The 56,764-nt window shown below is 58.7% G+C and carries 55 protein-coding genes, 1 tRNA gene, 1 pseudogene and 2 riboswitches (1 of these 59 cut by a window edge); of the genes and pseudogenes, 26 read left to right on the top strand and 31 right to left on the bottom strand.

Features of this window, described 5'->3' with window-relative positions; genetic code table 11:
• The 4 genes from HU218_RS12340 to HU218_RS12355 form a co-directional block, all read right to left on the bottom strand.
• Window positions 1–423 (bottom strand): type 1 glutamine amidotransferase domain-containing protein (locus tag HU218_RS12340; protein WP_174875246.1); only part of this gene is annotated, 423 nt, incomplete at its 3' end.
• A 53-nt stretch (window positions 424–476) separates the two neighbouring features.
• Window positions 477–1,577 (bottom strand): N-ethylmaleimide reductase, encoded by a 1,101-nt coding sequence (gene nemA, locus HU218_RS12345; protein WP_174875247.1) that lies wholly within the window; start codon window positions 1,575–1,577, stop codon window positions 477–479.
• Between the two features lie 20 nt (window positions 1,578–1,597).
• Entirely contained in the window at window positions 1,598–2,338 is a 741-nt protein-coding gene (locus tag HU218_RS12350) for an NADPH-dependent oxidoreductase (protein WP_174875248.1), read from the bottom strand.
• A gap of 90 nt (window positions 2,339–2,428) precedes the next feature.
• Window positions 2,429–3,034 (bottom strand): TetR/AcrR family transcriptional regulator, encoded by a 606-nt coding sequence (locus HU218_RS12355; RefSeq protein ID WP_174875249.1) that lies wholly within the window; start codon window positions 3,032–3,034, stop codon window positions 2,429–2,431.
• Between the two features lie 391 nt (window positions 3,035–3,425).
• Here HU218_RS12355 and HU218_RS12360 point away from each other — a divergent pair, with 391 nt between their 5' ends.
• Window positions 3,426–4,397, top strand: coding sequence for a DMT family transporter (locus tag HU218_RS12360; protein ID WP_174875250.1), 972 nt, complete (start codon window positions 3,426–3,428; stop codon window positions 4,395–4,397).
• A 404-nt stretch (window positions 4,398–4,801) separates the two neighbouring features.
• Here the strand turns inward: HU218_RS12360 and HU218_RS12365 are convergent, their stop codons facing one another.
• On the bottom strand, window positions 4,802–6,469 hold the full coding sequence (locus tag HU218_RS12365; RefSeq protein ID WP_174875251.1) for an ABC-F family ATP-binding cassette domain-containing protein: 1,668 nt from the start codon (window positions 6,467–6,469) through the stop codon (window positions 4,802–4,804).
• Between HU218_RS12365 and HU218_RS12370 the strand changes: the two genes are divergently transcribed.
• Both HU218_RS12370 and HU218_RS12375 read left to right on the top strand, forming a co-directional pair.
• Complete coding sequence (locus tag HU218_RS12370; protein WP_174875252.1) at window positions 6,468–6,881, top strand: hypothetical protein; 414 nt, start codon at window positions 6,468–6,470, stop codon at window positions 6,879–6,881. The genes HU218_RS12365 and HU218_RS12370 overlap by 2 nt on opposite strands.
• 139 nt (window positions 6,882–7,020) lie before the next feature.
• The gene (locus tag HU218_RS12375; protein ID WP_217450815.1) at window positions 7,021–8,406 is read left to right on the top strand and encodes an HD-GYP domain-containing protein; all 1,386 of its coding nucleotides are present in this window, start codon (window positions 7,021–7,023) and stop codon (window positions 8,404–8,406) included.
• 191 nt (window positions 8,407–8,597) lie between these two features.
• On the opposite strand, the gene guaA is transcribed toward HU218_RS12375, so the two are convergent.
• From guaA to smpB, 3 genes are read right to left on the bottom strand one after another with little or no spacing between them, the layout of a single operon-like run.
• Complete coding sequence (gene guaA, locus HU218_RS12380; protein WP_174875253.1) at window positions 8,598–10,175, bottom strand: glutamine-hydrolyzing GMP synthase; 1,578 nt, start codon at window positions 10,173–10,175, stop codon at window positions 8,598–8,600.
• Between the two features lie 41 nt (window positions 10,176–10,216).
• Complete coding sequence (locus tag HU218_RS12385; RefSeq protein WP_174875254.1) at window positions 10,217–10,570, bottom strand: hypothetical protein; 354 nt, start codon at window positions 10,568–10,570, stop codon at window positions 10,217–10,219.
• Window positions 10,571–10,572: 2 nt separating this feature from the next.
• Window positions 10,573–11,019: an SsrA-binding protein SmpB gene (smpB, locus tag HU218_RS12390; RefSeq protein WP_174875255.1), complete on the bottom strand. Its 447-nt coding sequence runs from the start codon at window positions 11,017–11,019 to the stop codon at window positions 10,573–10,575.
• A gap of 151 nt (window positions 11,020–11,170) precedes the next feature.
• Here smpB and HU218_RS12395 point away from each other — a divergent pair, with 151 nt between their 5' ends.
• Both HU218_RS12395 and HU218_RS12400 read left to right on the top strand, forming a co-directional pair.
• Window positions 11,171–11,608 (top strand): type II toxin-antitoxin system RatA family toxin, encoded by a 438-nt coding sequence (locus HU218_RS12395; RefSeq protein ID WP_174875256.1) that lies wholly within the window; start codon window positions 11,171–11,173, stop codon window positions 11,606–11,608.
• Window positions 11,601–11,909, top strand: coding sequence for an RnfH family protein (locus tag HU218_RS12400; protein ID WP_174875304.1), 309 nt, complete (start codon window positions 11,601–11,603; stop codon window positions 11,907–11,909). Before HU218_RS12395 ends, HU218_RS12400 begins: the two co-directional genes overlap by 8 nt.
• Window positions 11,910–11,966: 57 nt before the next feature.
• Here HU218_RS12400 and HU218_RS12405 read toward each other — a convergent pair whose 3' ends face one another.
• The 5 genes from HU218_RS12405 to pyrG form a co-directional block, all read right to left on the bottom strand.
• Window positions 11,967–13,754 (bottom strand): GGDEF domain-containing protein, encoded by a 1,788-nt coding sequence (locus HU218_RS12405; protein WP_174875257.1) that lies wholly within the window; start codon window positions 13,752–13,754, stop codon window positions 11,967–11,969.
• Window positions 13,755–13,829: 75 nt separating this feature from the next.
• On the bottom strand, window positions 13,830–14,129 hold the full coding sequence (gene ftsB, locus HU218_RS12410; RefSeq protein WP_174875258.1) for a cell division protein FtsB: 300 nt from the start codon (window positions 14,127–14,129) through the stop codon (window positions 13,830–13,832).
• A gap of 2 nt (window positions 14,130–14,131) precedes the next feature.
• Window positions 14,132–15,415: a phosphopyruvate hydratase gene (eno, locus tag HU218_RS12415; protein ID WP_174875259.1), complete on the bottom strand. Its 1,284-nt coding sequence runs from the start codon at window positions 15,413–15,415 to the stop codon at window positions 14,132–14,134.
• An 85-nt stretch (window positions 15,416–15,500) separates the two neighbouring features.
• Window positions 15,501–16,352, bottom strand: a complete 852-nt coding sequence (kdsA, locus tag HU218_RS12420; RefSeq protein WP_174875260.1) for a 3-deoxy-8-phosphooctulonate synthase — start codon at window positions 16,350–16,352, stop codon at window positions 15,501–15,503.
• Window positions 16,353–16,454: 102 nt separating this feature from the next.
• Window positions 16,455–18,095, bottom strand: coding sequence for a CTP synthase (gene pyrG / locus HU218_RS12425; protein ID WP_174875261.1), 1,641 nt, complete (start codon window positions 18,093–18,095; stop codon window positions 16,455–16,457).
• Between the two features lie 356 nt (window positions 18,096–18,451).
• On the opposite strand from pyrG, the gene rpmB reads away from it, so the two are divergent.
• Both rpmB and rpmG read left to right on the top strand, forming a co-directional pair.
• Complete coding sequence (rpmB, locus tag HU218_RS12430) at window positions 18,452–18,685, top strand: 50S ribosomal protein L28 (protein ID WP_026107616.1); 234 nt, start codon at window positions 18,452–18,454, stop codon at window positions 18,683–18,685.
• Between the two features lie 34 nt (window positions 18,686–18,719).
• A complete protein-coding gene (gene rpmG, locus HU218_RS12435) occupies window positions 18,720–18,875 on the top strand; it encodes a 50S ribosomal protein L33 (RefSeq protein WP_017506994.1) in 156 nt (51 codons plus the stop codon).
• A gap of 75 nt (window positions 18,876–18,950) precedes the next feature.
• Here the strand turns inward: rpmG and HU218_RS12440 are convergent, their stop codons facing one another.
• The 9 genes from HU218_RS12440 to HU218_RS12480 all read right to left on the bottom strand — a co-directional run bounded on the left by HU218_RS12440 (window position 18,951) and on the right by HU218_RS12480 (window position 27,126).
• Window positions 18,951–19,601, bottom strand: coding sequence for a uracil-DNA glycosylase (locus HU218_RS12440; protein ID WP_246211075.1), 651 nt, complete (start codon window positions 19,599–19,601; stop codon window positions 18,951–18,953).
• 134 nt (window positions 19,602–19,735) lie between these two features.
• Window positions 19,736–20,185, bottom strand: a complete 450-nt coding sequence (rimI, locus tag HU218_RS12445; RefSeq protein ID WP_174875263.1) for a ribosomal protein S18-alanine N-acetyltransferase — start codon at window positions 20,183–20,185, stop codon at window positions 19,736–19,738.
• Entirely contained in the window at window positions 20,178–20,816 is a 639-nt protein-coding gene (gene tsaB / locus HU218_RS12450) for a tRNA (adenosine(37)-N6)-threonylcarbamoyltransferase complex dimerization subunit type 1 TsaB (protein ID WP_174875264.1), read from the bottom strand. Before tsaB ends, rimI begins: the two co-directional genes overlap by 8 nt.
• A 15-nt stretch (window positions 20,817–20,831) precedes the next feature.
• Window positions 20,832–22,046: an EAL and HDOD domain-containing protein gene (locus HU218_RS12455; RefSeq protein ID WP_174875265.1), complete on the bottom strand. Its 1,215-nt coding sequence runs from the start codon at window positions 22,044–22,046 to the stop codon at window positions 20,832–20,834.
• A 9-nt stretch (window positions 22,047–22,055) separates the two neighbouring features.
• Window positions 22,056–23,954, bottom strand: a complete 1,899-nt coding sequence (locus HU218_RS12460; RefSeq protein ID WP_174875266.1) for a chemotaxis protein CheA — start codon at window positions 23,952–23,954, stop codon at window positions 22,056–22,058.
• 54 nt (window positions 23,955–24,008) lie between these two features.
• Window positions 24,009–24,743, bottom strand: a complete 735-nt coding sequence (gene cheZ, locus HU218_RS12465; protein WP_174875267.1) for a protein phosphatase CheZ — start codon at window positions 24,741–24,743, stop codon at window positions 24,009–24,011.
• Between the two features lie 48 nt (window positions 24,744–24,791).
• Window positions 24,792–25,181, bottom strand: coding sequence for a chemotaxis response regulator CheY (gene cheY, locus HU218_RS12470; protein ID WP_174875268.1), 390 nt, complete (start codon window positions 25,179–25,181; stop codon window positions 24,792–24,794).
• Window positions 25,182–25,220: 39 nt separating this feature from the next.
• Window positions 25,221–26,156, bottom strand: a complete 936-nt coding sequence (locus tag HU218_RS12475) for a chemotaxis protein (protein WP_174875269.1) — start codon at window positions 26,154–26,156, stop codon at window positions 25,221–25,223.
• Window positions 26,157–26,184: 28 nt separating this feature from the next.
• Window positions 26,185–27,126 (bottom strand): chemotaxis protein, encoded by a 942-nt coding sequence (locus tag HU218_RS12480; protein WP_174875270.1) that lies wholly within the window; start codon window positions 27,124–27,126, stop codon window positions 26,185–26,187.
• A 200-nt stretch (window positions 27,127–27,326) separates the two neighbouring features.
• On the opposite strand from HU218_RS12480, the gene HU218_RS12485 reads away from it, so the two are divergent.
• The 9 genes from HU218_RS12485 to cheD all read left to right on the top strand — a co-directional run bounded on the left by HU218_RS12485 (window position 27,327) and on the right by cheD (window position 37,721).
• The gene (locus HU218_RS12485) at window positions 27,327–28,487 is read left to right on the top strand and encodes a sensor histidine kinase (RefSeq protein WP_174875271.1); all 1,161 of its coding nucleotides are present in this window, start codon (window positions 27,327–27,329) and stop codon (window positions 28,485–28,487) included.
• A gap of 4 nt (window positions 28,488–28,491) precedes the next feature.
• Window positions 28,492–28,797 carry an STAS domain-containing protein gene (locus HU218_RS12490; protein WP_174875272.1) on the top strand — a complete coding sequence of 102 codons (306 nt, stop codon included), beginning with the start codon at window positions 28,492–28,494 and terminating at the stop codon, window positions 28,795–28,797.
• A gap of 139 nt (window positions 28,798–28,936) precedes the next feature.
• Entirely contained in the window at window positions 28,937–29,302 is a 366-nt protein-coding gene (locus HU218_RS12495; RefSeq protein ID WP_174875273.1) for a response regulator, read from the top strand.
• Window positions 29,303–29,335: 33 nt separating this feature from the next.
• Window positions 29,336–31,492, top strand: coding sequence for a chemotaxis protein CheW (locus HU218_RS12500; protein WP_174875274.1), 2,157 nt, complete (start codon window positions 29,336–29,338; stop codon window positions 31,490–31,492).
• A 47-nt stretch (window positions 31,493–31,539) separates the two neighbouring features.
• Window positions 31,540–32,019 (top strand): chemotaxis protein CheW, encoded by a 480-nt coding sequence (locus HU218_RS12505; protein ID WP_217450816.1) that lies wholly within the window; start codon window positions 31,540–31,542, stop codon window positions 32,017–32,019.
• A gap of 13 nt (window positions 32,020–32,032) precedes the next feature.
• Window positions 32,033–35,200: a methyl-accepting chemotaxis protein gene (locus HU218_RS17140; RefSeq protein ID WP_174875276.1), complete on the top strand. Its 3,168-nt coding sequence runs from the start codon at window positions 32,033–32,035 to the stop codon at window positions 35,198–35,200.
• A 1-nt stretch (window position 35,201) separates the two neighbouring features.
• Window positions 35,202–36,044, top strand: coding sequence for a CheR family methyltransferase (locus HU218_RS12515; protein WP_217450817.1), 843 nt, complete (start codon window positions 35,202–35,204; stop codon window positions 36,042–36,044).
• 4 nt (window positions 36,045–36,048) lie between these two features.
• Window positions 36,049–37,122: a protein-glutamate methylesterase/protein-glutamine glutaminase gene (locus tag HU218_RS12520; protein ID WP_174875278.1), complete on the top strand. Its 1,074-nt coding sequence runs from the start codon at window positions 36,049–36,051 to the stop codon at window positions 37,120–37,122.
• On the top strand, window positions 37,122–37,721 hold the full coding sequence (cheD, locus tag HU218_RS12525; protein ID WP_174875279.1) for a chemoreceptor glutamine deamidase CheD: 600 nt from the start codon (window positions 37,122–37,124) through the stop codon (window positions 37,719–37,721). The genes HU218_RS12520 and cheD overlap by 1 nt, the downstream gene beginning before the upstream one ends.
• Before the next feature lie 44 nt (window positions 37,722–37,765).
• Here cheD and fdxA read toward each other — a convergent pair whose 3' ends face one another.
• The gene (fdxA, locus tag HU218_RS12530; RefSeq protein WP_174875280.1) at window positions 37,766–38,089 is read right to left on the bottom strand and encodes a ferredoxin FdxA; all 324 of its coding nucleotides are present in this window, start codon (window positions 38,087–38,089) and stop codon (window positions 37,766–37,768) included.
• Between the two features lie 71 nt (window positions 38,090–38,160).
• On the opposite strand from fdxA, the gene gluQRS reads away from it, so the two are divergent.
• The 4 genes and pseudogenes from gluQRS to gcvP all read left to right on the top strand — a co-directional run bounded on the left by gluQRS (window position 38,161) and on the right by gcvP (window position 43,993).
• The gene (gene gluQRS / locus HU218_RS12535) at window positions 38,161–39,057 is read left to right on the top strand and encodes a tRNA glutamyl-Q(34) synthetase GluQRS (RefSeq protein WP_174875281.1); all 897 of its coding nucleotides are present in this window, start codon (window positions 38,161–38,163) and stop codon (window positions 39,055–39,057) included.
• 124 nt (window positions 39,058–39,181) lie between these two features.
• Window positions 39,182–39,281: riboswitch (glycine riboswitch) on the top strand.
• A 9-nt stretch (window positions 39,282–39,290) separates the two neighbouring features.
• Window positions 39,291–39,385, top strand: a riboswitch (glycine riboswitch).
• A 32-nt stretch (window positions 39,386–39,417) separates the two neighbouring features.
• Entirely contained in the window at window positions 39,418–40,503 is a 1,086-nt protein-coding gene (gene gcvT / locus HU218_RS12540; protein WP_174875282.1) for a glycine cleavage system aminomethyltransferase GcvT, read from the top strand.
• Window positions 40,504–40,584: 81 nt separating this feature from the next.
• Window positions 40,585–40,971: a glycine cleavage system protein GcvH gene (gcvH, locus tag HU218_RS12545; protein ID WP_174875283.1), complete on the top strand. Its 387-nt coding sequence runs from the start codon at window positions 40,585–40,587 to the stop codon at window positions 40,969–40,971.
• Window positions 40,972–41,123: 152 nt separating this feature from the next.
• Window positions 41,124–43,993 (top strand): annotated as a pseudogene (gcvP, locus tag HU218_RS12550) (aminomethyl-transferring glycine dehydrogenase).
• A 149-nt stretch (window positions 43,994–44,142) separates the two neighbouring features.
• Here gcvP and HU218_RS12555 read toward each other — a convergent pair.
• The 8 genes from HU218_RS12555 to tgt form a co-directional block, all read right to left on the bottom strand.
• Window positions 44,143–44,640, bottom strand: a complete 498-nt coding sequence (locus tag HU218_RS12555; protein ID WP_174875284.1) for a DinB family protein — start codon at window positions 44,638–44,640, stop codon at window positions 44,143–44,145.
• A gap of 125 nt (window positions 44,641–44,765) precedes the next feature.
• On the bottom strand, window positions 44,766–45,431 hold the full coding sequence (gene trmB / locus HU218_RS12560) for a tRNA (guanine(46)-N(7))-methyltransferase TrmB (RefSeq protein ID WP_174875285.1): 666 nt from the start codon (window positions 45,429–45,431) through the stop codon (window positions 44,766–44,768).
• 51 nt (window positions 45,432–45,482) lie between these two features.
• Window positions 45,483–47,378 (bottom strand): DNA mismatch repair endonuclease MutL, encoded by a 1,896-nt coding sequence (gene mutL / locus HU218_RS12565; RefSeq protein WP_174875286.1) that lies wholly within the window; start codon window positions 47,376–47,378, stop codon window positions 45,483–45,485.
• Window positions 47,375–48,022, bottom strand: coding sequence for a DedA family protein (locus HU218_RS12570; RefSeq protein ID WP_217450819.1), 648 nt, complete (start codon window positions 48,020–48,022; stop codon window positions 47,375–47,377). Before HU218_RS12570 ends, mutL begins: the two co-directional genes overlap by 4 nt.
• Before the next feature lie 123 nt (window positions 48,023–48,145).
• Entirely contained in the window at window positions 48,146–49,081 is a 936-nt protein-coding gene (gene secF / locus HU218_RS12575; protein WP_174875288.1) for a protein translocase subunit SecF, read from the bottom strand.
• Window positions 49,082–49,093: 12 nt separating this feature from the next.
• Window positions 49,094–50,941 carry a protein translocase subunit SecD gene (secD, locus tag HU218_RS12580; protein WP_174875289.1) on the bottom strand — a complete coding sequence of 616 codons (1,848 nt, stop codon included), beginning with the start codon at window positions 50,939–50,941 and terminating at the stop codon, window positions 49,094–49,096.
• A gap of 43 nt (window positions 50,942–50,984) precedes the next feature.
• A complete protein-coding gene (yajC, locus tag HU218_RS12585) occupies window positions 50,985–51,272 on the bottom strand; it encodes a preprotein translocase subunit YajC (protein ID WP_174875290.1) in 288 nt (95 codons plus the stop codon).
• A gap of 133 nt (window positions 51,273–51,405) precedes the next feature.
• Entirely contained in the window at window positions 51,406–52,521 is a 1,116-nt protein-coding gene (tgt, locus tag HU218_RS12590) for a tRNA guanosine(34) transglycosylase Tgt (RefSeq protein ID WP_174875291.1), read from the bottom strand.
• A 124-nt stretch (window positions 52,522–52,645) separates the two neighbouring features.
• Between tgt and HU218_RS12595 the strand changes: the two genes are divergently transcribed.
• The 6 genes from HU218_RS12595 to pheS form a co-directional block, all read left to right on the top strand.
• Window positions 52,646–52,722 (top strand) — tRNA-Val (locus tag HU218_RS12595).
• A gap of 181 nt (window positions 52,723–52,903) precedes the next feature.
• Entirely contained in the window at window positions 52,904–54,805 is a 1,902-nt protein-coding gene (gene thrS, locus HU218_RS12600) for a threonine--tRNA ligase (protein ID WP_174875292.1), read from the top strand.
• Window positions 54,806–54,847: 42 nt separating this feature from the next.
• Window positions 54,848–55,366 (top strand): translation initiation factor IF-3, encoded by a 519-nt coding sequence (gene infC, locus HU218_RS12605; protein WP_425509251.1) that lies wholly within the window; start codon window positions 54,848–54,850, stop codon window positions 55,364–55,366.
• 151 nt (window positions 55,367–55,517) lie between these two features.
• Window positions 55,518–55,715 carry a 50S ribosomal protein L35 gene (rpmI, locus tag HU218_RS12610; RefSeq protein WP_054287050.1) on the top strand — a complete coding sequence of 66 codons (198 nt, stop codon included), beginning with the start codon at window positions 55,518–55,520 and terminating at the stop codon, window positions 55,713–55,715.
• A gap of 12 nt (window positions 55,716–55,727) precedes the next feature.
• A complete protein-coding gene (gene rplT, locus HU218_RS12615; RefSeq protein ID WP_017507005.1) occupies window positions 55,728–56,084 on the top strand; it encodes a 50S ribosomal protein L20 in 357 nt (118 codons plus the stop codon).
• A gap of 118 nt (window positions 56,085–56,202) precedes the next feature.
• Window positions 56,203–56,764 carry the 5' portion of a phenylalanine--tRNA ligase subunit alpha gene (gene pheS, locus HU218_RS12620; RefSeq protein WP_174875293.1) on the top strand. 422 nt of this gene lie beyond the right edge of the window, so only the first 562 of its 984 coding nucleotides appear in the window; the start codon lies at window positions 56,203–56,205; the stop codon falls past the right edge of the window.

Raw genomic sequence — 56,764 nt, forward strand, 5'->3', positions numbered from 1 at the left:
GAGCAGTACCGCCGGAGCATGGCAGACGGTGGCCAGCGGCTTGCCGGCGCCGATGGTGGCGGCAATCAGCGCCAGCGAATGCGGATCGTTGGCCAGATCCCACAGCGGGCCGTGGCCGCCGGGGTAGAACACCGCGTCAAAATCGCCGGCGGTAATGCCGGCCAGCGGCAGCGTCTGCGACAGCTTGGCTTGCAGCGCGGTATCGGCATTGAAGCGCTCGGTGGCCGGGGTGCTGAACGCCGGATCGGCACTCTTGGGGTCGATCGGCGGATGGCCGCCCTTGGGCGAGGCCAGGGTGATCTGCACGCCGGCATCGGCCAGCACGTAGTAGGGGGCCGCGAATTCCTCGACCCAGAAACCGGTCTTGTGGCCGGTGTCACCCAGCCGGTCGTGGCTGGTCAGTACAAACAGAACGTGTTTCATGCTGTGTCCTCGGGAACAGGTTGGCCGCATGCGGCCAACCATGGCGGCATGGCTTAGTCAGCCAGTGCCGGATAGTCGGTATAGCCTTCGGCGCCGCCGCCGTAGAAGGTTTCCGGGCGCGGCGGGTTCAGTGCGGCGCCGCGGGCAAAGCGTGCCGGCAGGTCCGGGTTGGCGATGAACGGGCGGCCAAACGCCACGGCGTCGATCAGCCCGGCACCGATCAGCTGCTCGGCCTTGTCTACGGTATAGCCGCCGGCAGCGACAATCGGGTGCGGATAAATGTCGCGCACGGCACGGCGGAACGCGTCCGGCCACGCGGGGCCACCGGCCCAGTCCGGCTCCGACAGGTGCAGGAAGGCGATATTGCGCTTGGCGATCTCGCCGATCAGGTACAGCGCCATCTCCTGCTGGTCGGTTTCCGACAGGCCGTTGAAGACGCCCAGCGGCGACAGGCGGATGCCGACGTGCGCGGCATCCCATTCGGCGATCACCGCGTCCAGCACTTCCAGCACGATGCGGGCGCGGTTTTCCACGCTGCCGCCGTACTGATCGCTGCGCACGTTGGCCGCCGGCGACAGGAACTGGTCCAGCAGGTAGCCGTGGGCGCCGTGGATTTCCACCAGATCGAAACCGGCGCGACGCGCGTTGTCGGTGGCGCGGCGATAGTCTTCGATCAGGTCGGCGATCTCGGCGGTTTCCAGCGCGAGCGGGGTAGAGGTGGGGGCACGCACCAGCTGGCCGTTGGCGTCGCGGATATTGGTGTTGCTGTCGGCCTTGATGGCGGACGGTGCAACCGGGGCATCGCCATTCGGCTGCAGGCTGGTATGCGAGATGCGGCCGGTGTGCCACAACTGGATGGCAATCTTGCCGCCCTCGGCATGCACCGCGTCGGTGACTTCGCGCCAGGCGCGTACCTGTTCCTCGCTGTAGATACCGGGCGCGCCGGCATAGCCCTTGGCAGTCGGCGAGATGTGGGTGCCTTCATTGATGATCAGACCGGCGCCGGCACGCTGGCGGTAGTATTCGGTGGCCAGCGCCGTCGGCACATCACCCGGCTCGGTGTTGCGCAGGCGGGTCAGCGGTGCCATCAGCACGCGGTTATTCAGGGTGATGGCGCCAAGGCGCAGCGGGGTAAGCAGTTTGTCGGCTTGCATGGTGTGTCCTCTGGCTGGGGTTACTGGTCGAATCCGAAGCCCTGCTGGCGGGCAACCGGGGCAACGTTGGGGAAATAAACCTGCTGGTAATAACGGGCGGTATTGCTGCTCCATGGCTCGCCATCGCTGCGGCCAAGCTGTTGCCAGTGTGCGCTCAGCTCGGCGTCGTAGGCGGCAATGTGCGCCGGCAGTTCGGCGGCGTGGTAGTGCTCCGGGTGGGCAAAGCTGGCCAGCGGCAGGCGTGGCTTGATGTCGCCTTCGGTGGCGGCATAGCCGATGGCGACGCCGGCCAGCGGGAAGGTCAGTTCCGGTAACTGCAACAGGTCGATCATGGCGGCCGGATCGCGGCGGATGCCGCCGATCGGCACCACGCCCAGGCCGGCGGCGCGGGCGGCAGTCATCAGGTTGCCCAGGGTGATGCCGGCATCGACGGCGGCGACCGCGAAGCCTTCCACGCTGTTGTGGATTACCTGCTGTTTGCCGGCCTGTTCCACGCCGAGACGGGTCTTGTAGAAATCGGCCACCACGGTGATGAACACCGGCGCCTGCGCAATCCAGGGTTGGCCGCCGGCCAGTTCGGCAATTTTCTGGCGGCGGGCGGCATCCTGTACCACCACCAGCGACACCTGCTGGCCATTGACCGAGGTCGGGCCGTGCCAAGCCGCCTTGAGAATGGCGTCCAGCACCTCGGCGGGGACCGGTTTGTCCTGGTAGCTGCGGATACTGCGGTGTTGCTGCATCTGTTGAATGGTCGCGTTCATCAATGGCTCCAATACTGGCAATATAAATTAGACCGGTCGTCTAGGTTGCAACTCAAAAAAACCGTCTGCACGCGGCAAACGGTAGCGTCATCAGGCTGCGTCACACGGCAGCAGCAGACCCTGGGTATGCGTCATCGCCGCCTGCAGCGGCAACAGGCTGTGCTGGGTCTTGTACATCAGCGCCGCCCCCAGCCACAGGCTGTACAGTGCGTAGGCGGTGGCATCCGCCGGCAGTTGCGGCTTGATCGAGCCATCGGCCTGGCCGGCACGGATACAGGCGGCCAACTTCTGCACGATTGCCAGCATGCCTTCGTCCAGCGCTACCCGCATCGGCTCGGACAAATCGGAGACCTCGGCCGCCAGCTTCACCGCCAGGCAGCTCTGTGCCTCGCAGCGGGCGTGATTGTCCAGCCAGTGTTGGAAGTAGGTCAGCAGCCGCTCGCGGCCGTTACCCATGCTCTCGTCGGTCAGCAGCTTGCCGACGCGCTCGCGGTAGCCGCTGAAATAGCGCACCAGCATCGCTACGCCGAAGTCTTCCTTCGACTTGAAGTAATGGTAGAACGACCCCTTGGGGACACCGGCTTGTGACAGCAGCTCGGTCAGGCCCAGTGCGGTAAAACTGCGGCCATGAATCAGCTCCTCGCCGGTGGCGAGGATGTGTTCGCGGGTGTCGGGTAGCTGGCGTTCTTTCATCATGGGTGCACTATAGTTCAATTAGACCGATCGGTCTAGTGAGGCAGGGAAATTTTGCCTTAATGAGTTGTTCATGCCAATTAAAGTCGAAAACAAAACATTAAAGTCGAAAACGATTTCAAAGCCTTGCCAGTCATGGCTTTGAAGCCGATGGCATTTTATTATGTCATTTGAAAGTTGCTGCAGATGGCTAGCTTGGATCGGCCACTCTTTGGAGTTAATGTATCTAGCGTCGACTCCCCGGGGTGATTCACAGCTTGCCGCCAAGTGTTACTAATGTCGTCTAAAAGCAAGTTGACTGGCATTTGGAGTAAGTTATCAAAAAGGTAGAAAAATAGTATCAAGGTTCCGAGCCTGACAGATTCAGCGTGCTCTCTTTCTTTGGGGGATTAAAATGCGTGGACGCGCTTTGCTCGGTGTTATCGCTGCTGTTTTTGCGGCATTTTCCTGGTCGCTAAACTTTGTGGCCCCGTATGTGCTCGGGCCATACTCGATTTACGACCTTGCCGTCTGTCGTTTCCTCATGTCTGGCCTGATGGGGCTCGTTATTTTATATGTGCTGCGTAAAACGGCGCCGCAACTGGGCCTGCTGGACTGGTTTGTGGCGGGCTGGCTGGGTTTTGTCGGGTATGTCGGCTACTTCTTGACCATTATGGGGGCCGTGCTTTTTGCCGGGCCGATTGTGCCGCCTGCATTCGTTGCGCTGGTGCCGGTTGTGCTGGCGTTGACAAGTAATCGGGGCAAACATGCAATACCTTGGACCGCACTGATGTTTCCGATTGCGCTCACATTTACTGGGTTGCTGCTTGTGAACGCAAATGCCTTCATGCAGACGGCCCGATTATCTGGCAGTACTGCTATCGGGATCGGGTTTTCAGTTGGTGCCATCGGTCTGTGGACGCATTTTGCCATGGCCAACCGCGCGGCGCTGGCGAAGCGGCCTCAAATCAATGCTTGGAAATGGACTGCCGCCATGATGGTGGCGGGCTCAGTTGAAATCCTGGCGTTTGTGCCGTTTGGATATTACTTTCACCTGCTGAATTTGCCGCAAGTCGGTTTCTCTTGGGCGTTGTTTGCGCCTATTTTCTATGCGTCTGCGGCCCTTGCCGCCATTGGGTCAATTGGCGGGTCATGGGCGTGGACGATGGCGTCCAAACGCTTGCCCATCGGGCTGGCAGGGCAACTGATTGTGACGGAAACCATTTTTGCGACTTCCTTTGGCCTGATGGCGCATCATCGGTGGCCTACCTGGCAGGAGATATCGGGCGTTACCTTGCTTGTGATTGGTGTGGTAAGTGCTCTCAGGGCGTTTTATGGCTGTCTGCAGCATGAAACTGTACAACTCCTTACAAGCATGCAGGACTAGAGTCTCGGGTACTCAGCGTGTCCGAAATCCTTTGTAAACCGGCCATTACTCTCCACCATACTGACAGCCAGCTTCGGCCGACATCCCACCGATCAAGCTGCTGAATGGTAGTTGCGGGCCTCTGTGTTGGTTGTTTTCGACTTTAATTGATGGTTCGTGAACGACTTACTTCAGTAGGCCCGGTTTGTTTTCGACTTTAGCCAAACTCTCGCGTAAGACAGGACCTTTGCAACTCTTGGCTGATCAGCGAGCTTGTTTTCAACTTTAATAGGCCAGAACAATGAGTATTCCGGCCAGTTAAAGTCGAAAACAAAACAGTAAAGTCGAAATCTGGACTGCCCCGGTTCCTGTCGGCAACCATGTCCATGGTTGGCCGCAAGGTGGTAGCGCGCAGACAGGCCGGCTTAACGCTTGCCGGCCGCCTCTTCGCGCCGGCGCTTGGCCTCTTCCAGCAGGTAGACCTGGTAATCGTCCAGATCGCCCGCGAAATCGCTGACCCCGCCGCGCGACACCATCCAGAATTCGTCGCACACCGCGCGCAGCAACGCCCGGTCGTGGCTGACCAGCATCACCGAGCCTTCGAACTCGTTCAGCGCCACGCTCAGCGCCTCGCGGGTGGCGAGGTCCAGATGGTTGGTCGGTTCATCCAGCAGCAGCAGGTTAGGCCGCTGCCACACGATCATGCACAGCACCAGCCGCGCCTTTTCGCCGCCGCTCATGCTGCCGACCGGTTGCTTCACCATGTCGCCGCTGAAGTTGAAGGTGCCGAGGAAGTTGCGCAGCCCCTGCTCGCGACAATCGTTGGCCGACGGCCGCATCGCCGCCGGGGTGTCGCGCACCAGACGGAACATGTGCTGCAGCGGATCGTCCTCCGGCCTCAGCACGTCCAGCTCCTGCTGTGAGAAGTAGCCGATATTGAGCCCCTTGCCGCGAATGATCTCGCCGCCGACCGCCTGCAGCGCCTCGGCCACGGTTTTCACCAGCGTCGATTTGCCCTGGCCGTTGGCACCGAGAATGCCGATACGCTGCCCCGCCAGTACGGTGCGGTTCACATTGCGCACAATCACCGTCGGCGGCGTATCTTCCGGCGCGCCTTCCGGCGCCGGATAGCCGAACACCGCGCCGGTCATAGCCAGCATCGAGTTCGGCAGGCTCTGCGGCTCTTTGAATTCGAACTGGAACTCGGCATCGGCCAGCACCGGCGCGATCTTCTCCATCCGTTCCAGCGCCTTGACCCGGCTCTGCGCCTGCTTGGCCTTGCTGGCCTTGGCCTTGAAGCGATCGATGAACTTCTGCAGGTGCGCCATCTTTTCCTGCTGCTTGGCCTGCGCCGCCTGCTGCAGGACCAGCTGTTCGGCACGCATGTCCTCGAACTTGCTGTAATTGCCGCCGTAGCGCACCAGCTTGGCATTGTCGACGTGCAGGGTCACCGTGGTGACGGCATCGAGAAATTCGCGGTCATGGCTGATCACCACCATGGTGCCGGCGTACTGCTTCAGCCACGCTTCCAGCCATACCAGCGCGTCCAGATCCAGGTGGTTGGTCGGCTCGTCCAGCAGCAGCAGGTCGGACGGGCACATCAGCGCGCGCGCCAGCTGCAGCCGCATGCGCCAGCCGCCGGAAAAACTGTTCACCGGCTGCTGCAGCTCGGCGACGCTGAAACCCAGGCCGAGAATCAGCGCCTGCGCCCGGGCCGGTGCGTCGTGGGCGCCGGCATCGTTGAGCGCGGTATAGGCGTGCGCCATGCGCATGTAGTCTTCGCCGGCCTCTGCCTCGGCCACCTCCCGCTGCGCGGCGAGCAGGGTGGTATCGCCTTCGATCACAAACTCGGTCGCCGTCTGCGCCGTTTCCGGCATGTCCTGCGCCACCTGCGACATGCGCCACTGCGACGGGATCGACACATCGCCGCCGTCTTCGTGCAGCGAGCCGTTCAGCACCGCGAACAGCGAGGATTTGCCGGCGCCATTGCGGCCAACGAGGCCGACTTTCTCGCCGGGATTGAGCGTCACCGACGCGTTGTCGAGCAGGACTTTGGTGCCGCGGCGCAAGGCCACGTTTTTCAGAATGATCATGAGCAAGCGCCGTGCGGCGGCAGAAAACAGGTTACGCCGCGACCGGCAACAAGGCGGGAAGACGACAGGCAATGCGGCCAACGTTGGCCGCATCGGGACAGGGAGCCGTTACATGCTGCAAAGCAATAAAAACGGCGCGGCGCAGATGGTAACACGCCCCTACTACGGCAAAGGGGAAGAAAGCGGTCGTTCGGTGCCGACAACAAAGAAATGGGCGGTATGTGGTTCTGAGCAGACGCTCAGGATCAATGGGGTAACCGATCGCGTTGGCCGAACTGCCGACGACCTGGCTGACGCCTGGTCAGTTGTCGGCCGAAGCAGACGTGCCTGCACAAACAATTGCGTGCGTTTCAGCTTTGGCAGCAGCTTGATGTTTCTAGCAAAACGAGGGCGATTCATTGCTCCTGTCTAGCCTGATTGTTTTCGACTTTAGCGAAAGCGCCAACTGAAGCAGTGCGTCTGAAAGCCTTGCTAGAGCAGGGTTCTTGTTTTCGCCTTTAATGGGCCAGAACAAATGAGCCCGTATGGCCAGTTTGCTGTGAAGTAATGACATGACAATCGGTCTGGCGTGTCATCTGTTGGCAATTGTGTCGGCAAGATTTGATTACCCGCTGGGCGGGCAGTATCAAGCTTGCCATATGATCGTGCGGTTACCGAGGATGGCAAACATGAAGAAAGAAGACAACCTGTTCAAGAAAAAGGCAGCGACACGCATTGCGTTAATCAGTTTGCTGCTCGCGGCGCTGGTAGCGCCACTGGCCTGGTATGTGGAAAAGGAAGGTTCGGAAGCCGCCGTGGTGTCACTGGCGACAGAGGAGTCGAAAAGGTTGCTGCTGCATGTGGATGCTATCGATCTGGCTGGCAGCGATGCTCCGATTAAGGCCAGGCTTGCTGCCCATGCGCTTACTGGTGGCTTGTTCGAAATTGTGGAGATTTACGGGCCAGCCGGTAACAAGTTGGCCGAAGCCGCGACCGCGCTGGGAGGCAGCATCGAAAAAGACATCCCCAAGCACGGGCGCCCGGCGTATACCTCGGCGGCCTACGAGAACCTCACACTGCCATCCGGCCAGTGGGGCATCCGAGTGTTTGTGCCATTACGGCTTAGCCGGTCCGGCAACAACATCACCGGCTACTTCGAGGGTGTGCGAATCATTCCGGCCTGGCAGAAGGGTGAAATCGATGCGACTGCGCTGAAAATGGCACTGATTGCAGCGCTGGCTGCCTTGTTTTGTGGTGGCGGGATTTACCCGATCGTTGTGCTGCTGTCTGCTGAGAACAACCGCAAAACGCTTGAGGTGCTGGATTCCCATATTTCGATGATGGAGGCACTGGGACGGGCTATTGCCAGGCGTGACTCGGATACCGGCGCGCATAACTACCGGGTGGCGTGGATTGCCGCGCGCATTGGCGAGGAGATGGGGGTGTCCGGCGCGAACATGCAGTCGCTGATTGCCGGCAGCTTTCTGCATGATGTGGGGAAAATCGGTATTCCGGATGCCATCTTGTTGAAACCCGGGCGGCTGGATGAGCAGGAAATGACGATCATGCGCAGCCACGTCGATCTGGGGGAACAGATTGTTACCGGCATGGGCTGGCTGGATGGTGCCAACGAGGTCGTGGCGGCACACCATGAAAAATGGAACGGCAGCGGCTATCCCAGAAAGCTTGCCGGCAGCGAGATTCCCCTGGCGGCCAGGATTTTTGCCATCGCCGACGTATTTGATGCGCTATCGTCGAAACGGCCTTACAAAGAGCCGCTGCCGTTCGAACAGGTGATGAGCATCCTTGCCAAGGATACCGGTAGCCACTTCGATCCGGCGGTGATGAAGGTGTTTGAGCACATTGCCGAAGAAGTGCGTACCAATATCGCTGAAGGTTTGGAAAGCAATGCGCGGCGATTGCTGGAAGAAATCATCCGCAAGCATTTTGTGATGTAGCCGCTATACCCTGCGACAGCCTGGCTTACTGTGTCCCGGCAAAGTCGCGCGGCGTTTCTTGCAGTATCGTTGCGGCCAACGTTGCAGCGTACTGGTTGCTAATTACCGGCATAGAAAACAGGGCCAGCTTTTGGCTGGCCCTGTTGGTCTGTCGGGATCAGGTAACGAATCCGGTGTGGATTCCTAACCGATTATTCCCACTCGATGGTTGCCGGCGGCTTGCCGCTGACATCGTAGACTACGCGGTTGATGCCGCGCACTTCGTTGATGATGCGGTTGGAGGCACGGCCGAGCAGGCTGTACGGCAATTCTGCCCAGTGGGCGGTCATGAAGTCGCTGGTGATCACCGCGCGCAGTGCTACCACATAGTCGTAGGTGCGGCCGTCGCCCATGACGCCGACCGATTTCACCGGCAGGAACACGGCAAAGGCCTGGCTGGTCAGTTCGTACCAGTTCTTGCCGGTCTTCTCGTCGATGGTGTTGCGCAGTTCTTCTATGAAGATGGCATCGGCGCGGCGCAGCAGCTCGGCGTATTCCATTTTCACTTCGCCGAGGATACGCACGCCGAGGCCAGGGCCCGGGAACGGGTGACGGTAAACCATGTCGTGCGGCAGACCCAGCGCGACGCCCAGCTGCCGCACTTCGTCCTTGAACAGGTCGCGCAGCGGCTCCAGCAGCTTGAGGTTCATGTCTTCCGGCAGGCCGCCAACGTTGTGGTGGCTCTTGATGGCATGTGCCTTGCCAGTCTTGGCGCCGGCGGATTCGATCACGTCCGGGTAGATGGTGCCCTGAGCCAACCACTTGGCATTGGTCAGTTTGCCGGATTCCTGCTGGAATACTTCCACGAATTCGGCGCCAATGATCTTGCGCTTCTTCTCCGGGTCGGTTTCGCCGGCCAGTTTGCCCATGAACTGCTCGGTCGCATCGACCTGGATGACTTTCACGCCAAGATTCTGCGCGAACATTTCCATCACCATCTTGCCTTCGTTCAGGCGTAGCAGACCGTGGTCGACAAACACGCAGGTCAGCTGGTCGCCGATGGCGCGGTGTATCAGCGCGGCGGCAACGGAGGAGTCCACTCCACCGGACAGGCCGAGGATGACTTCCTCGTCACCAACCTGCTCGCGGATCTTTTGTACCGCTTCTTCGATGTAGTTCGGCATGGTCCACGACGGTTTGGCGCCGGCCACATGCAGTACGAAGCGATGCAGCATCTCGGTGCCGCGCTTGGTGTGGGTCACTTCCGGATGGAACTGTACGGCGTAGAAGCCGCGGTCCTCGTCGGCCATGGCGGCGATCGGGCAGGACGGGGTCTCGGCAATCACCTTGAAACCAGCCGGCAGCGCAGTCACTTTGTCGCCGTGGCTCATCCACACGTCGAGGAAACCGTTGCCGGCGTCATCGATGCGGTCCTGCAGACCTTCCAGGATCTTGGAGTGATGGCGCGCCTGGATTTCGGCGTAGCCGAATTCACGCTTGTCGCCGGCTTCCACCTTGCCACCCAGGCTTTGCGCCATGAATTGCATGCCGTAGCAGATGCCCAGTACCGGTACGCCCAGCTGGAAGACCTGCTGGTCAGCCTGATAGTCGGACTCGTATACCGAGTTCGGGCCGCCGGACAGGATGATGGCCTTGGGATTGAACGCACGGATCTCGTCGATGGGCATGTCGAACGGATGCAGCTCGCAGTAGACGTGGGCTTCGCGTACGCGGCGGGCAATCAGCTGGCTGACCTGGGAACCGAAGTCGAGGATAAGGATTTTGTCCATGGGAGTCCTTGCGTGAATAAACCGGCTGGGGTTGGCCGGTGTCATTTTGAATAGGGTGTTTCTTTCCGGCGGCGTGGCAGGCGGCGGTCCGGTATGCGGTCGCTGCGCGCTACCAGCAGCAGGATGCCCAGCAGCATCATGCCGATCGCGATGGTATGGCTGAAGCGCACCAGGTAATGGTCATAAAGATAGAGCGCGGCACCGGAGTAGATCAGCAGCGGGCTGCTGACGATGGTGGATTTGGTCACGCCATCAAGCAGCAGCAAAACTAGACCGGCTGCGGCCAACAGCAGCGCCAGCAGGGTGCTGGTTTCGGGCAGCATGGCGCTGCTTTTCAGCAGCCACAACGCGCCCAGGGTGATCAGCAGGATGGGTTGGATGATGCCGGGTTTCATGCTCAGCCCTTGTTGCGCATCAGGCGCTGCTTTTCACGCTGCCATTCGCGCTCTTTTTCGCTTTCGCGCTTGTCATGCTGCTTCTTGCCTTTGGCCAGGCCGATGTCGGCCTTGATATTGCCTTTGCTGTAGTGCAGGTTGAGCGCGACCATGGTGTAACCGGCACGTTCCACCTTGCCGATCAGGCGGCTGATCTCTTGCTGCTTCAGCAACAGTTTGCGGTTGCGGGTCGGATCGGGTTTAACGTGGGTAGACGCGGATTGCAGCGGGGTGATATGGCAACCGAACAGGTAAAAAGCGCCATCGCGGTAGATGACATAGCTTTCTTTCAGCTGCACGCGACCGGCGCGGATCGCCTTGACTTCCCAGCCTTCCAGCACCAGGCCGGCTTCGAGCTGCTCCTCGATGAAGTAGTCGTGAAAGGCTTTGCGATTGTCGACAATGCTCATGGGGTCCAAGGCGGGTATTGCAGGGAATCGCGCATTCTAGCAGATCGGCCGCATTCGCCAAAGCGCTGAAAATTCATGGGCTTGATCTGGCGGCTTGCCGCTGGTGCTAGCGATTGTGTACCCTTCGCTCTTTCCCTCGTTCCGTTTCAGCATGCATGTCATCGAAAAGAGCGTCCTGGTGGCGCACACCCCGGAGCAGATGTTCCGGCTGGTGGATGATGTAACCCACTACCCGCGCTTTCTGCCCTGGTGCGCCAAGGCGGAGGAGCACGAGCGCGATGGCGATCTGTTGGTGGCCAGCCTGCATATCGATTACCTGAAGGTGAAGCAGCACTTCACTACCCGCAACCGCAACGAGCCGCACAGCACCATTCTGATGGAACTGGTGGATGGTCCGTTCCAGCATCTGGAAGGGCGCTGGCACTTTCAGCCGCTGGGCGAGTTTGGGTGCAAGGTGGAATTCCGGCTGAGCTACCAGTTCTCCAGCCGGATTCTGGAAACCATCATCGGTCCGGTCTTCGGCCATATCTCCGGCACGCTGGTCGATGCCTTCATCAAGGAAGCGGATCGCGTCTATGGCGATGACTGAGCGTATCCAGGTCGAGGTGGCCTTCGCGCTGCCGGCGCGGCAAAAGATCGTGAGCTTGCAGGTGGCCCCGGGGACGACGGCGCTGCAGGCGGTTGAGCTCTCGGGGTTGGCCGCAGAGTTTGCGGAAATAGACCTGGGTGCACTGAAGCTGGGTATTTTCAGCAAGGCGGTGAAGCCGGAGACGGTGTTGCGCGAGCATGATCGGGTAGAGATCTATCGTCCGCTGCTTGCCGACCCGAAAGAGGTGCGACGCCAGCGCGCTGAGGCGGGCAAGGTAACGAAAAAGGGTGGCGCCGAGTAGCGTGCGGTGCCAAACAAAAACGGGGCCGAGGCCCCGTTTGTTATTTGCTGTTGGCGACTAGCCTTCTGCCGACAGTGTGCGGTTCTTGCCGGCCAGCTTGGCCTGGTACATCACACGGTCGGCGCGCTCGATCACGTTGACATCCTGTTCGCCACGATGCCATTCGGCCACCCCGGCACTGAAGGTCACTACCAGCTTCTCGTTACCGGTCAGGAAGAAATTTTTGGTCAGCTCGCGTTGCAGACGCTGCATCAGCTCCACGGCTTCTGCTGCCGCGGTATCCGGCAGCAGCACGATGAATTCCTCGCCACCGAAGCGGCCAACAATGTCAGAGGCGCGTACACAGTGGCGGATCATGTCCACCAGATACTTCAGCACGTTGTCGCCGGTCAGGTGCCCGAAGCTGTCGTTGACCTGCTTGAAATTGTCGACATCCAGCAGCGCGACCGATAGCGGTTGGCCGCTACGCTCGGCCCGGCTGATCTCGCGGGTAAAGTGTTCTTCCAGCCCGCGACGGTTGTAGGCGCCAGTCAGCTGGTCTTCCTTGATCTTGGCACTGGCTGCCTCCAGCGCCTGTTCCAGCTCGCGGATGCGCGATTGCGCCGATTCCACTTCCTGCTTGGCGTCCTGCAGCTCCTGCTGCGAGCTTTGCAGATTGTTCTGCATGCTGGCAGTGTCCTGCAGCAGCTCCTGCATGATCTGGCCCAGCGCTTCGCCATCCTGGGCGGTGCGTATGCGTTCGCTGTGTTTGTGCAACTGTTGCTGGAACTGGCCGGTGCCGCTGCTCATCAACGACAGCTTGCCGAGGAAGGTATCCAGCAGTGCTCGCAGCGAGTTGGTGGCTTCATCCAGCGAGCTGCGCAGCGAGCCTTGTTTGTGGATAACTTCCTTGAGGCTGGACTCCAGGTGGTAGATGTGCTGGATCGAGATATTGGGCTGCGCCAGGATGGCTTGCAGCGAGCTGATCTGGCCCTGCAGATAGTTATCGCCACGGTTCAGCTCGGCCACATTCTGCAGCATCAACCGCATCAGGTTGGACAGGCCGGATACCAGCCGCTCGTCTTCTTGCGACAGTAGTTCCAGGCGGATCAGGAATGCGCGCAGCTTGGGGAAGAAGATTGCCAGCGCCGCTTCGTCACTGCACTGCTGCAAGCTTTGCTGTACTTCCTCGAATTGCGGCATCAGATCCGGATAGTGCAACAGCCGCGGGGTGATGCCATAGCGCATTGCGTACTCAAGCGCATCGCGCCAGGCCAGACTGTCGCCGGACTGCGGCTTGCCGTGCGCGTCTTCCTCCGCGGGTTCGGGCTGGTTGCTGCTGGTTTCAGCGCTGGGCCGTTCGATGCCGGTGGCAGGGTTCTCCGGCTGCAGCCAACTCTTGACCAGATTGCCGAGTTTTTCGTTGAGTTCCTGGGGGTTGTTGCCAAAGGTGGCAACCACGCGCTCCAGTGCCGATTGCTTGTAGCGCTGCCCCATTTCCGGGCTGCGGATATCCCAGGCCAGGATCAGGTCGAGAATCAGCTTGCCCCAGTGTTGGTTCAGTTCGCGACTGCGCTGGTGCAATACCGACAAATCCATGGTCAGCTGTGGCACCAGCTCCCATTTCTCTTCCTGAATGGCTTTGCGCAGCTTGGCGAGGGAAATCTTGTAGCTGGTATCGGTGACCGGCAGCTTTTCGAAGGCATGAAACAGCAGATCGGCGAGCTTGTTTTTCTGCTCGTCCGGTGCGACGCCGGCAATTTCGCAATACAGGCGCTCGAAATTATCGGGTGTGGGCAAGAGCTTGCGCTGTGTTAGCTGTTTCAGCGTTTCACGAGCGGTGTCGATAGGATTGTGCGTTGTCATGGACCAGACCCTGGAGCCTTTTTTACCAACCATGTTTGTCGTTATCGCTTGTGGTCCGTTTCCCGTCAATCCTTGTTACTGGGGCGCCGGGGTAGGAGGATGAGACGGATCAAGAAGCTGGAAAAATACTTCACCTTGCCGAATCATGCCAAGTTCGTTGCGGGCCCGCTCTTCAATTGCATCAGTTCCTTGCTTCAGATCACGAACTTCTGCATCCAGGGCCGTATTGCGGCCAACCAGCAGCTGGTTGGCCGCACGTTGCTCCTCAACCTGTTTATCAAGTTGCCAGACCCTGAGCCAGCTACCCTTGCCCAGCCATAGTGGCCATTGCAAAGCGGCGAGCAGCAGAATAAGCAGCAGGGTCAGGCGTTTCATGATTACTTCAGGTTATAGAATGCGGAACGGCCCGGGTACCAGGAGGCATCACCGAGTTCTTCTTCGATGCGCAGCAGCTGGTTGTATTTGGCCATGCGGTCGGAACGGGACAGCGAGCCGGTCTTGATCTGCATGCAGTTGGTGGCAACTGCCAGGTCGGCAATGGTGCTGTCTTCGGTTTCGCCGGAGCGGTGGCTCATCACGCTGGTGTAGCGCGAGCGCTTGGCCAGGTCGACTGCCTTCAGGGTTTCGGACAGGGTGCCGATCTGGTTCACTTTAACCAGCAGGGCGTTGGCGACGCCGCTCTCGATACCCTTGGCCAGAATCGCCGGATTGGTCACGAACACGTCGTCACCCACCAGCTGGACACGGCCAGCCAGGCGTTCGGTCAGCAGCTGCCAGCCGGCCCAGTCGTGTTCGCTCATGCCATCTTCGATGGAGATGATCGGGTAGTTGTTGACCAGGGTTTCCAGGTAGTCGGCAAACTGCTCGGAGGTCAGCGCCAGACCTTCGGCGGTCAGGTGGTACTTGCCGTCCTTGTAGAACTCGGAAGAGGCGCAGTCCAGGGCCAGCAGTACGTCCTGGCCGGCAACGTAACCGGCAGCGTCGATGGCTTCCAGAATCAGCTTGATGGCATCTTCGTGGCTGGCCAGGTTGGGGGCGAAGCCGCCTTCGTCACCGACGGTGGTGGCGTAGCCCTTGCTGTCGCACAGTTTCTTCAGGGTGTGGAAGATCTCGGCGCCGCAACGCAGGGCTTCACGGAAGGACTGCGCGCCAACCGGCATGATCATGAATTCCTGGATGTCCAGGGTGTTGTTGGCGTGCGCACCGCCGTTGATCACGTTCATCATCGGAACCGGCATCGCCATCGGGCCGGCACCGCCCAGGTAGCGGTACAGCGGCAGACCGGCATCCTCGGCGGCTGCGCGGGCAACTGCCATGGATACGGCCAGCATGGCGTTGGCGCCCAGACGGCCTTTGGTCTCGGTGCCATCCAGCTCGATCATGGTCTTGTCGATGAATGCCTGATCGGAAGCGTCCAGGCCGATGATGGCTTCGCAGATTTCGGTGTTGATGTTCTCAACCGCTTTCAGCACGCCCTTGCCCAGGTAGCGGCTCTTGTCGCCGTCACGCAGTTCCAGTGCTTCCTTCTCGCCGGTGGAGGCGCCGGATGGTACGGCAGCACGGCCCATTACGCCGGATTCCAGCAGTACATCGGCTTCAACAGTCGGGTTACCGCGCGAATCCAGAATTTCGCGGGCAATCACGTCAACGATCGCACTCATCTATGTTCCCTTTAGATTTCTAAGTTGGATAAACCGGAGTTCGGTGCGGCCAACCTTGAAACAGGCTGGCCGTGGAGTCAATCTGTTACAGCGAAAGCTCGGCCAGCGGTTGCGCTTTTACCAGCTTGTCGATGGCGATCAGCGTGCTCAGCAGTTCCTTCATGCGCGGCAGCGGCCAGGCATTGGGGCCATCGGACAGCGCGCACGGCGGGTTGGGGTGGGTTTCCATGAACAGGCCGGAAACACCGGCAGCCACTGCGGCGCGGGCCAGTACCGGTACGAATTCACGTTGGCCGCCGGAGCTGGTGCCCTGGCCGCCCGGCAGTTGTACCGAGTGGGTTGCATCGAATACTACCGGGCAATTGGTCTCGCGCATGATCGCCAGGCTACGCATGTCGGATACCAGATTGTTGTAGCCGAAAGAGGCGCCACGCTCGCAGGCCATGAAGCTGTCCGGATCCAGGCCGGCTTCGATGGCGGCATCGCGTGCCTTGTCGATGACGTGCTTCATGTCGCCGGGCGCCATGAACTGCCCCTTCTTGATGTTCACCGGCTTGCCGCTTTGCGCTACGGCACGGATGAAATCGGTCTGGCGGGCGAGGAAGGCCGGGGTCTGCAGTACGTCCACCACCGCCGCCACGTGCGGTACCTGCTCTTCGGTGTGAATATCGGTCAGCACCGGTACACCGATCTGGCGCTTCACTTCCGCCAGGATGCGCAGGCCTTCTTCCATGCCGAAGCCGCGGAACGACTTGCCGGACGAACGATTGGCCTTGTCGAAGCTCGATTTGTAGATGAAGTTGATGCCCAGTTCCTGGGTGATTTCCTTCAGCTGACCAGCAGTATCCAGCGCCATCTGTTCGCTCTCGATCACGCAGGGTCCGGCGATCAGGAACAGCGGGTGGTCGAGGCCGACGTCAAATCCGGCAAGTTTCATGGTGTGTCCTTTCAAGACAAGGTTGGCCGCATGGGCCGCGAAGCGTGTGCTTCGCCACCTTGCGGCCAACTTTGGTCAGACTGGCTGGCAGCGGCTGCCAGCTCAGGCTTTGGCCTTGTCTGCCTGGTAGGCCAGAGCTGCCTGTACATAAGCGATGAACAGCGGGTGACCGTCACGCGGCGTGGAGGTGAACTCCGGGTGGAACTGGCAGGCAAAGAACCAGCGGTGATTGGCCAGTTCGATGGTTTCCACCAGCTTCTCGTGACCGGCGGACAGGCCGCTGATGGTCAGGCCGGCTTCCTGCAGGCGCGGCACGTAGTGGTTGTTCACTTCGTAGCGGTGACGGTGACGCTCGGTAATTTCGGTGTTGCCATACACGCGAGCGGCCAGCGAACCGGCGGTCAGATCGCATTGCTGGCTACCCAGGCGCATGGTGCCGCCCATATTGGAGTTCTCGTCGCGCTTTTCGATCTTGCCGTCGTGGTTCACCCACTCGTCGATCAGCGCCACTACCGGGTAGTCGGTTTCCAGATCGAACTCGGTAGAATTGGCACCAGTCATGCCTGCCACGTCACGGGCGTACTCGATCAGCGCGATCTGCATGCCCAGGCAAATGCCGAGGTAGGGGATGTTGTTCTCGCGTGCGAACTTCACCGCCTTGATCTTGCCTTCCACGCCGCGCTTGCCGAAACCGCCCGGTACCAGGATGGCATCCATGTCTTTCAGCGACTCGGCGCCATCGCGCTCGATTTCTTCGGAGTCGACATAGATGATGTTGACGTTGGTGCGGGTGTGCACGCCGGCGTGCTTCAGCGCCTCGGACAGCGACTTGTAGGATTCGGTCAGATCGACGTACTTACCCACCATGGCGATGTTCACGCTGTGGTCCGGGTGCTCGATGGCGTCGATGATGCGGTTCCAGGTGGACAGATCGGCCTTCGGCAGCTCCAGTTGCAGTTGCTCGGCGATGATGTCGTCGATACCTTGAGCATGCAGCATCGCCGGTACCTTGTAGATCGAGTCGGCATCGTAGCAGCCGATAACCGCGTTCTCTTCCACGTTACAGAACAGGGCGATCTTGCGCTTTTCGTCTTCCGGCAGCTCGCGATCCATGCGGCACAGCAGAATGTCCGGCTGGATGCCGATTTCGCGCATCTCTTTCACCGAGTGCTGGGTCGGCTTGGTCTTAATTTCGCCGGCAGTAGCGATGTACGGCACGTAGGACAGATGCACGAACAGGGTGTTCTTGCGGCCAAAATTGGAGCGCATCTGGCGGATGGCTTCCAGGAACGGCAGCGATTCGATATCACCCACGGTGCCGCCGATTTCGACGATGGCTACATCCACGTCACCAGCGCCTTCGCGGACTTTCAGCTTGATTTCGTCGGTGATGTGCGGGATCACCTGTACGGTGCCACCCAGGTAGTCGCCACGGCGCTCCTTGGTGATCACGGATTCGTATACCTGGCCGGTAGTGAAGTTGTTGCTCTTCTTCATCTTGGCGTGGATGAAGCGCTCATAATGGCCAAGGTCGAGGTCGGTTTCCGCGCCGTCTTCGGTCACGAAGACTTCACCGTGCTGGAAGGGACTCATGGTGCCCGGATCTACGTTGATGTAGGGATCCAGTTTCAACATGGTGACCTTGAGACCGCGGGATTCGAGAATGGCGGCGATGGACGCGGCTGCGATGCCCTTGCCCAAAGAGGACACCACACCACCGGTAACGAAGATGAACTTGGTCATGGGATTACGGCTCTATGAGAATCCGGAATTCTAACAGCAACGCCCCTGTTTTTGAATGGGGCGGCGCGAGAGTTTGTGCTGCGTGTGCGATTTTTGTGTTGCGGGACGGGGGCTTGTTGTTTTTGTAGCCTGATGATTTAAATGCGTTTTTTATTGATCTTTCAGTATTGGTTTGGATGGGTTGAGGTTTTTGCTGCAAGTGGCTGCGGCTTTCGGTATCATCCCCGCTTTCTTTGAAAACCCGATGTCGCTGTCTGCAGCGGTCTTGAGTCGTTGTGCTCATGGGCTAGGCTTGTGCGGCGGTGTCGATTTATGGTATAAGTCTTTCTTTTACCGGCTTTTGGGAGTGACTCACCATGGCGCGTGTTTGCAAAGTCACCGGCAAGCGTCCGATGACCGGGAACAATGTGTCCCACGCCAATAACAAGACCAAGCGTCGTTTTCTGCCGAACCTGCAGTACCGCAAGTTCTGGGTAGAGAGCGAAAACCGTTGGGTGCGCCTGCGCATCTCCAACGCTGCTCTGCGTACCATCGACAAAGTAGGTATCGATGCCGTTCTGGCCGACCTGCGTGCTCGCGGCGAACTGTAATTTAGTCGACCGACAGCTCTTTAAGGAATAAGCCATGCGCGACAAGATCAAACTGGAATCGACCGCTGGTACCGGTCATTTCTACACCACCACCAAGAACAAGCGTACTATGCCGGAAAAAATGGAGATCAAAAAATTTGATCCCGTTGCCCGCAAGCATGTTCTGTACAAAGAAACCAAACTGAAGTAATTCATTCTGGTTTCATGCAAAAAGCCCTCGTTGACGAGGGCTTTTGTTTTGATGCCCCGCTGTTGCGGGGCATTGCTATTTCTGGTTTAGCAATTGGCGTACACGACACCAGTCCTGCCAGGCCTTGGCTTTTTCGCCTGGGCTGCGTAAGAGATAGGCGGGATGGAAGCTGACCAGTACCGGGTAGCGGCCGTACTGGTGTAACTTGCCGCGCAGGCTGCTCAGCGACGCTTGTTCTTGCAGCAGGCTCTGGGCGGCAAAGCGGCCGACTGCAACGATCAGCTCGGGCTGGACTGCGTCAATCTGCCACTGCAGAAAGTGGCTGCACTTGCTGATTTCATCTGGCGCCGGATTGCGATTGCCCGGGGGGCGGCATTTGAGCAAGTTGCAGATGTATACCTCGCGCTCGCTATCGATGCCGGCAGCGGCCAGCATGTTCTCCAATAGCTGGCCGGCTTTACCGACAAACGGTAGCCCATGTCTATCTTCTTGTTCGCCCGGCGCCTCGCCGATCAGCAGTAGCCGTGCCTTTTGATTGCCGCGGCCAACCACGATATTGGTTCGGGTGCCGGCAAGCTGGCACTGCTGGCACGCGTTGATCTGCTGTTGCAGGTCGTCCCAGTCGGTAATCGGTGTCGCGGTGACAGGGTTTTCGTACGGAGGGGCGGGAGCTTGAACGGAGTTATCCAGGGCTTCGCTGATCGGTTGTGGCTGGATTGGGCTCACAGCGGTCGTAACTTGCAGCTTGGGCAAATTCACTGGCGTATCTAGGGGGAGGGCGCTAGGTGTGGTGACTGCCGCCGCGCGCAACTTCCATAGTGGTCGGTAGCCGATTTCGCTTAACACCAACTCACGTCTGCTCATAACGATGCTTCCATCAGGATGGCATTCTCGCGCGGGCCACTATCGCTACGGTAGTACTGTTTGCGTAAACCTGTTTCCTTGAAACCGCACGACAGATAAAGCTCGCGGGCGGCCAGATTGCTCTCCCGCACTTCCAGCAGCATGCGTGAGCAGTTTTGCTTGGCAGCCAACTCCATCAGCAGCTGCAAAAGCTTGCGTCCGTACCCTTGGCGCTGCCAGGGCTTGCTGATGAAAATATTCTGCAGCTGGATTTCATCCAGAACTTGCAGAATAACTGCGTAGCCAATGGTTTGTGCTGAAGCAGAGTTGTAGGCGAAAACCTGGTCCTGACCCGAAATCGATTCCGCATACATGGCGGCAGACCAAGGGTGCGGAGTGCAGGATGCTTCAGCTTGTGCAATCGCTTCTGCTGTGGTGATGTCGTCGACCAGGTGCAACTCAAGCACGGTGTTGTTCCTGTTGCTCGGCTGTGGTCAGGGCAACCTTGTCACGTACATAGAGCAAGTCGGCGCTATCGCTGCGTGGGTAACGCTCCGGCGAGCGTTGAAAAAGCTGAATATAGTTCTCTGCAAGTGGCTCGCAGGAGATGAAACGCTGCGGCAGGTCGCTGAAAAGGTTGGCCGCATCGCCAGCAAGAACATCTTCCGGTTGCAATTGCAGTTGTGCGGGTGAGCAGACAGAGATGTTCGCTGCCTGCCCGTTCTGATAGCGGGCGACGTACACTTCCTGCATACGCGCATCAAGGACGGCAATGCCACTTTCCTGCGGTAAATTCAAGGCAATTGCATCCAGTGTGCAAATGCCATGCACCGGGATGGCCGCCGCGGTGCCGAGACCGGTCACGATGCCGGCTGCAATGCGCAGACCAGTAAAAGCACCTGGGCCTTTCCCGAACAAAATGGCATCAAGTTGCTGCAATGCGATGTTAGCTTGTTGCAACAGGTCTGCAATTACACTCAGGGCCAAATCGGAATGTCCCTGTTTGACGGTCTGGTGATAGCGATACAGCCGTTGCTCACTCAGCAGTGCGACTGAAAGGTTGTAATTGGAGCAATCAAGGGCAAGCAGGTGGGTCATCAACAATAGTTTCGATCAGAGTTCTTCTACCCAGGCGAGGGCAGCGGTATGTAGCAAATTGAGCTGGTCAGGCTCGAGACTTAGGCCTTCCGCCAACTGCGGCAGTGTCTCCAGGCCCTGTTCCAGCGCGAGTGCTAGCCGGTAAATATTGGCGAAGCTGCCTTGCTGGTAAAGCAGGACTTGTTGCACTTCATGCGGCAGGTTGATGTGCTCAAGAATCTGCGGCATTGGCATGTCAAAAATGACATCCAGAAGTGAAAACATGCCGACAATGAAAGCGTTATCGCAAAACTCACTGCCATGACTGGTTTCAAAAGCCAGCAACTCCATCACTCGAGCTCGGGTTATGGCGGTTTTTTGCAGGGCGGGTGCGAGTTTGTCATTCTCGTTACTGGTCACCAGCAGCAGGGTTAGCCAGCGGTAGAGTTTCTGGTAGCCCAGCACGGTTACTGCATGCCCAAAGGAGCTGATGGTCGTATTCAGTCCAGCTGCAGCGGAATTGACATAGCGTAGCAGCTTGAATGAAAGCGCAACATCGCCCTTCAGTACCTGTTCAATATCACGCAAAGGCGCATCTGCTCTGAGCAGATTGAGCAATTTCAGGGTGTTGCTGAAAGATGCATGAATAATCTTGGCGGAGAGGGTTTCCGGACGGGCAAAATAGTAACCTTGATAACCGTCCAGTCCCAGATCGCGACAAAGATTGTAGTGCTCATATGATTCGATACGTTCGCCGATACGGATTACCGGGTAGCTACGCAGGCGGGCGGCCAGGGCCTGGTACTGCAGTTTGTCCATCGCCTGGACATCCAGTTTGACGTAGTTGGCTAACTCGAGCAGCGGTGCGGATGGCTGTTCAAAGGTAAAGTCATCAAGCGAAATGCCGAATCCCAGAGAGCGCAGGTAGCGAACGCGGGAAACAAGTTCATTGCCCGGCTGGATGTTGGCCGCAATGTCTAGCACGACGCGTCGCGGTGGCAATAGCTCGAGAAAGTCACTGCCAAGCATGGCTTCGCCGACATTGATGAAGGCCAGTTTGCTGCCTATTAGCCAGTTAGTGCCCATATTATTGAGGGCATTCACCAAGACTTGGGTATCGGCTTCCAGCGGGGCATGCGGAGCTGCGGATGCGGCATCTCCGGTACTACGAAAAAGCAGCTCATACCCGATGAGCTGCTGGTTCCTGTTCAATACAGGCTGACGCCCTAGATAGGCGGAATTGGACATCATGTACAGTCTTTAGTAAGCGTAGTTGTCAGCGTTCCTGGCCATGATGCTTCCGGCTGTTGCATTATCCAGCTGCCCGGCAAGCAGATCTTCCATATCCAGCACCAGTACTACAGAACCATCACCAGAGAGTGTTGCACCTGCAACCCCTTTCGGGCGGATGTTCTGCAGGGGCTTAATGACAACATCGTCGCGACCGACAAACGAATCCACTGCCAGAATGAAGGATTTTTCAGCCGATTGCATCAGGACGCCAAAGTTCGGTTTTTGTGTCGCTTCCCAGTTGAGCAGGCCGGACAATGTCTTCAACGGAAGAATCTCGTCGCGTACCACGATGGTTGGGCGGCCAGAAACCTCCTGAATGGCTGTGGTGTCGATCGGGATGATCTCCCGTACCATCGCCAGCGGCACTGCAAACGGCTGATTACACGCACGAACCACCAGCACTGGCAGAATCGCCAGCGTCAGCGGCAGGGAGATACTGATACGCGTGCCTTCGCCCTGAATGGAGTTAATGTCGATGCGACCATTCAGCTTCTGAATGTTGGTCCGCACTACATCCATACCGACACCACGACCGGATACATTGGAAATCTGGTCTTTGGTGGAGAAACCTGGCAAGAAGATCAGTTGCAGGCACTGTTTCTCATCCAGCGAGTTTGCAGTTTCGGCATCGATCAGCCCCTTGGCAATTGCCTTGCGGCGCAGCACCTCTGGGTTCATGCCCTTACCATCGTCGGTAATTTCGATAACGATATGGTCGCCAACCTGCTCAGCAGTGAGTTCAACCAAGGATTGGGGTTTTTTGCCGCTGGCAATACGCTCTTCCGGCGACTCGACACCGTGATCGACAGCATTACGTACCAAGTGTACCAGTGGGTCGTTCAGATCCTCGATCATGGTTTTGTCGAGTTCGGTTTCCTCGCCGGTAATAACGAGTTCCACTTCCTTACCCAGTTGGCGGGCCAGGTCGCGAGCCAAGCGAGGGTATTTCTGGAACAGACGCCCAATTGGCTGCATGCGCGTTTTCATTACCGCGTTCTGCAGATCGCTAACCAAGAGGTCTAGCTGGCTGATAGCCTCATCCAGGGAGCGGAGGGTATTGGTTTCCATGTTCCCCTGCAGAATTTCGGTACGCAGGGTTGTCAGGCGGTTCTTGGTCAGGCCGATTTCACCAGACAGGTTCAATACCTGGTCAAGCCGCACCGTATCGATGCGGATGGTATTTTCCTGGCCGGAAATCGACCCAGAGCCACCAGAGGAAGCTGCTTTTACCGGTGCTTTGGGAGCAGGTGCTACAGCTGTGGATGGTGTGCTCACTGGTGCGCTGGCCGGAATGACCTCGACAGAGGTTGGGACCGGTGCGGCTGGTTGTGCAGCAGGAGTCGGGGTGCTGGCGACCGGGGCCGCTGCGTGTGTTTCTTGACTGCTGGTCACTGCAACGTGTAAGGCATCCCAGTCGGGCTCGTTGGTGCTGGTTTGAGCAACTATGGGGGCGCTCTCTACAACGGCCTCAAGATTGCCGGCAAGTGCTGCATCCAGTGCAGCAAGGAGTGCCGGGTCTGGTGTGGCGGGAGGGGGGCCTTGCGATAACGTGGTAAACATATCGCGGACTGCTCCGGTCGCATCCAAGATGACATCCATCAACTTGGTTGAGAGTTGGAGCTCCGAGTTGCGTAGCTTGTCGAAAAGGTTCTCTGTGCGATGGCAGACTGTCACCATCGGGGCAACATTCAGGAAGCCAGCACCACCTTTAATGGTGTGGAAACCACGAAAGATGTCATTGAGCAATGCACGGTCATTCGGGCGCTTTTCCAGTTCGACAAGCTTGTTGTCTACATCGGAAAGCAACTCTGTTGATTCAAGCAAAAAATCTTGCAACAGTTCTTCCATGCCAGCGAAGTCGCTCATTTTTACTTCCTTAATTGAATGTCTGCCCGCTCAAGTCAGGCGGCAAGTATGCGCTTAGAAGCCCAGGCTTTCGAGCAGGTCGTCGACCTGCTGCTGGCTGGTAACAACATCTGTACGACCGTCCGGGTTAACCACGGGTCCTTGCAGCAGGTCGGAGTTCAGTTCCATTTTACGGTCTGCCGGCAGGTATTCGATCAGTACGGAAAGCAGCTCGTTTTCCAGTGTTTTAACCATTTCCATGACTTTTTTGATCACTTGACCAGTCAAGTCTTGAAAGTCCTGGGCCATAACGATTTCGAGCAGCTGATTGCTAGTGGCTTCGGTCTGCTTGGGAACTTGTGCCAAGTAGTTGCGAGTTTCCAGGGCGAGCTGCTTGAACTCGGCGGTACTTAGCTGATTGGCGAACAGTTTTTCCCACCGCTGGTTAAGCGTTTGTGCCTGATTTTGCAATTCGTCCTGAATCGGCTTGGCAATGTCGGTGGCATTCAGGACGCGCTCGGCGGCATTGGCTGTCAGTGTGGCAATGTACCCCAAGCGATCTTTGGCGTCGGGAATTGCGTCTGCTACCTTTTCGAGAGACTTGTCGTAACCAAGCTCACGCAGTGTATCGTGCAGTTTGCGAGTCATTTGACCTATTTGCGCATACATGCCCATCACGGCTTCCGGGGACATGTCGGCTGGAATCTGGACGGGAGTATCGCTGCCGGTTGCGTTATTTTGTTGGGCGATACTGTCGAACAGGGCTTCCAGATCTGGAGAGTCGCCACTTTCAAGAATGTGGTCTGGCACGTTAACTCCTCCTGCGCGTAGCACTGAGTGCTTGCTTAATAATTAATGTTATTTGCTCAGGTTCTGGAAGATTTTGTTCATCTTTTCTTCCAGCGTTGCTGCCGTAAACGGCTTGACAATGTAGCCGCTCGCTCCAGCCGTCGCAGCCTCGATGATGTTCTCGCGCTTGGCTTCCGCGGTAATCATCAGGAACGGGATCGGCTTGAGCTGGGCATCGGCACGTACAGCGCGAAGCAGTTCAATACCTGTCATATTGGGCATGTTCCAGTCCGACACGATGAAGTCGAAATGCTGGGTTTTCAGTTTGTGCAGGGCAACTTGACCATCTTCCGCTTCATCAACGTTGGTAAAGCCCAGTTCCTTGAGCAGGTTGCGCACAATACGTCTCATTGTGGAAAAGTCATCTACCACGAGGAAACGAAGATTCTTGTCTGTCATTAGCGTTGTCCTGACCTGGGTGGTGGTTAACCCGTTATTTTAACGTTGCAGGAACGGAATTAAAGTATCTGCAAGAACTGCCGGATCAAATTTTGCGACGTAAGCATCAACACCAACACTGGCGCCCATTGCCCTGTTGGCATTCGAGGAGAGTGACGAGTGCATCACAACCGGGATGCCGCTGAAGCGATGATCTGATTTGATCAGCTTGGTTAGAACGTAACCGTCCATTTCCGGCATCTCGGCATCTACCAGGATCAGCTTCAGGGTATCGTGCAATGATTCTTCTTCGGACCAATTGCGATTTGCCAGTACCTGCAGTTTGTCCCAGGCTTCCTTGCCGTTGTTGGCCTGATGGTATTTGATTGCCATTTTGTCGAGCACGCCGCAGATCTCTTTGCGTGCCACAACCGAGTCGTCCGCAAAAAAAACGTACTGGTCGAGTTCCAGTGGGGCTTGGGGTAGGTCCGGTACGTGAGACTCGCCGACAACACTTGCCAGAATCTGCTCTACATCCAGAATGGATACCAGTTTCCCGTCTTCGAGTTCGGTAACGGCTGTGATCAGCGTTTGCTGAGACGTGCTCATGACGTTTTCAGGCGCCCGTACTTTATCCCAGTCAACCCGAATGATGCGATCAACAGAGTCAACAAGGAATGCTTGAGTGCTCTTGTTGAACTCGGTGACGATCATGGTGCTGTAGCCGGCTTCGGTCGATTCACAGCCGATGAACTTGGCCAGCGAAATCACTGGAATAATATTGCCACGCAAAGACAATACGCCTTCTACGCCGAATGGCATATTCGGGGTCTTGGTGACAAATGGGGTTTGCGATACTTCGCGAACCTTGAAAACGTTTATGCCAAATGTTTCCCTGGTGCCGAGGGAGAACAAGAGGATTTCCATCTTGTTGGAGCCTGCCAGCTTGGTTCTTGCATCAATACTGGCCAACAGAGAAGCTTCAGATGCCGCCATTGCGATTCCTTTTTTCTGTGTCGCTGGATCAGATTTTCAACATCTCGCGGATCTTCATCGACAGCTTTTGAGGCTCGAACTTGGATACGTAGGCATCAACACCTACGGATTCGCCCAGCTTCTGGTTCGACTGACCGGACAGGGAGGAATGCATCAGTACTGGGATGCCAGCAAAACGAGGGTCCGATTTGACCATTTTTGTCAGCATGTAACCATCCATCTCCGGCATTTCCACATCGGTCAAAATCAGGTGTACCACTTCATTCAGTTTGCGACCGGCCAGTTCGGCCTGCCCTGCCATCCGCTGCAGGTCGTCCCAAGCGCGCATGCCGTTGATGGCGTAGGCGTACTTCACCTGCATGGCCTGGAAGGTGCGCTCAATCTGCTTGCGGGCGACTGCGGAGTCGTCGGCAAAATAAACCATACGCTCTTCGCGTAGCGGCTCAATGTTAAGGAACTGGTGTTCATCACTGTACATGGCGGTCTCGGCCAGTACTTTTTCCACATCCATCATCATTACCAGCGTCCCGTTTTCCAGTTCGGTAACAGCGGTAACCAAGCCCCCCATCCGGTTGGTAATCATTTCCGGTGGGACACGCATGGCTGCCCAGTCCAGGCGAAGGATAGTGTCTACTGCCTCGACCAGAAAGCCCTGGGTGTGACCGTTGTATTCGGTCACGATCATGATTTCCGGTTTTTTCTCGCTGATAACACCGGCGTACTTTGCCAGGTCGATGACAGGAACCAGGCTGCCACGGAGGCTGACCATCCCCTCTACTGACGACGGCATTTCCGGCGCCGATGTGATCTCCGGGGTGCGCATCACTTCACGAACTTTGAACACATTGATGCCAAAGGTTTCTTTTCTTCCCGTACGTTGGTCCACGCCAAGCGAGAAGAGCAGGATTTCCAGTTTGTTAGTGCCTGCAAGTTTGGTGCGGGCATCAATTTTTTTAAGCAGTTCTGACACGGAAACCTCCGGAGGGTTGGCCGTCGTGTAACGGATTCGCTGACAATACTATTAATACAAGTTTCGCGCAAAAAGGCCAGCCCAGCTAGCTGACTGGTTGGACGGCCTTGTGCAAGCTGTCAAGCAGGTCTATGCGCATTATCATACTGTTCAAGCAAGTTTTACAAATCATGCGCTACTAGTGTGTAAGGATTTTAACAATGCAGGGCAATAGCGAGCAGTTGCGCGAGGTCTTCGAGCACTTCAATAGCGTCACGGATGAGTTGATCCGTGCTTACAAGTTGCTGGAAAGCCAGGTGGCCGAGCTAAACGGCAAGTTGCAGCAGGCAAACGATGAGCTGCTACAGAAATCCGAGGCAAATGAAAGGTTGGCCGCCAAGTTAACCGCCTTGCTGGCAGCGATGCCGGTAGGTGTGGTCGAGCTGGATAGAGAGGGGGTTGTCTCTGCGGTCAATGAGGCTGCTACTGCACTACTGCCTGATTTGGAAGTAAAGCAGTCATGGCAGCTGGATGCTTTGCTGGATCGGGATGCTCAGGATGGCGAGTTTCTGGGGCGACGAGGGGATGGGTCTATCGTTTTTGTTTCTGTCGCCGAGGTGGCGCTGCAGGGGCAGGGGAGTTTTGTATTGCTGGTTGACGTAACGCATTTACGGCAGTTGCATGAGCAACTTGCCCAGCAAGCCAAGCTAGCATCAATGGGGCGGATGGCGGCATCGCTGGCGCATCAAATCCGGACGCCGTTGGCGACTGCGTTGCTTTATGCGGCCAACCTGTGCCGCAGTGATTTGCAGGAGGAGGCCAAGGGGCGCTTTGCTAGCAAAGTTGTCGACAGGCTTAGGGCCCTGGAATCATTGGTGCAGGATATGTTGAGCTTTGTTCGCTCCGGTGTGGTGGAGGGGGTGCAGGAGCGGTTTGATGTGGGCCTGCTGCTGCAGGAAGTTGAGCTGATCGTGTCTCCCTTGCTGGAAAAAAAGCATCTGCACTGGCAACTACGGGTGGGGGAAGCTGGTGCTGTACAGGCTGTGCGATCCGATCTTGTTGGCGCGCTGGTCAATTTGATTGAAAATGCATGCCAGTTTTGCCCGGATTACGGGCAGGTGTGGTTGGAGTCATCTGTCCAGGCAGGACAGGTACTACTGAGGGTGGCTAATGAAGGCGAGGCCATCCCGGATGGGCTGCAACAGCAAATTTTTGATCCATTTTTTACTACAAGGGCAAATGGCACAGGACTTGGACTTGCCATTGTCAAAAGAGTGGTCGAGGATATGAAGGGATCGATCAGATATACGCGCGATGGTGGAATGACAGTTTTTGAGCTGAGAATTCCAATCGCTGTCGGCGCGGCCATCAAGGGGAAGTAGTGGTATGAAACCTATCGTCAGGATAGAAGGTAAATCCGGGTCAATTGTGCTGGTCGGTCAGTTTGACTTCAACGTGCACAAGGACTTCCGCGCGGCCAGTCAGGAGTTGCTGGAGAATAGTGCGATATCCCATATCGAGGTGGATTTCGAGCAAGTGCCATATCTCGATAGCTCGGCCTTGGGCATGCTTTTGCTGTTGAAGGAGCGTGCCGGTGCCGCCGGTAAGGATCTGGCGCTGGTGAATTGTCGTGATACCGTGCGGCAAGTTCTGGAAATCGCGTGCTTCACCAAACTGTTCACTATTCGGTGATATCTGTTTGTCCTGTAGTAGGAGGCGGTCGCCTTTGCTGCAGGGCTGTCGGCCTTGGTAATCGGTTCTTGTGCGGCAGGTAGCAGAACTGGTTCCGGGGCGGCAATGCTACATTCCAAGGAATGATTGGATACCGGCTATGGCCAAAAAAATTCTCACTGTAGATGATTCTGCCTCTATCAGACAGATGGTGACCTTTACGCTGAAAAGCGCTGGATATGAAGTAATAGAGGCTGCCGATGGCAATGCGGGTCTTGCCAAGGCGCAGACGTCTCAGGTCGATCTTGTGCTGACTGACCAGAATATGCCTGGCATGGATGGACTTACGCTGATCCGCTCGCTCCGTCAGCTTCCCAATTATCTGTCTACCCCAATCCTGATGCTGACTACCGAGTCCAGCGATCAGATGAAAGCACAAGGGCGTGCTGCGGGTGCTACCGGCTGGTTGGTCAAGCCGTTTGATCCTCAGAAGCTGATCGACGTCGTGCGTCGTTTGGTGGGCTGAAGTCTGCGTTGATCTGTCCCGAGGGGGCCGCCGATGTCATTTGATATGTCCCAGTTTCATCAGGTGTTCTTTGATGAAACGGCCGAACATCTGGCCAGCATGGAGTCTTTACTGCTGGTCATCGATATTGACCGGCCGGACAGCGAAGATTTGAATGCCATTTTCAGGGCCGCCCACTCTATTAAAGGTGGTGCAGCGACTTTTGGTTTTACCGATCTGGCCGACCTTACCCATGTGCTTGAAAATCTGCTGGATAAAGTTAGGAAGCTGGAACTGCCTCTTAGCCGGCAGATTGTAGATGCATCGTTGCAGTCTGGTGATTTGCTTAAGGACATGTTGGCACACCACCGTGGTGCTGATGCAGTTCCCTCGGGGCGAATTCAAGAGCTAAAACAGATTCTGATCCAACTGTCGCAGGGGGAGGTCGTCGTGGCGGCGCCCGCGCCGGTAGTCGAGCCGGTCAGCGGGCGTTTGCATATCGAGTTGCATCAGCCGCTGGCTTTGCCTGAGGCTGATATTTGGCAAAGGTTGGCCGCGCTTGGACAGGTGGAAGTTATCAGTAGCCTTCCGGAGGATGGCAGGGTTGGCCTGCCTGCGATTGCATTACTAACCACTACTGTCAGTTGTGACGAAGTCAGCGAAATGCTGGCCTTTGTGCTTGATCCTGCTTCTTTCCGGGTGCTGCAGAATGTCACTACCGAGGATGATGGCTTTGGCTTGTTTGGCGCTTCGGAGTCAGCGGCTGCTCTTGGGGTGTCTGCAGATGGCGCCCTGCTGGAAGAAGATGGTTTTGGCTTGTTTGAGCCGTTGCCCGAAGTAGCAATTGCCGCCGATCCGCATATCGCTTACGAAGAGCCCGGCTTTGGTTTGTTTCAACCAATGCCGGCGCTTGCTACGGCAAGCACCCCGGCTGTGATCGCAGATTCGCCCGCCCCTACCAGCTCTAATGCTGTCAGTCGTACCGAGGCTCGTTCTGCCAGTAGTAACAGCCAGGCAGGCGAGAGTTCCATTCGTGTCAGCACCGATAAAGTCGATTTATTGCTAAATCTGGTGGGGGAACTGGTTATCACCCAATCCATGCTGGTGCAGTACGGTGGCGGGCTTGATACCGTGGCTCACGAGAAGCTGCTCAACAGCATCTCGCTGCTGCAACGCAACTCCCGGGAGTTGCAAGAGGCGGTGATGTCCATCCGTATGATGCCTATTTCCTTCGTTTTCCAGCGCTTTCCCCGTGTGGTTCGTGATCTTGCCGCCAAGCTCGACAAACAGGTGGAGCTGAAAATGGTCGGGGAGAGCACCGAGCTGGATAAGGGCTTTATCGAAAAGCTGTCTGACCCGCTTACCCACCTGGTGCGAAATAGCCTGGACCACGGTGTGGAGTCTCCTCAGGAGCGGCTGGCCAAAGGCAAGCAGGCATGTGGTCTGTTGACGCTGCGGGCTTTTCACGAGGGCGGCAGCATCGTTATCGAGGTTACCGACGATGGGGCGGGGCTGCGCCGCGACAAAATCCTGGCCAAGGCGCGCGAGCGTGGACTGCCGGTGCAGGACAGCATGACGGATGGCGATGTGTGGGCGCTGATTTTCGAGCCCGGCTTTTCTACTGCGGCCGAAGTGACCGATGTTTCCGGCCGCGGGGTGGGCATGGACGTGGTGCGCAAGAACATTGTCGCGATGGGCGGGCGTATCGATATCAGCAGCATGGCAGATATCGGCACGACCATGACCATTCGGTTGCCGCTGACCCTTGCGATCATGGATGGCATGTCGGTCATGGTCGGTGATGAAACCTACGTACTACCGCTGAACTATATTCTGGAGTCGCTACAACCGCAGCCCGGTGATGTGAAGAACATTGTCGGTCGCGGCAGGATTGTCAGTATTCGCGGCGAATATCTGCCGATCATCAGTATTGCCGACGTCTTTGAGATCACCCCGCTTAATGCGTTGCCGGAACAGGCCATCCTTATCGTGGTAGAGGCTGGAGGACAGAAGTTTGCGTTGATGGTCGACGAATTGCTCGGGCAGCAGCAGTTTGTGGTGAAAAACATTGAGGCGAACTACCGGAAGGTGGAGGGGCTGTCCGGCGCCACCATTCTGGGGGATGGCCGTGTCGCACTGATTCTGGACGTAGGTGCGATTGTCAGAATGAACATGCAGAAAGTACCGCAGACCGATGCGGTGACGGTCTGATCTAACCGTAACGGGGTACGGCAAACATCATGACGGATACACGAATAATGGCAGAAACCGATGCCCAGCGCCGGGAGTTCCTGGTCTTCACGTTGGGGCAGGAAGAATATGGTATCGACATTCTGAAGGTGCAGGAGATTCGCGGCTATGACGCTGTAACCCGCCTGGCGAAATCGCCCGAGTTCATTAAGGGCGTTATCAATTTGCGCGGCCATATCGTTCCTATCATCGATATGCGTATCAAATTCGGCGTCGGAAACATCGTTTACAACGACTTTACCGTGGTAATCATTCTGAATGTGCTGGGTCGTACCGTCGGTATGGTGGTTGACGGCGTTTCCGATGTGATCGAGCTGGCAGGGGAGGATATCAAGCCGGCTCCGGAATTCGGTTCGGTGATGGATACTGCCTACATCCAGGGGCTGGGCGCCATTGGTGAGCGCATGATCATCATGGTGGATATCGAAAAACTGATGAGCAGTCAGGAAATGGCGTTGATGGATTCCGCGTTGGCGGCCAACGTTTAAGGGGGTGACAAACATGAAAGTGAAGAACCTGTTATGGCTGGGCTTTGGTATCTTGCTGGTTCTGATTGCCTCCGCTTCTGTGTTGGCTATCGTGCGGTTGGATGTGATGTCTGGCGATATCGACAAGGTTGCTAGTTATCATTTGCCACGCTCTGGAGCGGCCGGTCGTATCGTTGATAACGTTAACGAGACTGCTAGGGGCGTACGTACCGCTTTGCTGAGCAGTGATCCAGTGCTGGTACAGCAGCAGGTGCAAGATCTGGACAAAGCTCTGGCGGGTATGGACGAGGCATACGCCCAGCTCAAGCAATATCCGGCTGATGATGTCGCCATGCCACTCGAAGCTGCTGTGCGTCAGGCCGATGCAAGTTATCGCGCTGACCTTGGGCAGTTTGTTGTCTTGTTCAAGGCTGGGCAACTGGAAGAGGCAAAGGCTTTTCTGTTTGCCAAGTTGCGTCCGGGTCAGAAGAACTACCAGACGGCCGTGAATAAACTGGTGAGCTACGAGGAAGCGCAGGTTAATGAGCGGACTACCGCCGTGTTGCAGTCTGCTCGACATACCGGGCAGGCCTTGCAATTGCTCTTGGCAGTTTCGCTTGTTGTTGGTTTGCTGGCAGCCTGGCTGATCAGCCGTCGTCTGTTCCGTACTCTGGGGTGTGAGCCGGCAGTTGCTACGCAACTCATGAAAGAGCTGGCATCGGGCCATCTGGAAACTGATTTTAAAGTGGCCGAGGCAGATACTACTAGCCTGGCTTACTACATGAAGTTGGCCGCAGACAAGGCGATAGAGAATATTCTGGTGCGCAATGCGCTGGATGTTGCTGCGACCAATGTCATGATCGCCGATAGTAATAACGTGGTGGTGTATACCAACCAGGCGGTGCAGGACATGCTGGCCAATGCAGAAGCGGACATTCGCAAGGAGCTGCCGAGCTTCTCTGCCCGCAGTGTGATTGGCAGCAATATTGATGGCTTCCACAAGCATCCGGAATACCAGCGCAAGATGCTCTCCAACTTGCGCAGCACACACCGGGCCCAGATCAGCGTCGGTGGTCGCTCCTTTACCTTGCTGGTTAACCCGATCAGCGACAACAAGGGGCGCGGTCTCGGCATGGTGGTCGAGTGGCAGGACATTACCGAGCAATTGAAGCTGCAACAGCTGGAGCAGGATAAGCGCCTGGAAGAGCAGCGTCAGATGGCGGAGAACACCCGTATCCGCAAGGCGCTGGATAATGTTTCCGCCAATGTGATGATTGCGGACAACGAACGCAGCATCATTTACATGAACCGCAGTGTGCAGGAAATGCTGCGCGAAGCCGAAGCCGATATCAAGAAGGTGCTGCCTAACTTTGATTCGCGAACCCTGCTGGGTTCCAGCATGGATGGCTTCCATCGTAATCCTGCGCACCAGCGTGAGCTGCTGGCCAACCTGAAGCAAACCTACACTGCCGATATCGTGGTGGGTAATCGCTCGTTTACCTTGATTGCCAACCCGGTGTTTAGCGATAGCGGCGAGCGTCTTGGCTCGGTAGTGGAGTGGGCGGATATGACCGAGAAGCTTCATGCCCAGCGTCTGGAGCAACAGCGCCGGGAAGAAGAGCAGGTCATGCTGGCGGAAAATACCCGCATCCGCAAAGCACTGGATAATGTCTCTTCCAATGTGATGATTGCCGACAATGACCGCACCATCATCTACATGAACCGCAGCGTGCATGACATGCTGCGCAATGCCGAAGCCGACATCAAGAAAGCCCTGCCCAACTTTGATGCGCGTAATTTGCTTGGAACCAGCATGGATGGTTTCCACCGCAATCCAGCGCATCAGCGTGACCTGCTGGCGGGTCTCAAACAAACATATACGGCGCAAATCGTGGTGGGTGGCCGCACCTTCCGCCTGATTGCCAACCCAGTATTCAGCGACACTGGCGAGCGACTGGGCTCCGTGGTGGAGTGGGCCGACCGGACCGAAGAAGTGCGTGTTGAGAAAGAAGTCTCCGACATCGTTGGTGCTGCCGTACGTGGCGACTTCCTGCAGCGTATCCCGATGGATGGCAAGAGCGGTTTCTTTGCGACACTCTCCGAGCAAATCAATCAATTGATGGAGGTTTCCAACCAGGGGCTATCTGATGTGGCGACCGTGTTGGCCGCACTCGCCAAGGGTGATCTGACCCGCACGATCTCTGCCGACTACCAAGGCATGTTCGGGCAGCTGAAGTCCGACACCAATATGACCGTTTCACGACTGCGTGAGATCGTTGGCAACATTCAGGAAGCCGCTTCTGCCATCAATACCGCGGCGCGGGAAATTTCTGCCGGTAACAGCAACCTGTCCAGCCGTACCGAACAACAGGCCGCCAGTCTGGAAGAAACAGCGTCCAGCATGGAAGAAATCACCAGTACGGTGAAGCAGAATGCGGATAACTCGCGCAAGGCCAATTCGCTGGCCGTGGGGGCATCGGATATTGCCTCACGCGGTGGGGTAGTGGTGGGTCAAGTGGTTTCCACCATGAACGAGATCAACCAGAGTGCCACCAAGATCGTCGACATTATCAGTGTGATTGACGGTATTGCTTTCCAGACCAATATCCTGGCGTTGAATGCTGCCGTGGAGGCTGCGCGTGCCGGTGAACAAGGACGTGGCTTTGCCGTGGTGGCCAGCGAGGTGCGTAACCTGGCGCAGCGTTCAGCGGCTGCGGCCAAGGAAATCAAGGGGTTGATCGGCGATTCGGTAGATAAGGTGGAGTCCGGTACCCGTCTGGTGGATGAGGCCGGTCGCACCATGGAGGAGATCGTTTCTTCGATCCGTCGGGTAGCCGACATCATGAGCGAGATTTCTGCCGCCTCTATCGAGCAGAGTTCCGGTATCGAGCAGGTAAACCTTGCCGTTAGCCAGATGGACGAAAATACCCAGAAGAATGCGGCGCTGGTCGAGGAGGCTGCCGCTGCCGCCGAGTCGCTGGAAGAGCAGGCTTCGGTATTGCTGGATGCCGTATCTATTTTCCATCTGGACGGAAGTATCAGAACACCAGTTGTTACTCCCGCTACGGTTAAGCCGGTGCACGAGCCTCTCCCGAGGGTTGCTGTTGCCGAGATGGTGGCGACACCCCGTCGCGCACCACAGCTGATGCACTCGCCACTGAATTCCCAGCCAACCGATGAGGGCGAATGGGAGGAGTTCTGACATGGCGGCAGAGGCAGAAGCGATCTTTCCGCGGGATTTGCATTTTTCCGAGGCAGACTTTCTCGCGGTAAGGTCGCTACTGTACAACAAGACTGGCATTGCCTTGAGTGATGCCAAGAACCACATGGCTTATGCCCGACTAGCCAAGCGGGTGCGTCACCAGGGTTTCAAGTCGTTTGCAGATTATCTGGCGTTACTCGATTCAGCTGCAGGGGCGGGGGAGTGGGAGCATTTCATCAATGCACTCACTACCAACCTGACATCCTTTTTTCGCGAAAGTCACCACTTCGATATTTTGCGGCAGCATGCCCAGCAGCATGCCGAAGGCAGCAATCCATATCGGGTCTGGAGTTCGGCAGCGTCGACCGGTGAAGAACCTTATTCCATTCTGTTTACGCTAGCGCAAACGCTGCAAGCTGGACGCTACGATATAGTGGCATCAGATATCGACACTCAGGTGCTGACCAAGGCTGCCTCTGGTGTCTACAGTGCGGATCGGGTTGCCAAGCTTGATCCATCGCTGTTGAAGCAGTTCTTTGTACGCGGCGTGGGGAGTAATAACGGCAAGGTCAAAGTGAAGTCTGTCTTTGCCCGGCAAGTCCAGTTTCGGCAGATCAATCTGGTCGATGCCAGTTGGCCGCAATTGGGAGTGTTCGATGTCATTTTTTGCCGTAACGTACTGATTTATTTTGACAAGCAAACTCAGGCCGGCATTCTCGAGCACTTTGCCCGGCATCTGAAACCGCATGGTCTTTTGTTGCTGGGGCATTCGGAGAATATCCAGCATATCAGCAATACCTTTGCGCCTTGTGGCAAGACAGCCTACCGCCTGGCGCGTGGATAACACTATGGTGCAGGGGCGAAAAATCCGGGTTGTAGTGGTGGATGATTCTGCTTTGATCCGCGAGGTTCTGGGCAAGATTATCAATGCCGAGGCGGACATGGAGGTGGTGGCATTTGCCCCCGACCCGGTGGCGGCCCGGGAGCGTATCCGCGAGAGCAATCCGGATGTGATTACGCTGGACGTAGAAATGCCGCGCATGGATGGGCTTGAGTTTCTGCGACGGCTGATGAGTCTGCGGCCAACCCCGGTGTTGATGATTTCGTCGCTGACCGCCACCGGGTCTGACATTGCCCTGCGCGCACTGGAGTTGGGTGCGGTCGATTGCATCGAGAAACCGCAGGTCAATATCAGTCGCGGCATGCAGGAATACGCCGAGCTGATTTGCGACAAGATTCGTGCGGCGGCGGCCGCGCGAGTACAGTTACCTAGCCGCTTCATCCAGCAAGAAGCGAATCAGTCCAAGGCTGCCGGCAACGTCACTATCTTGCGCAAGGATGCGGTGATAGTCGTGGGGGCTTCCACCGGTGGAACCGAAGCACTGCGCGAATTCCTGAGCGGCCTACCGGCTAATACGCCACCGGTACTGGTGGTGCAGCATATGCCGGAGCATTTCACGCTGTCGTTTGCTCAGCGGCTGGACCAATGCTGTGCCATGAGTGTGTGCGAGGCCAGCGATGGTCAACCTCTGGTCGCCGGCAATATCTACATTGCACCCGGACATTCCCATTTGAGTATCGTCAGCCGGAGCGGGCAACTGTTTACCCATCTTGAGCAAAGTGAGCTGGTTAACCGCCATCGTCCGGCCGTAGATGTCTTGTTTGACTCGGCGGCCAACCTGCTTGGCAAACGCGCGGTGGGCGTGATCCTTACCGGAATGGGAAAAGATGGCGCCGCAGGGCTGCTGCGTATGCGCGAGGCTGGTAGCTACAATTTCGGCCAGGATCAGGCATCGTGTGTAGTGTATGGCATGCCGCGCGCCGCGTACGAAATCGGGGCGGTACACGAGGTAGTACCGCTATCGCAAATGGCCACGCAGGTATTGGCCTATTTGTGCGGCCAACATAAACGGGAGGCCTGATGCTGGGTGGTCATGCAGCACATCGCTATTTCGACAAGCATTTCAACAAGAATGCAGCCAAGCTGTTGCCGGGCGAGTACCAGGCTACCGATGATGGCCTGCTGCTGGTGACGGTGCTCGGCTCCTGCGTCTCTGCCTGCCTGCGCGACCGGGTGACCGGCATCGCCGGCATGAACCATTTCATGCTGCCGGATCAGGGCAGCGGTAGCAGCGACCGTCTGATGCCGGCCCGTTTTGGTACCCATGCCATGGAGCTGCTGATCAACGACATGCTCAAGCTTGGCGCCAACCGCCGTTCGCTGGAAGCCAAGGTTTTCGGTGGCGGTAACGTGCTGGATGGCATGACCAAGGCTAACATCGGGCAGCGTAATGCCAGTTTCGTGCATGCATTCCTGGCGCAGGAGCATATCCCGATCGTGGCCGAGGACCTCGGGGCGGATATTGCCCGCAAGGTGTACTTTTTTACCGATACCGGCAAGGTGCTGATCAAGAAAATCCGTCCGCAACACAATCTGGTGCAGGAAGAAGAAAGCTATCGCCAGCGCATCGACCGCGACAGCGAGCGCAAGGTTGGCGGAGACGTCGATCTGTTTATCTGACGGTGTTGCCGGTCGATTGCACATGACCGGCAGCATTGCCGTGATCAGCGCTCCAGTAGCGGTAACTTGCCTTCTACGCCTGCCCATTGCTCATGATCGGGGAGTGGCGCTTTCTGTTCGGTGATGACCGGCCACAGTCTGGACAGCTCGGCATTGAGTGCCAGCATGGCGTGCTGGGCCGGTGGCAGTTCTTCTTCGGTGGTAATTGCGCTGATCGGGCATTCCGGTACGCACAGCGTGCAATCGATGCATTCGTCCGGGTCGATAACCAGAAAATTGGGGCCTTCGTGAAAGCAGTCCACCGGGCAAACCTCTACACAGTCGGTGTATTTGCATTTGATACAGGCTTCGGTTACAACGTGCGTCATCTCTCGCCCTCCGTACGGCCAGCCGGCTGATTCCGGACCGTTCCAGCTGATTATTGTTGCCATCTGCCTGTATGTCTGCCCCTGATTTTTCCTATCGTGGCCGTTTCGCTCCCAGCCCTACCGGTCTGCTGCATGCCGGCTCGCTGACTACCGCGGTCGGCAGCTATCTGGAGGCCCGCAGCCGCGGCGGACAATGGCTGCTGCGCATGGAGGATCTTGATCCGCCCCGCGAAATGCCCGGCGCTGCGACCAATATCTTGCGCACGCTGGAGGCCTTCGGCTTCGAGTGGGATGGCGAGGTGGTTTACCAGAGCCAGCGTCATCATTTGTACCGCGCTGCGCTGGAGCAACTTATCCGGCAGGGCGATGCCTATGGCTGTGGCTGCAGCCGCAAGGAAATCTCGGCGCATGGCCTGCGTGGTCTTGATGGCATGGTCTATCCCGGCACGTGTCGCCACGGGTTGGCGCCGGGACGCAGCCCGCGTGCCTGGCGCCTGAAGGTGCCGGATCGCACCCTCGGATTCGAAGACCGCTTGCAGGGGTACTACGCGCAACAACTGCAGCAGGATATCGGTGATTTTGTGCTGTTGCGCGCCGACGGGTTCTGGGCCTATCAGCTGGCGGTGGTGGTGGATGATATCGAGCAGGGCATCAGCGATATTGTTCGCGGGGCTGACCTGCTGGTGTCGACGCCACGTCAGTTATGGCTGCGGCAATGCCTCGGCGGGCCGGCCATCAGCCACTGTCATCTACCGCTGATGGTGAATCTGGCGGGAGAGAAGCTTTCCAAGCAGACACTGGCGCCTGCGATCTCGCCACGGTTGGCAGCAGATGAGCTGCGGCTGGCGCTACTGCGCTTGGGGCATGCCGCACCGGCCGATGTCCAGTCGCTTGCCGAGTTGTGGTCGTGGGCATTGACGCACTGGTCGTTGTCGCGGGTTCCTGCCGGTCCGGTGGTTATCGGCTAACAGCATGCGCTAAGGGATTGGCAGCAAAGCGAATTATCACGCCCGTCAGCTAAACAGTTGTCGCAAGTGACTGAAAACTGGACAAAACCCGACTTGCCAACCAGACGGTGGGCGACGATAATCGCCGCATTCCGCAGGAGAGTGCGGCCGCCGTAACCGGCAGGCTGCCGCCGAAGGCGCAAGTGCACCCGCAATCGCTCAGGCAAAAGGACTGTAAGAATCTGGCTGCAAGGCCAGCAGAATCTGGAGAGCGGCGCGACAAGCGTCCACCGAAGGGGCTAACGGCGCAATGCCGGAAAATCTCAGGTGCATGGACAGAGGGGTGTGAGCTAGCGGAAAAACTCACTCCGAGGACTTGCCATGACGGCCCCGAAACGTACCCCCCTGTTTGATGCGCACATTGCGGCCAGTGCAAAAATGGTCGATTTTGCCGGTTGGGAAATGCCGATCCATTACGGCTCCCAGCTGAAAGAACATGAAATCGTGCGTAGCGACGCCGGCATGTTCGACGTATCCCACATGACCGTGGTCGACATCACCGGTAGCGATGCCAAAGGCTGGCTGCAAAAGCTGATCGCCAACGATGTGTCCAAACTGGGCTTCGAAGGCAAGGCGCTGTATTCCGGCATGCTCAACGAACAAGGCGGCGTGGTGGATGACCTGATCGTCTACCTCACCGCGACCGGTTATCGCATGGTGATCAACGCCGGCACCACCGAAAAAGACCTGGCATGGATGGACAAGCAGTCCGCCGGCTTCGATGTCAAGCTGCAGGTGCGCCGTGATCTGGCGATGCTGGCGGTACAAGGCCCGAACGCGATTGCCAAAGTCTGCACCGTCAAGCCGGAGCTGGCCGAAGCCATCCAGGCGCTGAAAGTATTCCAGGGCCTGCCGCAAGGCGAGTGGTTCTACGCCCGCACCGGTTACACCGGTGAAGATGGCCTGGAAATCATGATTCCCGCCACCGAAGCCATTAACTTCTTCAATCAATTGCAAGCCGCAGGCGTGGCACCGATCGGCCTGGGCGCACGCGATACCCTGCGTCTGGAAGCCGGCATGAACCTGTACGGCCACGACATGGACGAAACCGTGTCGCCGCTGGAAGCCGGCATGGGCTGGACCATTGCCTGGAATCCGGAAGAGCGCGACTTCATCGGCCGCAAGGCACTGGAAGCACAGAAAGCTGCCGGCGTCGCCATGAAGCAGGTTGGCCTGGTGCTGGAAGGCCGCGGCGTGCTGCGCGAAGGCCAGAAAGTGGTTGTCGATGGCCAGGAAGGCATCATCACCAGCGGCACCTTCTCGCCGACCCTGAAACATTCCATCGCCATTGCCCGCGTGCCGGCCAGCACCGGCGCTACCGCCCAGGTGGACCTGCGCGGCACGCTGACCGACGTGCGCGTGGTGAAAATGCCGTTCGTACGCAATGGCAAGAAAGTTTTTGAATAAGCTGGTGTATAACGACGTGGCGAGAGCGTCACCCCGGTAATACCCAACCAAGATCCAAACTATCTGCATCAGGAGAATCACATGAGCAACATCCCCGCCGAACTGAAATACGTATCCAGCCATGAATGGCTGCGTCTGGAAGCTGACGGTACCGTTACCGTGGGCATCACCGAGCATGCACAAGAGCTGCTGGGCGACATCGTGTTCGTGGAACTGCCGTCGGTAGGCAGCGCACTGGGTGATGGCGAACAGGCTGGCGTGGTGGAATCGGTAAAAGCCGCCTCCGACATCTACGCCCCGATCGCCGGTGAAGTGCTGGCCGTGAACGCCGAGCTGGAAGCCGCTCCGGATCTGGCCAACAGCGAGCCGTACGCTGCAGGCTGGTTCTTCAAGCTCAAGCCGGCCAATGCCGCCGATCTGGACAAGCTGCTCGACGCGGCTGCCTACGCAGCCGAAATCGGCGCCTGATCGAATGGCCCTGCTGTCACACGACAGCGGGGCTTTTTTGTTTCTAGCCACGAAGACACACGGAAGGACAGGCCCCTGACCGCCACTGCGGCCAACCTTGCTGGCTGTGTTTCCGTGTGTTTTCGTGGCCATTGAAAGACGGAATCGAAGACATGTCGCTCTCGCAACTGTTCAATCATCAAGAATTCATCGAACGCCACATTGGCCCGTGCGAGGCCGAGAAGGCCGAGATGCTGGCCTACGTGGGTGCTGCCTCGCTGGAAGACCTGGTCGCGCAGACCGTACCGGCCAATATCCGCTTCAACCGCGCGCTGGACATTCCGCCGGCACAACGTGAAGCCGATGCCCTGGCCGACCTCAAGGCTGTGGCCAGCAAGAACGTAGTGAACAAATCCTTCATCGGCCTGGGTTACTACCCGGTGCTGACCCCGGGCGTGATCCTGCGCAACGTGCTGGAAAACCCGGGCTGGTACACCGCTTACACCCCGTATCAGGCAGAAATCGCCCAGGGCCGTCTGGAAGCGCTGCTGAACTTCCAGCAGATGATCATCGACCTGACCGGTCTGGAAGTGGCCAACGCGTCGCTGCTGGATGAAGCCACCGCCGCTGCCGAAGCCATGGCCATGGCGCGCCGTGTATCCAAGTCCAAGTCCAACCAGTTCTTTGTCGACAGCCGCGTGCTGCCGCAGACCCTGGACGTGATGAAGACCCGCGCCGAATACTTCGGTTTCGAGCTGGTGCTGGGCCATCCGGAAGAAGCCGGCAATGCCGACTACTTCGGCGTGCTGTTCCAGTACCCGGGCGAATCCGGCGAACTGCTGGATCTGACCCCGTACATCGCACCCCGTACATCGCTGCCGCCAAGGCGCGTGGTGCGCTGGCCGTCGTGGCTGCCGACGTGATGGCGCTGGTGGCACTGAAGTCGCCGGCCGAAATGGGCGCTGATGTCGCCGTGGGCAACACCCAGCGCTTCGGCGTGCCGATGGGCTTCGGTGGCCCGCACGCTGCCTTCTTCGCCTTCAAGGACGACATGAAGCGTTCCGCTCCGGGCCGCATCATCGGCGTATCGGTGGATGCCAAGGGCAAGACCGCGCTGCGCATGGCGCTGCAGACCCGCGAACAGCACATCCGTCGCGAAAAGGCCAACTCCAACATCTGCACCTCGCAGGTGCTGCTGGCCAACATCGCCGGCATGTACGCCGTCTACCACGGTGCCGAGGGCGTGAAGCGCATCGCTGCACGCATCCACCGCATGGCCGCCATCTTTGCCCACGCGGTGAAGGCTGCCGGTGGCAAGCTGGTGTTCGACCGTTTCTTCGATACTGTACAGGTTGACCTGGGCGCCAATGCGGCCAACGTTTACGCCGCTGCGCTGGCAGCCGGCATCAACCTGCGCGATGCCGGCAACGGCGTGCTGGGTGTGGCCTTCCACGAAGCCGCCACCGAAGCCGACCTCAAGCAGCTGATCGAGCTCTTCACCGGCAAGCCGGCCGACATCGCCGCGCTGGACGCCGCCGCTGCCGACGCCATTCCGGCCGCGCTGAAGCGTGAATCCGCCATCCTGTCGCACCCGGTGTTCAACACCCACCACAGCGAACACGAGATGCTGCGCTATCTCAAAAAGCTGGAAAACCGCGACCTGGCGATGAACCACTCCATGATCAGCCTCGGCAGCTGCACCATGAAGCTGAACGCCACCAGCGAGATGATCCCGATCACCTGGCCGGAATTCGCCAACATGCACCCGTTCGCCCCGCGCGAACAGACTGCCGGCTACCTGGAAATGATCGAAGGCCTGCAGCAGCAGCTGATGGCCATCACCGGCTTCGACGCCATCTCCATCCAGCCGAACTCCGGCGCGCAGGGCGAATACGCCGGCTTGCTGGCGATCCGTCGCTACCACGCCAGCCGTGGCGAAGCGCACCGCACCATCTGCCTGATCCCGCAATCCGCACACGGTACCAACCCGGCTACCGCGCAGATGCTGGGCATGCAGGTCGTGGTGGTGAAGACCGACGACAACGGTAACGTGGACATGGCCGACATGCGTGCCAAGGCCGAGCAGCATGCGGCCAACCTCGGTGCGCTGATGATTACCTACCCGTCCACCCACGGTGTGTTCGAGGAAGGCATCAAGGAAATCTGCGAGATCGTGCACGCGGCCGGTGGCCAGGTGTACATGGACGGCGCCAACATGAACGCCCAGGTGGGTCTGACCCGCCCGGCCGACATCGGTGCCGACGTGCTGCACATGAACCTGCACAAGACCTTCTGCATCCCGCACGGCGGCGGCGGCCCGGGCATGGGCCCGATCGGCATGAAGTCGCACCTGGCGCCGTTCATGGCCAACCACGTGGTGTCCGCCGTACCGGGCGCCGTGGCCGGCCAGAGCGCGGTATCCGCAGCGCCGTTCGGCTCCGCTTCCATCCTGCCGATCTCCTACATGTACATCCGCATGATGGGCGCGGAAGGCATGAAGCACGCCACCGAAATGGCACTGCTGAACGCCAACTACCTGATGAAGAACCTGTCGGCGCACTACCCGGTGCTGTACACCGGCCGTAACGGCCGCGTGGCACACGAGTGCATCATCGACCTGCGCCCGCTGAAGGCCGCCTCCGGCGTGACCGAAGTGGACGTGGCCAAGCGCCTGATGGACTACGGCTTCCACGCGCCGACCATGAGCTTCCCGGTAGCGGGCACGCTGATGATCGAGCCGACCGAATCCGAATCGAAGGCCGAGCTGGATCACTTCATCGCCGCGATGCTGTCCATCCGCCAGGAAATCGACAAGGTGCAGAACGGTGTCTGGCCGGCGGACAACAACCCGCTGGTGAACGCACCACACAGCAAGGCCGACATCGCCGGCGAGTGGACCCGTCCGTACAGCCGCGAAGAAGCCTTCTTCCCGCTGCCGTACGTGCTGGAAAACAAGTTCTGGCCGAGCGTGAACCGTATCGACGACGTCTACGGCGACCGCAACCTGATCTGCAGCTGCCCGTCCATCGACAGCTACCAGTAAGCTGCTGACGTTGGCCGCATGCGGCCAACCCGGCATGACAAAGCCCCGCGCAAGCGGGGCTTTTTGTTATCGGCCGGCGATGGGCGGAAGCGTCAGCAACGTTGTACGTCGCGGTAAACACCGCCGGCTATTGCCTTGGCTGGGGCGAATCAGGCCGGCTGCTGCTGTTGCAGAAACACCGGCAGATCGGTTGTTGGCGGGAAAACATCCAGACTGTACAGCATGCCCGCCGCATGGCCGCGGTGGTAGCTGGCGTGATTCACCACGTGCAGCAGGATGTCACGGCGGCGCATGCGGCCGGCACCGCCGCCGATAAATTCAAAACTGACCATTTCATCCCGTTCGGCTTCGTCCAGCGCGGCGGCGTAGTCGACATACCACTGGTTCAGCGCTCGCTGGCGATCGACCAGTTCCACAATGTCCGGACAGTGTTCCGGATTGCGGCTCGTCAAGCCATGCGCGGTGCCGAGCAGGTGGCATTGCCAGACATAGTCGATGGCAAGGGCGTGGTTGAGGGTGCGGATCAGGCTGCCAAACACAATCGGCTGCGGGGCGAGCAAGTCTGCTTCCGGCAGTGTGGCGACGGCGGACAAGAACAGATCGTCGGCCCAGGCCTTGTAGCGGGTAAGCGTTTGCGTGTCTGTCATGGCTAGCTCCTGCGGGTTTCCCGTGGTGATTAAACGGCAACGGCCGAATCAGGCAGATTATACGACATTGTCGTAGCAATCCGTTTGGTGGCGTCAGCCATCAGCCAGTGGCGCATCCGCTGGTGTCAGCTGGCGGCGGGCAGGTCGACCACCACTCGCCACAGTGCATGACCGGAGTGGTGGTATTTGCGCTCGAACGGGGTGAGGAAGTCGTGCGGCTGCCAGCGTTCGGCGTGGCAGGGTTGGCCGCATAGCTGGCTGACCGCCAGCGCGTGTTCTTCGGCATAGGTCTGCCAGTTGCTGCGCAGCTCCAGCCGTCCGCCCAGCGCCAGCGCCACCGGGAATACTGCGTGGCCGTGCCAGCGGCGCTGCAGGTGTTCAGGCTTGGGCCACGGGTTGGGGTACAGCATCCATTGCTGTGCCGGGCGGATGCCGTCGGCGGCCAGCAGGCGCCAGATGTCCACCATGTCGGCACGCAGCAGCAGCGCGTTATCCGGCAGCGGTGCCGGTTTGCCGCGCTGCAGCCGGTCCAGCGACTGGTCGATGCCGACCACGAAGTGATCCGGCTGCTGCGCCGCCAGGTTCTGTGTGGAAGCGCCCACGCCGCAGCCGGTGTCCAGCACCAGCGGGCTACGGCCGTCCCAGGCTGCCAGCAGGGTGGCGTAGGCGGCGCGGTTGTAGTCGGCGAACGGTTTCTGGAACGGATGCTGGGCATGGCGCGCCACCACCTCGGCCAGGCGGCTGTGTGGGCCGGGTTGCGAACTGGTGACGGGGCGGGAGTTGGCGAACATGAGGAATCCGGAAGTGGAAAAGGTTGGCCGCATGCGGCCAACCCGGGTGAATCATTTACCGCGCATGAACAGGTTATCGAGATCGCGCATGCTGAGCCGGCTCCAGGTCGGACGGCCGTGGTTGCATTGGCCTGAGCGCTCGGTGGCTTCCATGTCGCGCAGCAGCGCGTTCATTTCCGGCAGTGTCAGCTGGCGGTTGGCGCGCACTGCACCGTGGCAGGCCATGGTGGCCAGCAGCTCGTTGCGGCGCTCGGTCAGCACTTCGGTGAGGCCGAATTCGCGCACGTCTTTCAGCACTGCACGCGCCAGTTCTACCGGGCTGCTGTCCTGCAGCCACACCGGCACACCGCGCACGGCGATCTGGGTGGGCGACAGCGGCGCCAGCTCGATGCCGAGGCGCTGCATGGCGGCGCCGTGCTCGTGCACGGTGGCGACCTCGAACTTGTCGGCGGCGAACGATACCGGCAGCAGCAAGGGCTGCATCGGGATGGTGTCGGCCTCCAGCGCGGTTTTCAGCCGCTCATAGACGATGCGCTCGTGCGCGGCGTGCATGTCCACCACGATCAGCCCGTCCTCGCACTGGCTGAGGATGTAGACGCCGTGCAGCTGCGCCAGCGCGAAACCCAGCGGCGGAATGCCGTCGCTGGCGTCGGGCAGTCGTTGCGGCGCACTGCCGGCCGGCGGCAGCACGTAGCTGGCAGGGGCGGGGATCGGGCTGCGCTCTTCGTCGCGCAGACCGGAGAACATCTTGTCGTAGACGCCGACCGCCTCGCGCGCCACGTGCAGCGGGATAGTCTGCTGTTCATAGCGGAACGGCGTCGGCGTGCGGCCAACGTTGGCCGCACTGCTGCTGCTACCGGGTGACGGCAAGCGCGTGTCCTGGCTCGCGCTGCTGGCGGCGGGACTGGCGGCTGCGCTGGCTTGCCCGTCGTCCAGTTGCACGGCGGGGCTGGCGCCGGCGGGGGGGCTGGCCAGCGCGCGGTGCACGCTGTGGAACAGGAACTGGTGTACTGCCTGGCTTTCGCGGAAGCGCACCTCGATCTTGGTCGGATGCACGTTGACATCGACGTTGGCCGGATCCAGCGTAAAGAACAGCGCGTAGGCAGGGTGGCGCTCATGGTGCAACACATCGCGATAGGCCTGGCGCAGCGCGTGCTGTGCGGTCTTGTCGCGCACGAAGCGGCCATTGACGTAGAAATACTGCGCGTCGCGGCTGGCCTTGGAGTAGGTGGGACTGGCGATGAAGCCGGTCAGTGTCAGGCCGGCGGCCACGGTTTCCACCGTTAGCGCGGCGTCGACGAAATCCTTGCCCAGCAGGGCCGACACCCGGTCGGCCAGGCTTTGTTGTGGCAGCCGCCACACTACCTTGCCGTTGTGGCGCAGGATGAACTCCACCTGCGGGTGCGCCAGCGCGATGCGCTCGAACGTGGCGGCGCAGTGGGCGTACTCGGTGTTTTCACTCTTCAGGAATTTGCGCCGCGCCGGGGTGTTGAAGTACAGGTCTACCACTTCTACGCTGGTGCCGGTCGGGTGCGCCGCCGGCTCCACCGGGTGCAGCGTGCCGTCGATGGCAATGATCTGGTGGGCGTGATCGGCATCCTGCGGCCGGCTGGTGAGGGTGAGGCGCGACACCGAGGCCACGCTGGCCAGGCCCTCGCCGCGAAAGCCTAGCGTGGCGACGCTTTCCAGGTCGTCCAGACTGCCGATCTTGCTGGTGGCGTGGCGGTCCAGTGCCAGCGGCAGCTCTTCTGCGGCAATGCCGCGGCCGTTGTCGGTGACGCGGATCAGCTTGATGCCGCCCTGCGCCAGATCGACGCTGATCTTGTCGGCGCCGGCATCCAGGCTGTTTTCCAGCATTTCCTTCAGCGCCGAGGCCGGGCGTTCCACCACCTCGCCGGCGGCGATCTGGTTGACCAAATGGTCCGGCAGCTTGCGGATGTGCTTCATGCGCGATTGGCCTTGGCGGCAAATTTGTTGCGCAGGATGGCGATGAAGGTCGGTGCCAGCGACACGGCGATGATGGCCAGCATCAGCAGCGACAGGTTGTTGCGCACCACCGGCAGATTGCCGAAGGCAAAGCCCAGCAGGCAGAAGCCGCCGACCCACAGCATGGTGCCGACCACGCTGGAAGCGAGGAAGCGCAGGTAGCGCATATGGCCCATGCCGGCGATGAACGGGGCGAAGGTGCGCACGATGGGGGCGAAGCGCGCCAGGATGATGGTCTTGCCGCCGTGCCTGGCGTAGAAGGCTTCGGTGGTGGTCAGGTACTGACGGCGGAAGATGCGCGAGTCCGGATTGGCAAACAGGCGCTTGCCGACGGTACGGCCGATCAAATAATTGCAGCTGTCGCCGAGAATGGCGGCGCTGCCCAGTGTCAGCATCACCAGTGCCAGCGCCAGCTGGCCGCTGGCCGCCAGCGCACCGGCCATGAACAGCAGCGAGTCGCCGGGCAGGAACGGGGTGACCACCAGCCCGGTTTCGCAGAACACGATCAGGAACAGGATGGCGTAGACCAGCGTACCGTACTGGGCGATCAGTTCCGCCAGGTGCACGTCGATGTGCAGGATGAAGTCGATCAGGAAGCTAATGATGTCCATGAGAGAGTACCGGAGTGGCTGACAGGGCAGGGCTGCGAACAACCCGGCCGTGTCAGGCACCCAAAAAAGTTGGCCGCAGGGTATGCGGCCAACCTTGGTGCCCGGAAAAGCACGTGGTCAGACCACGGCTTCTTCTTTCGGTTTCACGATCTTGATCATGTGCTCGCGCTTGGTGCCCAGCGCTAGTGCCAGCGGGCTGGCGACCAGTACCGAGGAGTAGATGCCGAACACGATGCCGATGGTCAGCGCCATGGCGAAGCCGTGCAGCGCCGGACCGCCGAAGATCAGCATCGACAGCACCATGGTCTCGGTAGAGCCGTGGGTGATGAAGGTACGGCTCATGGTGGCGGTAATGGCGTTGTCGATCACCTCGGCAGTGCCCTTGCCACGCATGGCCGGACGGCGGAAGTTTTCGCGGATACGGTCGAATACCACCACCGATTCGTTCACCGAGTAGCCCAGCACTGCCAGCACGCCGGCCAGCACGGTGAGGCTGAACTCCCACTGGAAGAAGGCAAAGCAGCCGAGAATGATCACCACGTCGTGCATGTTGGCGATGATGGCGGATACCGCCAGACGCCATTCGAAACGCAGCGCCAGGTAGAGCACGATGCCGAGGCAAACCAGTGCGATGGCGGTCAGGCCGTGGGTGACCAGTTCTTCGCCGACGCTGGGGCCGACGAACTCCACCTTGCGCAGCTGCACGCCGGCATCACCGGCCTTGAGCAGGCCCATGACCTGTTCCGACAGCTTGCCGGAGTTGGTGCCCGGCTTGTTGGGCAGGCGGATCATCACGTCGCGGCTGGTGCCCAGGCTCTGTACCTGCACTTCGCCCAGCTTCAGGCCATCCACGCGGTGGCGGATGTCCGGCAGGTTGGCCGCTTGCTGGTACTGCACTTCCATCACCGTACCACCGGTGAATTCCACCGACAGGTTCAGCCCCTTGGTGAACAGGAACACCACGGCCAGGATGAAGGTCACCAGCGAAATCAGCGTGGTCACCTTGCCGTAGCTCATGAACGGGATGTCCCGTTTGATGCGGAAAAACTCCATCTTGCAGGATCCTTATTTGGTTTCCGGTTTCCACACCTGGCCGATGGATACGCTAGCCAGGCGACGGCGACGGCCGTACCACAGGTTGACGACAGCGCGCGATACCAGCACCGCGGAGAACATCGAGGTCAGGATGCCCAGGCAGTGCACCACGGCAAAGCCGCGCACCGGGCCGGAACCGAAGATCAGCAGCGCGAGACCGGCGATCAGCGTGGTGACGTTGGAGTCCAGAATCGTCGCCCAGGCATGGCCGTAACCGGCATTGATCGCCGATTGCGGCGGTATGCCGTTACGCAGCTCTTCGCGGATACGCTCGTTGATCAGTACGTTGGCGTCGATGGCCATGCCGAGGGTCAGCGCGATGGCGGCGATACCCGGCAAGGTCAGCGTGGCCTGCAGCATCGACAGGATGGCGACCAGCATGAACAGGTTGGCCGCCAGCGAAATCACCGAGATCACCCCGAACACGCCGTAGTACAGCATCATGAACACGGCGATGGCGGCGAAGCCCCACATGGTGGAGTGGAAGCCCTTCTCGATGTTTTCCTTACCCAGGCTCGGGCCGACGGTACGCTCCTCGATGATGTTCATCGGCGCGGCCAGCGAGCCGGCGCGCAGCAGCAGGGCAGTATCGTTGGCTTCCGCCGGGTTCATGCTGCCGGAAATCTGCACGCGGCCACCGCCGATTTCACTGCGGATTACCGGCGCGGTTACCACTTCGGCCTTGCCTTTTTCCACCAGGATCATCGCCATGCGCTTGCCGATGTTCTGTGCGGTGACATCGCGGAAGATGGCGGCACCGGCGGCATCCAGGTTGATGTGTACCGCAGCACCGCCGTTTTCATCAAAGCCGGCCTGGGCGTCATTGATGTTGTCGCCGGTCAGCTCGACATCTTTCTTCACCAGGATCTTCTGCGGGCCTTGCGCGGTCAGCTCGTCCAGCAGGTCGTAGCCGGCGGGCGTGTTACCGGCTAGTGCTTCGGCCATCTTGGCGGAGTCGTCCTCCACCATGCGGACCTGCAGCGTAGCGGTACGGCCGAGGATGTCCTTGGCCTTGGCAGTGTCCTGCACGCCCGGCAGCTGTACCACGATGCGGCTCGGGCCGGCTTGCTGGATCACCGGTTCGGCGACGCCCAGCTCGTTGACACGGTTATGCAGGGTGGTGATGTTCTGTTTCACCGCATCACCCTGAATGCGGGTGATTTCTTCCGGCTTCAGCGTCAGGGTCAGGCGGTTGCTGGCCTTGTCGGCATTGAACGACAGCGTCGGCAGGGTACGGGCCAGCTGGTCGGCGGCGGAGCTCAGGGTGGCCTCGTCACGCAGCTGCACTTCCAGCGTGGTGTCGCCGCTGCGCTTGATGTTGCCGTAGCGGATCTTGGCGCTGCGTAGTTCGCGGCGGATATCGGCGGAATAGCGCTCCATGGTCTTGTCGACCGCGGCTTTCATGTCCACTTCCAGCAGGAAGTGCACACCACCGCGCAAGTCCAGACCCAGGAACATCGGGTTGGCGTGCAGGCGGGTCAGCCAGTCGGGGGACGCCGGCAGCAGGTTCAGCGCGATGATGTAGTTGTCGCCCAGCAGTTGCTGGATGGCATCGCGTGCCTTGATCTGGGTGTCCGGGTCCTTGAAGCGGACTTTCAGGCTGTTGCCGTCCAGGAAAATGCCCTGGGGTGCAATGCCCTGTTGTTTCAGGGTGTCTTCGATGCGGGCCATCAACGCCGCGTCCACCGGAATGGACTGTCGGCTGCTTGATCCCTGCACCGCCGGCGTTTCGCCGAAGAAATTGGGCAGGGTGTAGATCGCCGAAGTGATCAGCGCCAGCGCAATGAGTAGGTATTTCCAGATCGGGAAGCGGTTCATGGAAGGCTAGGCAGGAAAAGGGCCGCGCAGGCGGCCCGGGGTTTTACAGGGACTTGATGGTGCCTTTTTCCAGCTTGGAGCCCACGGCGCCGCGCTGAACATTGATTTCTACACCACTGGCGATTTCGATGCTCAGGTACTGCTCGCCGGTTTTGGTCACGCGGCCGATGATGCCGCCCTGGGTGACCACTTCATCGCCCTTGACGATTTCGGACAGCATCTTCTGGTGTTCCTTGGCGCGTTTCTGCTGCGGACGTACCAGCAGGAACCAGAACAGCACGAAGATGACGATCATCGGCAGGAACTGCATGAATTCGGTGGCGTTAGCCATGGGGGTCTCCCTTGAAGGTGTTGATCTTGTATATGGGACGGGCATTGTAGCCACGGCCTGCGGGTTTTCCAACCGTACCAGGTTGGCCGCAACAGCGTGAGACTGCGGCCAAGCCTGCGGGTTCAGTGTCGCGTCAGTTCACGCCACGGGCGCGACGCTGGTGGAAGCCGGCTTTCCAGTCTTCGAACTGGTCGGCATCGATGGCATCGCGCATCTCCTGCATCAGCGCCTGATAGTAGTACAGGTTGTGAATGGTATTCAGTCTGGCGCCCAGGATTTCGCCGGTGCGATGCAGGTGGTGCAGGTAGGCGCGGCTGAAATTGCGGCAGGTGTAGCAGCCGCAGTGCTCATCCAGCGGCAGCTTGTCGGCCTTGTAGCGCGCGTTCTTGATCTTGACGTCGCCCCATTGGGTGAAGATCCAGCCGTTGCGGGCGTTGCGGGTCGGCATCACGCAGTCGAACATGTCGATGCCGTTGGCCACGCCGTGTACCAGGTCTTCCGGGGTGCCGACGCCCATCAGGTAGTGCGGCTTTTCTGCCGGCAGCATGTCCTTCAGCTCGGTGAGCATGCGGTACATCTCGGGCTTGGGTTCGCCCACCGACAGGCCGCCGATGGCGATGCCGTCAAAGCCGATCTGCATCAGGCCGTCCAGCGACTCCTGGCGCAGGTCCTTGTACAGGTTGCCCTGCACAATGCCGAACAGCGCGTTGGGGTTTTTCAGGTCATCGAAAGCGCGGCGCGAGCGTTCTGCCCAGCGAAGGCTCATGCGCATCGACTTGGCGGCGGTGGCATGGTCAACCTGCCCAGGGGTGCACTCGTCGAAGATCATCACGATGTCGGAGTTGAGCACCTTCTGGATTTCCATCGATTTTTCCGGCGACAGGAACAGCTTGTCGCCGTTGACCGGGCTCTGGAAGGTGACTCCCTCTTCGGTAATCTTGTTCAGCGCACCCAGGCTGAACACCTGGAAGCCACCGGAGTCGGTGAGGATGGGCTTGTCCCAGCCGATGAAGTCGTGCAGGCCACCGAATTGTTCGATGATTTCCAGACCCGGGCGCAGCCACAGGTGGAAGGTATTGCCGAGGATGATCTGGGCGCCGATGTCGGTCAGCTCGTGCGGGCTCATGGCCTTCACCGAGCCGTAGGTGCCCACCGGCTGGAATACCGGGGTTTCCACGGTGCCGTGGTTCAGTTCCAGCGTGCCGCGGCGGGCGCCGCCAGAGGTTTTGTGCAGGGTAAACTTCAGCATGTGCTTGATATTAATCGCGAGATTTCCGAATTCAGCCGCGCAGTATACACCGCTGAACCCGGCTCTGTGCGCCGGCAGCTTGTCAGTCGGGCGATTTGCCGCTAGTATTGCTCCCCTAGACAACAGGCACGTAGCTCAGCTGGTTAGAGCACCACCTTGACATGGTGGGGGTCGTTGGTTCGAGTCCAATCGTGCCTACCAACAGAATATCGCTGTGGAGAAGATCATGGTTTTCCGAACTACCACCACCCGTATCTCGAAATGAGTTCGAGCCTACGGGTGTTTGCGTAAAGCGGAACACTCCTCAGCAAAAAAGTGCGGCTCAAGGCCGCACTTTTTTTTTGCCGTTTTGAAAACTGTCCACCTTTGAGCTGGAGTTGCTATGCCTGACATTCGCCTGCCTGACGGTTCCATCCGTTCCTTCGACAAGCCGGTAACCGTGCATGAAGTGGCTGCGTCCATCGGCACCGGTCTTGCCCGTGCGGCGCTGGCTGGCCGCGTGGACGGCAAGCTGGTTGATACTTCGTCCCAGATTGCGGCCAACGCCGATCTGGCCATCATCACCGACAAGGATGCTGACGGCCTGTCCATCATCCGCCACTCCACCGCCCACCTGCTGGCCTACGCGGTGAAGGAGCTGTTCCCGGAGGCCCAGGTCACCATCGGCCCGGAAATCGAAAACGGCTTCTACTACGATTTCGCCTACAAGCGTCCGTTCACCCCGGAAGACCTGGTGGCGATCGAGAAGAAGATGAGCGAGCTGGCGAAGAAGGATATCCCGGTAGAGCGCTACGAGCTGCCGCGTGACGAGGCGATTGCCTACTTCAAGAGCATCGGCGAGGCGTACAAGGCCGAGATCATCGCTTCCATCCCGCAGGGGGAAGTACTGAGCCTGTACCGCGAAGGCGAATTCACCGACCTGTGCCGCGGCCCGCACGTGCCGTCCACCGGCAAGCTGAAGGTATTCAAGCTGATGAAAGTGGCCGGCGCCTACTGGCGTGGCGACAGCAAAAACGAGATGTTGCAGCGCGTATACGGTACTGCCTGGGCCAAGAAAGAGGACCTGGACGCCTACCTCTACATGCTGGAAGAGGCGGAGAAGCGCGACCATCGCAAGCTGGGCGTGCAGCTGGATTTGTTCCACCTGCAGGACGAGGCGCCGGGTATGGTGTTCTGGCACCCGAAAGGCTGGCAGCTGTGGCAGAGCATCGAGCAGTACATGCGAGGCAAGCTGACTCGCGAAGGCTATCAGGAGGTGCGTACGCCGATGATGATGGACGCCACCCTCTGGGAGCGTTCCGGTCATGCGGCCAACTATCGCGAGAACATGTTCATCACCGAGTCCGAGAAGCGCGACTACGCGGTGAAACCGATGAACTGCCCGGGTCATGTGCAGATTTTCAACAGCGGCCTGCGCTCTTACCGTGAGCTGCCGCTGCGTTACGCCGAATTCGGTTCCTGTCATCGCAACGAACCGTCCGGCGCGCTGCACGGCATCATGCGCGTGCGTGGTTTTGTGCAGGACGATGGTCACATCTTCTGTACCGAAGATCAGATCAATCAGGAAGCCAAGGATTTTCACCGCCTGGTGATGGAAGTTTACGAGCGCTTCGGTTTTGACAAGGTTTCCATCAAGCTGGCGCTGCGCCCGGAAAAGCGCATCGGTGCGGAAGAAACCTGGGACAAGGCGGAAGAGGGCATGCGCGAAGCATTGCGCGCCTGTGGCGTTGAGTGGGAAGAATTGCCGGGCGAAGGCGCTTTCTATGGCCCGAAGATCGAATACCACATCAAGGACGCGCTGGGTCGCTCCTGGCAGTGCGGTACGCTGCAGCTGGACTTCATGTTGCCGGAACGTCTGGATGCCGAGTACGTGGCCGACGATAACAGCCGCAAGCGCCCGGTGATGCTGCACCGCGCAGCGCTGGGTTCGCTGGAGCGCTTCATCGGCATCCTGATCGAAAACCACGCCGGCGCCTTCCCGCTGTGGCTGGCTCCGGTGCAGATGGTGGTGATGAACATCACCAGCAATCAGTCCGAATACGCGCAACAGGTGGCAGACAAATTGCGTTCTCACGGCTTCCGTGTCGATCTTGACTTGAGGAACGAAAAGATCGGCTATAAAATCCGCGAACACAGCCTGCAAAAGCTTCCATATCAAGTCGTTATCGGCGACAAGGAAATGGAAGGCGGGTTGGTGGCCGTACGCGCCCGTGGTGAAGACCTGGGCCAGATGTCGGTGGATGCCTTTGTGCAGCACCTGACTGCTGCGCTTGCGCAGAACTGATAGCCGTACCGGCCGATCTGAATTTTTTAAGGAGTAATAGCTATAGCTCAGGAACGCGAATCGCGGATCAATGGCGAGATTACAGCTCGCGAAGTCCGTCTGGTAGGTGAAGAAGGCGAACAGCTTGGCATCGTGACCGTGCGTGAAGCACTGGCATTGGCCGAGGAACGTGATGTGGATCTGGTGGAGATTTCTCCAACTGCCCAGCCGCCGGTATGCAAACTGATGGACTACGGTAAATTCAAATACCAGCAGTCCAAGAAGAAGCATGAAGCCAAGCTGAAGCAGAAGCAGGTGCAGATCAAGGAAATCAAGTTCCGCCCGGGTACGGACGACGGCGACTACAACGTCAAGCTGCGCAACTTGATCCGTTTCCTGGGTGAAGGCGACAAGGCCAAGATTACGCTGCGTTTCCGCGGCCGTGAAATGGCTCACCAGGACATCGGTCTGGCCCTGCTCAAGCGGGTAGAGGCTGATCTGGCCGAAGTTGGCACCGTAGAACAGTTCCCGAAACTGGAAGGTCGCCAGATGGTCATGATGATTGCCCCGAAAAAGAAATAATCGGGTATAATCATCGACTTCCGCACGGCAGGTTCGCCTGCCGTGTTGGTTTTGTAGGTCGCAAGACTTGCAACAAAAGCGTGACGCAGCGGTTTCAAGTGCCGATGGCCACCCTGTGTCTAATCTAACGAAAATTCAGCAGGAGATTTCCATGCCGAAGATGAAAACCAAGTCGAGCGCGAAAAAGCGTCTCAAAGTGCTGGGTAACGGCGGCGTTAAACGCTCCATGGCCTTCAAGCGTCACATCCTGACCAAGAAGACCACCAAGAACAAGCGCCAGCTGCGCGGTACCACCATGGTACACGCTACCAACATGGCCTCTGTTCGCGCCATGATGCCCTACGCATAAGGAGACTGAATAATGCCACGCGTAAAACGCGGTGTAACCGCACGTGCTCGTCACAAGAAAATCCTGGCCCTGGCGAAAGGCTATCGCGGCCGTCGCAAGAACGTCTATCGCATCGCCAAACAGGCGGTGATGAAAGCCGGTCAATATGCATACCGCGACCGTCGTCAGAAAAAGCGTCAGTTCCGTCAACTGTGGATTGCTCGTATCAACGCAGCTGCTCGTGAAAACGGCCTGCCGTACAGCAAGTTCATGAACGGTCTGAAGAAGGCTCTGATCGAAATCGACCGTAAGGTTCTGGCCGATCTGGCCGTGTTCGACAAGCCGGCATTTGCTCTCATCGTTGAGAAAGCGAAAGCCGCCCTCGCTTAATAGCAGGACATCTGAAAGGGAGGCTGATGCCTCCCTTTTTTTTCGATTTACCGCCCAAGAGTGCTGATTCGAGCGGCCAACGTTCCGGTCAGTTTTCTTACGCATACTGGTGCGACCCATGAGCAATGTTGACGTGATTCTGAAGGAAGGTCTGGCGGCACTCGACACCGTGACAGACCTCGTGGAACTGGAACAGGTCAAAGCCCGCTACCTCGGCAAGAGCGGTGCGATGACCGAGCTGCTCAAGCAGCTGGGCAAACTGTCGCCGGAAGAGCGCAAAACCGCCGGTGCCACCATCAATGCTGCCAAGCAGGCATTCGAAGGCCGCCACAACGAAGTGCGCGATGGCATCAACAACGCCAAGCTGGAACAGCAACTGGCTGCCGAGGCGCTGGACGTGTCGCTGCCAGGCCGCGGCCAACTGCCGGCCGGTCTGCACCCGGTGACGCTGACGCTGGAGCGCATTACCGAGCTGTTTGCTACCCTGGGCTTTGCTGTGGCCGATGGCCCGGAAATCGAGACCGATTTCCATAACTTCCAGGCGCTGAACATTCCGGAAAATCACCCGGCGCGCGCCATGCAGGATACCTTCTACGTGGAAGGCGGCGATGTGCTGCGTACCCATACCAGCCCGATCCAGGTGCGCTACATGCTGGACAACCAGCCGCCGATCAAGATCG

This window comes from Vogesella oryzae (genome assembly GCF_902829295.1).
GTDB lineage: Bacteria > Pseudomonadota > Gammaproteobacteria > Burkholderiales > Chromobacteriaceae > Vogesella > Vogesella oryzae.

Coding starts and splice junctions, on each gene's coding strand:
- nemA (WP_174875247.1), bottom strand. CDS start 1,577: ATGCAAGCCGACAAACTGCTTACCCCGCTGCGCCTTGGCGCCATCACC.
- HU218_RS12350 (WP_174875248.1), bottom strand. CDS start 2,338: ATGAACGCGACCATTCAACAGATGCAGCAACACCGCAGTATCCGCAGC.
- HU218_RS12355 (WP_174875249.1), bottom strand. CDS start 3,034: ATGATGAAAGAACGCCAGCTACCCGACACCCGCGAACACATCCTCGCC.
- HU218_RS12360 (WP_174875250.1), top strand. CDS start 3,426: ATGCGTGGACGCGCTTTGCTCGGTGTTATCGCTGCTGTTTTTGCGGCA.
- HU218_RS12370 (WP_174875252.1), top strand. CDS start 6,468: ATGAGCAAGCGCCGTGCGGCGGCAGAAAACAGGTTACGCCGCGACCGG.
- HU218_RS12365 (WP_174875251.1), bottom strand. CDS start 6,469: ATGATCATTCTGAAAAACGTGGCCTTGCGCCGCGGCACCAAAGTCCTG.
- HU218_RS12375 (WP_217450815.1), top strand. CDS start 7,021: ATGACAATCGGTCTGGCGTGTCATCTGTTGGCAATTGTGTCGGCAAGA.
- guaA (WP_174875253.1), bottom strand. CDS start 10,175: ATGGACAAAATCCTTATCCTCGACTTCGGTTCCCAGGTCAGCCAGCTG.
- HU218_RS12385 (WP_174875254.1), bottom strand. CDS start 10,570: ATGAAACCCGGCATCATCCAACCCATCCTGCTGATCACCCTGGGCGCG.
- smpB (WP_174875255.1), bottom strand. CDS start 11,019: ATGAGCATTGTCGACAATCGCAAAGCCTTTCACGACTACTTCATCGAG.
- HU218_RS12395 (WP_174875256.1), top strand. CDS start 11,171: ATGCATGTCATCGAAAAGAGCGTCCTGGTGGCGCACACCCCGGAGCAG.
- HU218_RS12400 (WP_174875304.1), top strand. CDS start 11,601: ATGACTGAGCGTATCCAGGTCGAGGTGGCCTTCGCGCTGCCGGCGCGG.
- HU218_RS12405 (WP_174875257.1), bottom strand. CDS start 13,754: ATGACAACGCACAATCCTATCGACACCGCTCGTGAAACGCTGAAACAG.
- ftsB (WP_174875258.1), bottom strand. CDS start 14,129: ATGAAACGCCTGACCCTGCTGCTTATTCTGCTGCTCGCCGCTTTGCAA.
- eno (WP_174875259.1), bottom strand. CDS start 15,415: ATGAGTGCGATCGTTGACGTGATTGCCCGCGAAATTCTGGATTCGCGC.
- kdsA (WP_174875260.1), bottom strand. CDS start 16,352: ATGAAACTTGCCGGATTTGACGTCGGCCTCGACCACCCGCTGTTCCTG.
- pyrG (WP_174875261.1), bottom strand. CDS start 18,095: ATGACCAAGTTCATCTTCGTTACCGGTGGTGTGGTGTCCTCTTTGGGC.
- rpmB (WP_026107616.1), top strand. CDS start 18,452: ATGGCGCGTGTTTGCAAAGTCACCGGCAAGCGTCCGATGACCGGGAAC.
- rpmG (WP_017506994.1), top strand. CDS start 18,720: ATGCGCGACAAGATCAAACTGGAATCGACCGCTGGTACCGGTCATTTC.
- tsaB (WP_174875264.1), bottom strand. CDS start 20,816: ATGACCCACCTGCTTGCCCTTGATTGCTCCAATTACAACCTTTCAGTC.
- HU218_RS12455 (WP_174875265.1), bottom strand. CDS start 22,046: ATGATGTCCAATTCCGCCTATCTAGGGCGTCAGCCTGTATTGAACAGG.
- HU218_RS12460 (WP_174875266.1), bottom strand. CDS start 23,954: ATGAGCGACTTCGCTGGCATGGAAGAACTGTTGCAAGATTTTTTGCTT.
- cheY (WP_174875268.1), bottom strand. CDS start 25,181: ATGACAGACAAGAATCTTCGTTTCCTCGTGGTAGATGACTTTTCCACA.
- HU218_RS12475 (WP_174875269.1), bottom strand. CDS start 26,156: ATGGCGGCATCTGAAGCTTCTCTGTTGGCCAGTATTGATGCAAGAACC.
- HU218_RS12485 (WP_174875271.1), top strand. CDS start 27,327: ATGCAGGGCAATAGCGAGCAGTTGCGCGAGGTCTTCGAGCACTTCAAT.
- HU218_RS12490 (WP_174875272.1), top strand. CDS start 28,492: ATGAAACCTATCGTCAGGATAGAAGGTAAATCCGGGTCAATTGTGCTG.
- HU218_RS12495 (WP_174875273.1), top strand. CDS start 28,937: ATGGCCAAAAAAATTCTCACTGTAGATGATTCTGCCTCTATCAGACAG.
- HU218_RS12500 (WP_174875274.1), top strand. CDS start 29,336: ATGTCATTTGATATGTCCCAGTTTCATCAGGTGTTCTTTGATGAAACG.
- HU218_RS12505 (WP_217450816.1), top strand. CDS start 31,540: ATGGCAGAAACCGATGCCCAGCGCCGGGAGTTCCTGGTCTTCACGTTG.
- HU218_RS17140 (WP_174875276.1), top strand. CDS start 32,033: ATGAAAGTGAAGAACCTGTTATGGCTGGGCTTTGGTATCTTGCTGGTT.
- HU218_RS12515 (WP_217450817.1), top strand. CDS start 35,202: ATGGCGGCAGAGGCAGAAGCGATCTTTCCGCGGGATTTGCATTTTTCC.
- HU218_RS12520 (WP_174875278.1), top strand. CDS start 36,049: ATGGTGCAGGGGCGAAAAATCCGGGTTGTAGTGGTGGATGATTCTGCT.
- cheD (WP_174875279.1), top strand. CDS start 37,122: ATGCTGGGTGGTCATGCAGCACATCGCTATTTCGACAAGCATTTCAAC.
- fdxA (WP_174875280.1), bottom strand. CDS start 38,089: ATGACGCACGTTGTAACCGAAGCCTGTATCAAATGCAAATACACCGAC.
- gluQRS (WP_174875281.1), top strand. CDS start 38,161: ATGTCTGCCCCTGATTTTTCCTATCGTGGCCGTTTCGCTCCCAGCCCT.
- gcvT (WP_174875282.1), top strand. CDS start 39,418: ATGACGGCCCCGAAACGTACCCCCCTGTTTGATGCGCACATTGCGGCC.
- gcvH (WP_174875283.1), top strand. CDS start 40,585: ATGAGCAACATCCCCGCCGAACTGAAATACGTATCCAGCCATGAATGG.
- HU218_RS12555 (WP_174875284.1), bottom strand. CDS start 44,640: ATGACAGACACGCAAACGCTTACCCGCTACAAGGCCTGGGCCGACGAT.
- trmB (WP_174875285.1), bottom strand. CDS start 45,431: ATGTTCGCCAACTCCCGCCCCGTCACCAGTTCGCAACCCGGCCCACAC.
- mutL (WP_174875286.1), bottom strand. CDS start 47,378: ATGAAGCACATCCGCAAGCTGCCGGACCATTTGGTCAACCAGATCGCC.
- secF (WP_174875288.1), bottom strand. CDS start 49,081: ATGGAGTTTTTCCGCATCAAACGGGACATCCCGTTCATGAGCTACGGC.
- secD (WP_174875289.1), bottom strand. CDS start 50,941: ATGAACCGCTTCCCGATCTGGAAATACCTACTCATTGCGCTGGCGCTG.
- yajC (WP_174875290.1), bottom strand. CDS start 51,272: ATGGCTAACGCCACCGAATTCATGCAGTTCCTGCCGATGATCGTCATC.
- tgt (WP_174875291.1), bottom strand. CDS start 52,521: ATGCTGAAGTTTACCCTGCACAAAACCTCTGGCGGCGCCCGCCGCGGC.
- thrS (WP_174875292.1), top strand. CDS start 52,904: ATGCCTGACATTCGCCTGCCTGACGGTTCCATCCGTTCCTTCGACAAG.
- rpmI (WP_054287050.1), top strand. CDS start 55,518: ATGCCGAAGATGAAAACCAAGTCGAGCGCGAAAAAGCGTCTCAAAGTG.
- rplT (WP_017507005.1), top strand. CDS start 55,728: ATGCCACGCGTAAAACGCGGTGTAACCGCACGTGCTCGTCACAAGAAA.